We start from the raw sequence: 57,671 nt of genomic DNA, 5'->3' as shown, positions 1-57,671 counted from the left end.
GGGGCACCGAGAGCGGGTATAATCGTAATGGTATGGCTGAAGGTGAGTTTGCAGTACCCAATTTGACTTGGGAAGTAGTAAACAAAGCGAATGTAGGATTGGAGTTAGGATTATTAAATGGTATGGTAGACTTACAATTTGATTTGTTTGACGAACGTCGTCACAATATTTTTATGCCTCGTGAATCTATTCCAATAACTGCCGGATTTATAAAACAACCATGGGATAATTATGGTAAGATGAAGAATCAAGGGGCAGAGGTCACATTAAACATTAATAAACAGTTTAATAAAAATTTGTTTGTGAGTCTGATGGGGACACTTACATACGCTCATAATGAGATTACAGAAAAAGATGAGCCGGCAGCTGTTGTTGGTACCAATCGTGCACAAACAGGATATCCGACGGGGCAAAATAGAGGATATATCGCAGAGCGATTGTTTACGGATGATGACTTCGTTGATGTTGCGGCCGGAACATTGAAAGAAGGTATTCCAGCACAGACCTTTACAGCTAAATTACGTCCGGGAGATATTAAGTATGTAGATGTTAATCAAGATGGAAAAATAGATGCATTTGACGTATCTCCAATCGGGGGACCGATAAATCCGGAAATCGTTTATGGATTTGGCTTAAATATGAAGTGGAAAGATCTAGATTTCGGGGTATTATTCCAAGGAATCGGACGAACATGGAATATCCTTTCCGGTAATATTATTCCTGCATCAAATAAGGGTACGACCTATAATATTTTTACTAACTATCAAGACCGCTGGACTGTGGATAATCCTAGTCAGGATGTCTTCTATCCACGTTTAGATTATGGTACAAATGCTAATAATAGCCAAAGTTCTACATGGTGGTTGCGTAATATGAGTTTCCTACGTATGAAAAATATAGAATTAGGATATTCTTTACCGAAGAGATGGATGCAAAATATGTTGATCTCAGGAGCGCGTATTTTTGTTAGAGGCTCTAATCTACTGACATTCTCTAAGTTTGATTTGTGGGATCCGGAAGTAACATCGGATACTGGTGCTTCGAGGACCGGTGCAGTCTATCCGGCTATGAAATCTATATCAGCAGGTTTTGAGATTAAATTTTAAGAATTGATAGTATGAAAAATAAAATAAGAAAATTTATAGCATTAGGCATAGTTGCCATATTCTCTCTATCTTCTTGTTCTGACTATTTGGACAAAGAGCCGGATGATCAGCTGACATTGGAAACTGTATTTGAAAATAAAACAAATATGGAACGCTGGTTGGCTTATATATACAATGCTACTCCTAAATTCTATAATTATGATGGCGCAGATGCGGTAGCAGACGAATTGGCACCTTCTGTTGGTTGGGAATCACAAGGCTTTAAGGCTATTCTTTATCAGAATGGAAACTGGACATCTGCAAGCGGTGGCGTAATAAATTACTGGGAGACTTTTCCTATGCGTATTCGTCAAGCATACATTTTTATTAAATATGCGCATGCACTTCCTGATGTAACAGAAAAAGAAGTGAATTATATGAAAGCCGAATGTCGCTTTTTCATAGCTTACTTCCATGCTGTGATGGCTATGACTTATGGAGCTGTTCCTATTATTCGTGATGCTACAGAAGAGATTACAGGTGAAACCCTGTTGTTGAAGCAGGAGCCGTTCAATACAGTGGTGGATTGGGCTGCAAATGAATTGTTGGAAACGTCTAAATTGTTACCAGCTTATTATGATGAAGATAATAAATATGGACGTATTACTTCTATTATTTGTCTAGCTATGCGTGCCCGTCTGTTGACGTTTGCTGCTAGTCCTTTGGTGAATGGCAATCAAGACCCGGATATGGTGAATATGAAGAACTGTGATGGTGTGTCTATTTTTGATTCAACCTTCAAACCGGAACGTTGGAAGGCTGCTGTTGACGCTAATAAGTTGCTGATAGATGAGGCTGAAAAGGCGGGGCACAAATTGTATATTGAGACAATTGGAGATGATGTAGATGCATTTCAATCTTATCAGAATGCATTGATGTTACGTTATAACCAAGGAAATATGGAAATCCTTTTCCCTCGGACGTATGATGATGCAGGTTATTTTGACCGTCAGGCTAACCCTCGTAGTATGGGTGGTGCAGGTGCTATTGGTGTAACCCAATCACTGGTGGATGCGTTCTTTATGAGAAATGGTTTAGCACCTATCACGGGTTATACTAATGATGGAGCCACTCCAAATATAAACCCAGAGTCAGGATACAGTGAGACTGGATATTCTACAGTTGACGAGTCATATAAGACTACATGGATGTATGCTACAAAAGGTGGTACTGAACAGGAAACAGAGCATGTGATTGTTCCTAAAAATACATATAAAATGTATTGCGGTCGTGAACCTCGTTTTTATATATCAGTACTTTATAATGAAGAATACCACTGGGGAAAAGATAAGTCGAATGCAAAGAATAAGTTTGCCAACTTTTTCTCAGGTGGTGAAGATGGTGGCCCTTCGCATGACTCTCCTAGTGCAGGGTATTTGATACGTAAACGTGTTGATCCTTCTGCAATTCCGGCTTCTAGCAGTGGTACTTATAAAAAACGTCAAGGAGTTCTTTATCGCTTGGCAGAAGCTTATCTGAGCTATGCAGAATCATTATATGAATATAGTGTGGCAACAGGTACATATACGGATAATGAGACAGAAATCCTTGATTATATAAATAGAGTCCGTTATAGAGCGGGCATTCCTCAATATGGGAAAGGCATGGATCAAATACCTGTCACAGAAGCTCAATTACGCGATTTGATTCGTCGTGAAAGACGCGTAGAATTGAACTGTGAGGCTGGAATACGTTTTGATGACTTACGTCGTTGGAAAGAAGCCGAAACAGCTTTGAACGGAAAATTCTATGGAATGAATGCTTTGGCTAAGAGTACCGAAAGAGATGAATATTATAAACGTACCCTCTATCAAACTAGGAGATTTATTAGTTATTGGTGGCCGATTCCTCAAGATGATATTGATAAGAATACTAATCTGAGACAATTACCGGGATGGTGGAGATAATGTTTTATTTAAGTAAACAATGATAAGTATGAGAAAAATTATATCATTTTATAATATACTGCCGTTATTTGTTCTGACTTGTTTAAGTGCATGCAATGATGATGATAATGTGAACAACAGTGATTTCTTTGCTGCTACGGAAACATTGGAAGTACATGCATCAAGTACAAATATCGAACTCGACGGTAACGAACCTAATAAGGTGGTTTTGACTTTTGATTGGACAGAAGCACGCCAGATGCCGGAAGAATATTCAGTCACTTATGTCACAAAGTTGGATATTGAAGGCAATGATTTTGCATCCAGTGTGCGCACAGAAGAGGATGAAGGTGTTTTTTCCAGAAGCTATACGACCGAGCAATTGCAGAAGCTGTTGGTAGAAAAGTGGGGAAGAACTTACACTAAACCTGCTACTTTGCAGTTTCGTGTACTTGCCAAATGGGATGGTGGTTCTAAATATGCGATGCCTGAAGTGAGAACAATCAATGTAGATGTTCGTCCTTATAAACCTATTGTGTTTGATGCCGATAAAGTATTCCTGGAAGGTGATGCGGTAGGTGCAGATAAAACACAAATGACACTGACACAGGAAAATGAATATCTGTATGCGGCTTTGTTGGATTTGAAACCGGGGGTCTTGAAGATACCTGTCGAGTTTGAAGGTGAGACTAATTATATCAGTCCCGAAAGTGGGGATGATGTTGCATTGTCAACCGATAAAATAGATACGCTATCTGTAGTCATGAGACAAAAAGGAAGTGCTGTCGGATGGAAGATTACAGAAACAGGTGAGCATCGCGTTGTTGTTGATATGCAAGCGAAAACTGTCGCTGTCTATCCGCCAAGTAAACAACTGGAACCATTGACACTCGAATGGCGATATAATGGAAGTGCTGCAGAAGATATAATAACTACTACTGTAACGAACTTGTGGTTGCATGGTAATATAAATGGCTGGGGTACACCTGTAGATGGGAACTTTACGCCAAGTTTGGCCGACCCGCAAGTACTTGTACATAAGGGTACTCCGATATCGGGAAGCCAAATAAAGTTCCTTATAGCAAATATAAGCGGTAAAGCAAATAATACTTATTGCTTCTCTCCTGCATTATTGAATGGGCTGCGCCAACAAAAGACGCTTACATATGGTGTGTCTCAGGCGATTACTGGAGGAGCTGATGGTGAACAGCGTAACTCATACTTTAATGTTCCGTCAAGTACTCTTGTTGTTTTAGACTTGCGAAATAAAAAGATTGTAGCATATAAATAATTTGAATTTATACTATTGCCGTATTCCACAAGATACGGCAATAGTTAATATCAATATTGAAATGAAAATAGAAAAAACAGTATCTGTTATGAAAAGTTGGAGCATAGCTCTCTTGCTTTTCTGTTCAGCAAATTTATCCGCATGTTCGGGTGGTGATAATAATGGTGATGAAGGAAATGGAAATGGTGAACTGCCTGCCGGTAATGTCACAGTGAAAATCACTCCAGATAAGAAAACTGTATTACGTAATCCGTTGAATGGCTGGGTGATCTATATGGGGCGTGGTTGGGATGAAAATTTCTGGACAACAGAAGGTTACGATAATGTTTCCGTGCCGGAGTTGGCAGAACCGGTAAAGGTTTCCGACTATGCCAGTACATGTTATATACGGACAAGTTGGAGCTCATTGGAGCCGGAAGAAGGGAAATATATCTGGAAAGATCCGACTGCCCGTTTAACCAGATTACTGAAAAGTGTTTTGGAGCGTGGGATGCGTTTGTCTTTCAGAATCGTAGTGGATGGACGTGACCAGGGACTAAACACTCCCCAATATGTTTTTGACGCCGGTGCACATTGGTATAAAGATCCGGGACCAACAAACGAGGAGACTGCATTAGCGCGTAAATCACCTTTTCCCGATGATAAGGTTTTTCAGGAAAAATATACTAAGTTCATAGAAGCACTTGCACAGGAATTTAATGACCCGGATAAAGTCGATTTTATAGATGCTTACGGATTAGGAAAGTGGGGTGAAGCACACACGATGATTTATGAAGATCATTCAAAAAAGAAACAGGTTTTCGAATGGATTACAGATTTGTATTCCCGATGCTTTACCAAGGTGCCGTTGGTAATTAACTACCATCGTCTGATTGGTGCTGAAAACACTTCTGGCTGGGGGGCTTTAGATCCTGAAACGGAAGGTTTGCTTGAGAGTGCTATAAACAAAGGATATAGTTTGCGTCATGATGCTTTTGGGATGAATGGTTATTACCAAGATTGGGAAAAGCAGTTTGCAGCCCGTTGGAATTATAAACGTCCTATCATTATGGAAGGAGGTTGGATCGTAAATCAGCATCGTTATTGGCTTGATCCTATGGGTTATCGCGAAGGGCATCCGGAAGATGTACGTCAGGGAGAATTTGATGCTTCGGCTGAGGCACGGGTCAATATGATGGACTTTCGTGCAGGAAGCGAAACCATGTCTTGGTTCAAGTGTTTCGGACTGGTACAGCGTTTTGTTACCGAAGGTGGTTATCGTCTATATCCTGATATGGTTTCATTGCCTAAAGATGTTAAGAGTGGCGAGAAAATAACGATTGTTCATCGTTGGAATAATATGGGATGGGGGTATTGTCCCACTAATATTCCGCAATGGAATCAACGCTATAAAGTAGCATTTGCTTTGTTGGATGATAAGAACGAAGTAAAAAAGGTATTTGTTGATAACCAAACAGATTTATCTACATGGTTGAAGAACAAGCCGACTACTTATAATTTTGATTTGACATTGAAGGGAGTGTCCGTAGGTGCTTATAAGTGGGCGGTAGGTCTTGTGGATACCACTAAAGATAATACAATCGGATTGCGGATGGCAGTCAAGAATAACCTGTTAGACTCCGGTTGGGTGAAACTGATGGATATAACGGTTAAGTAACGGTTATCCTGTTATAAATATCTACATAAAGAATGTTATTCCACTCCTTATTGGAGAGGAGATAATTCTATATATCCTTTTTATTCATTATAAGAAAATGTGTAACTACTAAAACTTCTGTATTATGAAAAATGTATTTTTTCAAAATAACATAGCATGGAAATATAGCATGTTCCTGATATTCTTGTTTATAAGTAATGTGTTTATATCTTCTTGTTCCGACGATGAAGTAGACAATCCTATCAAGGGTACTCATTGGATGATTGTGGAAGATGTTGTTAGCTTGCAGACTGGCGATGAAATGACTATCAATCCAATTTTTAGCAGTACGGAAGCTGAAAACCTGGAATATGTATGGACATCTTCCGACCCGGAAATCCTGAAAATCATAGAGGATAATGGTACAAATGTAAAGGTTGAAGGAATGAAGGCAGGAAAGGCTTTCATCAAAGTGGAATCTCCGGGAGAGACGAAACGACTTTCTAAAGTAATATCCGTAACGGTTAAGCAATCTCCGCTTCGTATTTTGGCAATAGGTAATAGCTTCTCGCAAGATGCAGTCGAACAATATCTGTATGAATTGTTGAAAGCGGAAGGAATTGAAGCTGTTATCGGTAATATGTATATCGGAGGATGTTCTTTGGAAACTCATTGGGCTAATGCTAACGGTAATCAAGCAAAATATAGCTATCGTAAAATAGAGAACGGAAGCAAGACTACTAAGGCGAATACTACATTGGAAGCAGCTTTGAAAGATGATAAATGGGATTATATCAGTCTTCAGCAAGTGAGTGGAAAGTCCGGACAGTATGATACATACAAGCCTTATTTAAGTAATCTGGTTAATTATGTGAAAGGCCGCGCCATTAACAAATATATGAAGTTGATGTTGCATCAGACTTGGGCTTACGCGTCTTATTCAAATCATGCTGATTTTAAAAATTATGATAATGATCAGATGACAATGTACAGAGCTATCGTTAATGCAGTAAATGAAGCCGCATCCGACCAAAAAATCAATATAATCATTCCTGCAGGAACAGCTATTCAGAATGGACGTACTTCCTTTATCGGTGACAATTTCACTCGTCTTGACAATGGTGACGCTACGAGATACTATCATTTGGAAACAACTTATGGACGCTATACTGCTGCTTGTGTTTGGTTTGAGAAGATTACGGGAAAGAATGTAGTAGGTAATACGTATGCTCCGAAAGGGTTGGATGAGAAAACGATAAAGGTTGCTCAAACTGCAGCTCATATGGCTGTACAGAGCCCGAATACAGTGACCGAATTGGTTGATTTAAAGAAACGCGTTGATTCGGATGTACTGACTGCTCCTATTTATGTTGATTTTGGTAGCCCGACAATAACTTCCGCTACTCCATGGAATAATTATACTTCTTCCGTAAGTGCCGCTCCATTGTTATTGTCTGATGCAAAGGCTAATGCTACAAACGTAAGCGTGAGAGTAGCTGGCGGATTTACTTCTGTATATAATGGAACATCCGGAGAACCGGATAAGGTAATGGTTGCGGATGAGGTGGAATTTCCTATGTCAGCATGGAAGGATGGAATTATTGTAAGTGGAACTGCTAACGCTGGAGATACTGAACCGGCAACAGTTGAAGTGACAGGTTTGAGTTCTGCCAATAAATATAATTTCACGATATTGGCTGTACGCTTTGGTGGTAGCAAGGCAGCCCGTACATCTGAATATACGTTGAAAGGAAAAAACACTATCGGTCCGAAAGAGATAAGAACAGGTTTGAAGTTAGGTACTAATGATGGAGAGTATGCAACTTTTGAAGAAGTTCCTTATGGAGAATATATCACTAAGTTTGAAAATGTAGAACCAACAGCTGACGGTAAAGTCGTTATTGAGGTTGTTGGCTTGAGTGGAGCTGCGACAGAGGGGCATTTAAATGCATTGTCTATAAGGCAGGTACAGTAACAGGGTCTCATTCTTTTCTATATTCGAATAAAGATGAAACAAAATAAAGTTCTGATTGCAATTCTGCTTTTGTTGCTATCATTTCTTCAGAGTGGAGCATATGCGCAGCAAAAAGCTATTAAAATATTAGCTATTGGCAATAGTTTCTCACAAGATGCGGTGGAGCAGTATTTGTATGAACTGGCAGATTCGGAGGGTATTCCTGTGATTATTGGCAATATGTATATAGGTGGTTGTTCTTTAGAACGTCATGTAAAGAATACTCGTAGTAATGATTCCGTTTATGCCTATCGGAAGATCGGTTTGGATGGTAAGAAGATAGAAAAGAAAAAGATGGCGCTGGAAACGGCACTGGCGGATGAAGAATGGGATTATGCCAGTCTTCAGCAGGCTAGTGCCTTCTCTGGCATGTATGAGACTTACGAAGTGTTTATATCGCTAGTGCGGAAGAAGACCGTTGGGCTGACCCAAAAGGAGAATTTCTTTCCGGGTTTTATGCTTCTCCTGTTTATGAATTGTTCGGTTTGCCGGGATTACCTGTAAAAGAGATGCCGTCTGTCAATCAGCCTATATTATCCGGAACTATCGGTTATCATATCCGTTCGGGGCAACATGACATTAACCTGTATGACTGGACACAGTATGTGAGGTTTGCCGATCAACATCTGAAAAAAAAATGATTAACAGAGATTTGCATGAGAATCCATGATAGCCAATGTGTCTGTCTGAAAGAACTATTTGGATTAATAATATAATAACTAACTGATGAAGAAACAATGAGAAGAAAAGGATTAACTTTCGGTGTATGTCTGTTGGGAGTAGCATGTACCCTTTCGGCAAAAGATATAAAAAGTGCTCCTTTGTATAAGGATGCCGAAGCACCGATTGAAAAAAGAGTCGATGACTTGTTGGCACGCATGACTCTGGAAGAGAAAATTCTGCAACTGAACCAATATACCATGGGGCGGAATAACAATGTGAATAATATAGGAGAAGAGGTTAAGAAAGTGCCGGCAGAAATCGGTTCATTGATTTATTACGATACGAACCCTACTTTGCGTAATAACGTGCAAAAGAAGGCTATGGAAGAGTCTCGTTTGGGCATTCCTATTATTTTTGGTTACGATGCCATTCACGGATTCCGTACTGTATATCCTATTTCTTTGGGACAGGCTTGCTCATGGAATCCTGAATTGGTAGAGAAAGCATGCGCTGTTACTGCGCAAGAAGCCCGTATGTCGGGAGTGGACTGGACGTTCTCACCGATGATTGACGTGGCGCGTGACCCTCGTTGGGGACGTGTGGCCGAGGGATACGGAGAAGACCCGTATGCGAATGGAGTATTTGCCGCTGCTTCGGTGCGTGGTTATCAGGGAGATGATATGTCGGCCGAAGACCGTATAGCTGCCTGCCTGAAGCATTATATTGGTTATGGTGCTTCAGAAGCCGGACGTGATTATGTTTATACTGAAATCTCTGCGCAAACTCTTTGGGATACCTATCTGCTGCCTTATGAAATGGGAGTGAAGGCGGGGGCAGCTACTCTTATGAGCTCTTTTAATGACATTAGTGGAATTCCCGGATCAGCCAATCGCTATACGATGACGGAGATTCTGAAAGAACGTTGGGGACATGATGGGTTTATCGTTTCCGATTGGGGAGCAATCGAGCAACTGAAAAATCAGGGATTGGCAGCTAGCAAGAAAGAAGCGGCAGTCTATGCTTTCAATGCCGGTCTTGAGATGGATATGATGTCTCATGCTTACGACCGCCATATGAAAGAGCTCGTTGAAGAAGGAAAAATAACAATGGCTCAGATTGATGAATCAGTACGTCGTGTCTTGCGGGTCAAATTCCGTTTAGGCTTGTTTGAACGCCCTTATACTCCGACTACAACTGAGAAGGAACGTTTTTTTCGTCCGCAGAGTATGGATATCGCAGCCCAGCTTGCGGCAGAATCTATGGTATTGCTGAAAAACGAGAACGGGCTACTGCCGTTGGTAAATAAAAAGAAGATTGCCGTAATAGGGCCAATGGCAAAAAATGGCTGGGATTTGTTAGGCTCTTGGTGCGGTCATGGGAAAGATACGGATGTAGCAATGCTTTATAATGGATTGGTAACTGAGTTTGCTGGAACAGCCGAACTGCGTTATGCATTAGGTTGCAACACACAAGGAAATAATCGCAAAGGTTTTGAAGAGGCATTGGAAGCAGCCCGTTGGTCTGACGTAGTTGTTCTTTGTCTGGGCGAGATGATGACCTGGAGTGGTGAGAATGCTTCCCGTTCCTCTATTGCATTGCCTCAGATTCAGGAAGAACTGGCAAAAGAATTGAAGAAAGCCGGTAAACCAGTCGTATTGATATTGGTGAACGGACGCCCGTTAGAGTTGAACCGGTTAGAACCTATTTCTGATGCTATATTAGAAATTTGGCAGCCGGGTGTGAATGGTGCGGTTCCAATGGCGGGAATATTGTCAGGGCGTATCAACCCTTCCGGCAAACTTGCCATGACTTTCCCTTATTCGACAGGACAGATTCCTATTTATTATAACCGTCGTAAGAGCGGTCGCGGACATCAGGGCTTCTATAAGGACATTACAAGTGACCCGTTGTATCCGTTCGGTCACGGACTGAGCTATACAGAATTCAAGTATGGCACTGTTACTCCTTCTGTTACGACAGTCAAACGTGATGGAAGTCTTTCAGTAGAAGTTTCTGTCTCGAATACGGGAAAACGTGATGGCTTGGAAACGGTACATTGGTTTATCTCCGACCCTTATTGTTCTATTACCCGTCCGGTGAAAGAATTGAAACATTTTGAGAAGCAACTAATCAAGGCTGGTGAAACGAAAGTCTTTCGTTTTGACGTTGACCTGGAACGTGATTTGGGTTTTGTTGATGGGAACGGTAAACGATTTCTGGAAATCGGAGAATATTATATTCTGGTAAAAGACCAGAAAGTAAAGATAGAGCTAATAGACTAAAATCCGGTAATGGGAAAAATAAGAAGTTGTCTTTAAAGGCTACGGTTGAGTTATAATATCGAATGATAACCAAATGAATATATAATGAAGAAAACACTTTTATTGGGAATATCCCTGTTATGTGCCACTTTTATAATGGCAACAGAGATTCCTTTTCAAAAAGCAGAAATTAAGTCTATCATGCGAAAGGTGGCGGATTGGCAGATTGCCAATCCCCATCCTGCCCCTGAACATGACGACTTGAATTGGCCGCAAGGCGCTCTTTATGTCGGCATGGTGGATTGGGCGGAACTGGCTGAAAAAGAAGACGGCGATGATACCTATTATAAGTGGCTCACCCATATAGGCCGGCGGAATTGCTGGCAGCCGGACAAACGGTTTTACCATGCCGATGATATCGCCGTATCGCAGTCCTTTCTGGATTTATACCGCAAGTACAAAGACGAAGCAATGATTATCCCTACACTCGCCCGTGCAGAATGGATTGTCAATCACCCGTCCGAAGGCAGTTTCAAACTGATAGAGGGAGACTTAAAGACTTTGGAACGTTGGACTTGGTGTGACGCTCTCTTTATGGCTCCCCCTGTATATGCCAAACTATATATGCTGACCGGAGAGAAAAAGTATATCAAATTTATGAATCGTGAGTATAAAGCGACTTATGATTACCTGTTCGATAAAGAAGAAAACCTGTTCTACCGTGACTGGCGTTATTTCGATAAGCGCGAAGCCAATGGCAAGAAAGTCTTCTGGGGACGTGGCAACGGTTGGGTGCTTGGCGGCCTGGTTGAAATATTAAAGGAACTGCCCAAGAAAGACAAGAACCGCCAATTCTATGAAGAATTGTTTGTAAAACTGGCTACACGTGTTGCCGGATTGCAGCATCCGGACGGTTTCTGGCATGCCAGTCTCTTGGACCCTACCTCTTATCCGTCACCGGAAACGAGTTGCACTACTTTCATTGTCTATTCCATTGCTTATGGAATAAACGAAGGCTTATTGGATAAGGCAACCTATCTTCCTGTGATGGTAAAAGGTTGGAATGCATTAGTCTCGGCTGTAGAACCGAATGGAAAACTGGGCTATGTGCAGCAAATCGGTGCCGACCCGAAGAAAGTGACTCGTGATATGACGGAAGTTTATGGAGTCGGCGCTTTCTTGATGGCGGGCAATGAAATCTACAAAATGGCGAGATAATCTGTTCCCTTATAGAGAGGGATGCCAAAAATGGAATATCTGCTTTATACAGTTCCGATTGTAACTGTTAAGTATAGAAGGGCTATATCAAACTTCGTTTCAAAGCAATGATATGGCTCCTTCTATTATTGATAAAGAACGTTAATATTATATAGCTCCACCTATATAACATACAAGAATCCTGCGCCTGTAAATATATAAAATACTAATCTAATTAAATGGAAGACTTGGAAAGAGAACTTTTGTTGATTTCCAAAGGGGATGAGCTAGCTTTTAATAGTTTCATGAACCGATATTCGAAGAGATTATACTATCATGCCTTTGGTATCCTTAGTAATAAGGAAATGGCTGAAGAAGTGGTAGGCGATGTTTTCTTTGAAGTGTGGAAACTACGTAAGACGCTTTTGGAAATAGCCAGCATGTTGAGTTGGTTGAATACGATTGTATATCGTAAGTCAATCTCTTATTTGCGCAAGGAGACAAAGAGTAATCAAGAAATCTCTTTTGAGGAACTTCAGAATTTCTCTTTTCCCGATATGCAGAATCCGATGGATGACATGCTTTCACGTGAAGAACTCCAATGCTTGAATGAAGCAATTGATAGTTTGCCGCCCAAGTGCAAACATGTATTCTTTTTGGCAAAACTGGAACAAATGCCTTATGCGGAAATTGCGCGTATGCTGCAAATCTCGCTTCCTACTGTGAATTACCATATAGGATATGCTATGAATGCTTTGAGAAAGAGACTTGTGGACGGGTGATTTAGAAAAAGAATAGCACTAAAAGAAAAAAATAGAATTTCAACCTATAGATAAATCTAACCTTTGCGTCTTTATAAATAGAAGGGAACTTCTCATGAGAAGATTATAAAAGGGAAAAAGATATTGAAAGGATAAAAAGAATTGAAGATGGATAAAGATATTAATGATTATACATATGGGGATTTGCAGGGCGACATCAAGTTGAAGTCGTTTATAGAACACAGTACCCCGGCCGAGATAGATATCTCCGGCATTAAGAAAAAAGCTTTTTTGAAAATGCATCAGCAAGAACGTAAATCCAGGCAGCGGCGCGTTTTGATGTATGCCGGTTCGGTGGCTGCTACGCTGCTTCTTTTAATAGGTATAAAATATATAGTTACAGAGGATACAATGAACGGTTTGTCCCACATGGAAGTTACGGAGTTGATGGCTGATGCATATGATGAAGAGGTGGAAGTGCCTGTGGGCGAAAAGATGACGTTGATGTTGGCTGACGGCACCAAGATTATAGCCAATTCACGTACGATTGTCCGCTATCCCAAACGTTTTGATGGTGAGTGCCGTGAGGTGTACGTGAAGGGTGAGGCTTATTTCGATGTGGCACACGATGCAGAGCATCCGTTTTTGGTTCATTCAGATAATTTCAGAGTGAAAGTACTTGGAACAAGATTTAATGTGAACAACTACGATACTTCGGATTCGCAAGTGGTATTGGTTCAAGGCTCGGTAGAACTAAAAACGACAAACAATGATCGGGTTCGTATGAAACCGAATGAAATGGTGAATTTGCAGGAGGGTGGTTTCGCTGAGAAGCGGTTAGTAAATACCGACGAATATACTTGTTGGATGCAGGGTATGATTAACCTGGCCGGTGAAAGTGTAGAGTCTGTCACCCAACGACTCAGTCATTATTATGGAGTGACGATTCTGCCTGATGATAAGATATCGGCTAATAAGCTTTATGGCAAGCTGATACTTGGTAATCGTGTGAAAGAAGTTTTGCAAACCATTGAAACCATGACGCAAACCCGTATGAAAGTTCATGGTGATACGATCTACTTAGTGAAGAAGTAACTGCTTTTGTAGTCAGTTGCTACTGAATGAAATAATTACATAAGAACTTATTATCAACCAATTTATAATGCCTTCATAGCAAGGTAGAGGAGACTTATACGCTTTCTCGTAAGGAGAAGCTATGCTTTATTAATACCATTGAAGAATATGAAAAGATACACTTTGTTACGCACATTTATGCTTTTTATAGCAGCTCTGATACTCTGTGGATGGTCTTCGACACATACACAAGCAGCTATAACTAAAGGAGTGAAGGCGCCCGGACAAACAGTATGTTTTGAGCCTGATACTACTTCTGTACTCAAAAATCCCCTTACGGGTTGGGTAATGTACCTGGGACGTGCATGGGATGAAAACTTTTGGCAGACCCAACACTATGATGCTATGCCCGTAAATGGTGGGGACTCTACTGTTCGTGTGAGCGATTATGCCGGTACATGTTACATTCGCATCAATTGGAACATGCTCGAAAGTAAAGAGGGAAAGTATGTATGGAACGATCCGGACTCACGTATCTATAAATTGCTTGCTTCGGTGCGCGAACGTGGAATGCGGTTGGCTTTCCGCATCAATGTAGACAGCCGCGACCAGGGACAGAACACACCTCTTTATGTAAAGGAAGCCGGTGCGAAAGGTTTTCAAGACCCTAATAATTCTCAAATGTGGTCGCCTTATCCTGACGATGCCGTATTCCAACAGAAATACGAAAAATTCCTTCAAGCCTTTGCCGTTGCTTTTGACGACCCCGATAAAGTGGATTTTATTGATGCCTATGGACTTGGCAAGTGGGGTGAAGCGCACGCTGTGAAATATAATGACTACTCAAATAAAGTAGCAGTATTCGAATGGATCACCGATGCTTATGCAAAAGCCTTCAAACGTGTACCATTGGTGATAAACTACCATCGTCTGGTAGGAGACACCATCAGTTGGGCGGAACCACATCCTGATAGTAAGAGACTGCTCGAAAGAGCCATTGCCAAAGGATACACCATCCGTCACGACGCTTTTGGGATGACCGGCTACTACGAACAGTGGGAAAAAGATTTTGCCCGCGCTTACCGCTTTCGCTTGCCCATCATTATGGAGGGAGGATGGATTACCGGAGCACACCACCGTTACTGGATTGATCCCTGTGGAAAGTATCGTGAAGGTCATTCGGAAGATGTACGCTTAGGCGAGTACGAAGAAAGCCGCAATGCTCATGTCAATATGATGGATCTTCGCATTGGCGATGAAGTAGCCTCATGGTTTAATACCTCTTTCGACCTGGTAAAACGTTTCGAGCGTGAGGGAGGATACCGGCTCTATCCCACTGAGGTAAGTTTCGTAAATAAAGCCCGTTCAGGCGAACAGGTGAATGTACAACATAACTGGCGCAATCTGGGTTGGGGATACTGTCCTACCAACATTCCCCAGTGGAAAGGAAAATATAAAGTCTGCATCGCTTTGATGGATACTAATCATAACATTGTGAAAAAACAACTTGCAGAGGAAGCTGACCTCTCAACTTGGGTGCAAGGTCGTGATGGTCATTATACTACCACTATCAATCTGGATGGACTTCAAAAGGGAAGTTACACTTGGCTTATCGGCTTGGTTGATACTACCAAAGCATGCCAGCCGGGCTTGAAGATGGCGGTCGACAAGAATCTTCTATTTGAGGGATGGTGCAAAGTCGGCAAACTTAAAATCAATAAGTAACCGGCAGATTACTCATAAATCGTTATGCAATAAATATTAATTATTAATCTTATATTATGAATCGAAAAACAATCACAACTACGGTGGTGAGCTTGGCAAAAGCTTTCTGCCTGGCTGGACTACTGTCTGTACCCGCTTATTCCAGCGCGTCGACTGTTTCGTTCGAAAAGGTAAATGGGATGTATATCCTTAAAGCCGAAGATTCGACTGTAAAGCAAGTGTTCGACTACATTGAGAAACATAGCCAATATGTTTTTGTCTATGACCAACCAGTGAAAGACCGCCTCAACAACAAAGTAAACATCGAACTGCAAGGAAAGTCGATTGATGCTATTTTGACGGAAGTATGCCGGCTGGCCGATTTGAAATATAACATTCAGAACCGCCAGGTAACTATCACTGCCAATTCTTCTAAAAGGGCTGCCACCCAGGTGAAAAAAGCGAAGCGTATCTCGGGACAGGTAGTTGATGCCACCGAGCTTCCGATGATTGGTGCTACAATTCGTGTGAAAGGTAGTGAAGCAGCTACCATTACCGACCTTGACGGTAAGTTTCAGATTGATGTTCCCGAGGGTAGCGAACTGCTTATCAGCTACGTCGGTTATATGGACAAAACCGTGCGGATAGATAGCAAGAATATGTATGCCATCGTAATGGAAGAAGCCAGCAAAGCACTCAACGAAGTGGTTGTTATCGGTTACGGTGCGGTAAAGAAGAAAGACCTCACCGGTGCGGTGGCAGCCGTGAAAGGGGAAGAGTTGGTGAACAAACGCACAGCCATGCTTTCCAATGCCTTGCAAGGATCACTTTCGGGTGTGATGGTGACGCGTGATAACTCGGCTCCCGGTGCAGGCGCCGCTTCTATCCGTGTGCGTGGTATTACTACTATGGGTGAATCGAGTCCGTTGATAATTGTAGACGGTGTACAAAGCTCGCTCGACTATGTGAATTCTAATGACGTCGAGAGTATCTCGGTACTGAAAGATGCTGCGGCAGCCAGTATTTACGGTTCGAAAGCTGCTGCCGGTGTTATCTTGGTTACTACCAAGCGCGGTAACGATAGCGGTAAAATCAATTTGAAGTACAATGCCGAATTTGGTTGGGAAATCCCTACCAAACAACCCAACATGGTAGGAGTCACCCGCTACTTGGAGATGAGCAACGAGTTGAAGTATAATGATAATCCTACCGGCGGTTTTTTTCAAGAATACACGGCCGACCAAACAAAGAATTGGGTAAAGTATAATGCTACCGATCCCAACAACTACCCCATTACCGACTGGACTGACTTGATTTTGAAGTCGAGTGCACCCCGTATGACTCACACTCTCTCCGTATCGGGCGGTAACAAAGCGGTAAAGTCGGTAGCTACCCTTTCGTATGACGAGGTGGACGGTCTTTACGATGGCCGTGGATTCCAGCGTTATATGTTTCGTTCGAACAACGACTTTAATATCAACGACAAACTTAGTGCCCAAATAGACGTGAATATCCGTCATGCTAAGAGTAGTACTAAAAATTTTGATCCTTTCGATACCATGCGTAAGATGCCTGCTATCTATCCCGCTACCTGGGACGATGGTCGTCTGGCTTCGGGTAAGAGTGGTTCAAACCCCTACGGGTTGCTTGTAGCCGGTGGTAACTCAGTGGCTCACAGTACCCAGGTGGCAGGTAAAGGTTCGCTGACTTTCAAGCCCATCAAGGGATTAAGCATCTCGGGTATCGTATCTCCTTTCATCAATTATCAAAAGAAGAAAGCGTTTAAAAACTCATGCGGATATACCCTCGCCGATGACCCCGAAACTTTCGGCGGTTATTTCGACTCCGGCAGCACATGGACTACTAATTCGCTTGAAGAAACCCGTAAGGATAATTATCATGTCACCAGCCAGCTTATTGCTAATTATATGGGAACCTTTGGAAAGCATAATCTCACAGTGATGGCAGGTTTTGAGAACTACTACATGAAGGACGAAGAACTGACTGCTGCCCGTGATAAATACGAACTTACCGGTTATCCTTACCTCAATATCGGTTCGGAAGATTTCCAGACCAATAGCGGTAAAGGCAATGAGTATACTTCTAATTCAGTTTTCGGCCGTGTTATCTATTCATACGCCGATCGTTACCTGTTTCAGGCCAATGTACGCCATGATGGTAGTTCGCGTTTTGCCAAAGGTTATCGTTGGGGTACCTTTCCTTCATTCTCGGCAGGTTGGGTAATGAGCGAAGAAAAATTCATGAAGAACCTCAATTGGGACTGGCTTTCATTCCTGAAGTTGCGTGGCTCGTGGGGTAAGTTAGGTAACGAACGTATCGGTGACAACTATTTTCCCTACATTGCTTTGATGAGTTTTGGAAATTCATTATTCTATATGGCTGACGGAAGTGTTGTTTCTGATAAGACAGCCCGCCCTGCTGTGTTGGCTGTAGAAGATATTACTTGGGAAACAACTACCAGTACCGACATCGGTCTGGATGCCAACTTCTTCAACAATCGTCTGCAGTTTCACTTTGACTATTATTGGAAGCAGACTAAGGATATGTTGCTGAATATCGAGATCCCTTACTTCATGGGATACAACAACCCCAGTACAAATGCGGGCAAGATGTCTACTCATGGTTATGATATCGAACTGGCATGGAACGACCGGATAGGAGACTTCAAGTATGGCGTGAATGTGAATTTCTCTGACTTCCTCTCAAAAATTGACTATATGAATGATGGCGAGCAAATCAGCGGTGGTAAGATTAAGCGTGCCGGTGTTCTTTTCAATGAATATTATGGTTATGTGTGCGATGGCATCTATCAGACTCAGGAAGAAGTGAACAATTCGGCCCGTACCAGCACTACCGTAACGGTGGGTGACTTGAAATATCGTGATATCAGTGGCCCTGATGGTGTACCCGATGGAATAATCAGCCCCGAGTACGACCGTGTCCCCTTGGGTAACTCACTTCCTCGTTTCCAGTATGGCGGTACATTCAATGCTTCCTACAAGGGGATTGACTTCAGCATTGCTTTCCAAGGTATCGGCAAGCAGAATTCGTACCTTTCTACTGCCATGGTACAACCTTTGCGTGATAACTTCGGTAACGTGCCGTCAATTCTCGAAGGTAAATATTGGAGTCCCTTCAATACCGCTGAAGAGAATCTGTCAGCCAAATATCCCCGCCTTTCGAACGTATCGAAGAACAATAACTACGCCACATCTAGCTTTTGGATGTTCAACGGTTCATATTTCCGTTTGAAAAACCTCACATTGGGTTATACCCTGCCTGAAACTTGGACGCAAAAGGCAGGCATAAATCGTGTCCGTTTCTATGTGAGCGGTAGTGACCTTTTCTGTCTGAGTAATTTCCCCGACGGTTGGGATCCTGAAATGAGCTACAAAGCTTATCCGATTACCACTTCTTTAGTAATGGGTCTGCAAGTTAACTTTTAAATAAATAGGAGTAGAATATGAAAACAAAGATATTATTATTAGCCGGAATGTGCCTGGGGCTTGCTGCTTGTGAGAGCATGGACCTGGTACCCAGATCACAAGGTAATACCGAGTCATGGTACACGACCGAAACAGAATTGCGCCTGGCTTCCAATGACTTTTACATTTTGGGTTATTGGCAAGAACCTCTTAGTTCGTCCGAACAATGGTCGGATAACACTACTTATCGTCAGACGAACCGTAATCCGGGAAGTGGCGGAACCATACTTGATGGAACCATGAACGGCCAGCAGTACGAAGTATATGCCTTGTGGCAACAATCATTCAAACTCATTGCCCGCGCCAACACAATGCTCGAGAATATTCACAAGGCACAGGGTTCTGTGTCTCAGGAAGTGTACGACCGCTATGCCGGTGAGGCTTACTTCTGCCGTGCCTGCAAATATGCCGAATTGATTTTCTTCTATGGTGATGTACCCTATCAAGAGGAGACTATTACCATTTCCGAAGCTTTGCAACGTGGTCGCAGGCCTAAAGCAGAAGTGATTCCTTTGGTGTACGCTGATTTTGATAAAGCGATAGCCGGTTTGCCCAAAAGTTATGGACAGGGTGAGAATATACATGCTACCAAGGGTGCAGCGCTGGCTATGAAAGCACGTTTTGCCCTCTATATGGGTGACTATGAAATAGCTGCTCAAGCCGCCAAAGATTGTATGGACCTCAAACTCTATTCTCTGGAGCCCGACTATGCCAAGCTTTTCAAGCAGAGCACCAAACTGAATGATGAGAAAGTGTTTGTGATACCTCGCTCTATTGAAAACAGTGTGATACTCGACTCTTGGATTGTGAAGAACGCTCTTCCCCGTAATGCCGGTGGCTATGGCTCGTACAATCCTTCATGGGACCTCTTCGCTTCGTACCTTTGTACTGACGGGCTGCCTATCGACGAATCTCAACTGTTCGACCCTCGCAACCCTTTCAAGAACCGCGACCCTCGCTGTACAATGACCCTCGTTGAGTTCAACACCGAGCACTGTGGCTTCGAATACGATCCCAGCCCTGCTGCTAAAACTGTGATGAACTACACCACAGGCAAGGCGCAGAGCAATCAGGATACCCGTATCGTAAATCAATATAGCTCATATACGGGCTTGTTATGGAAGAAAGGTATTGATGCCAGTTGGACAGTAGACCAGAAGGTAGAGCAAGACTATATCATCATGCGCTACGCAGACGTACTGTTGATTTATGCCGAAGCTATGATCGAACTGAACCGGATTGACGACAGCGTATTGAAAGCTATCAACATGGTACGTGCCCGCGCTTATGGCGTAAATGTAACGTCAACCGACAGCTATCCTGCCGTGACCACTACCGACCAGACAGAGTTGCGCCGTGCCCTGCGTATAGAACGCCGTATGGAGTTTGCCATGGAGAACCAACGTCTGCAAGACTTGATGCGTTGGAAATTGGCAGGAAAAGCATTGAACGGTTACAACTATATCATGCTTATCAACCCTACGGATTTGCTGAACAATGTAGTGAACAAGAACCTCTGGTTCTGGGGAATGACCCCGCAAATCGACGAAGATGGTCTGGCAGACTTTTCGGCTCTCTTCAATGCCGGTTATTGCTCGCAGGGTGCCAAGCGCATTTTCCCCGAACGCGAATACTTGTGGCCGCTGCCTACACATGATGTGGAATTGTGTCCCAACTTATTGCCCAACAATCCGGGTTATTAATCCTATAAACTATTACGAATATGAAAACAATGCATTTATATAGAAGCCTTGGTGTGGTGGCCGTGGGAATGATGAGCATATTTGCCACCTCGTGCGAAGAGGATATAGACAATACTGCCTCACGCAATCAGTCGGAGATTGAACTGGCTCCTTCGGGTGAATTTATTAGGCTCGATGAGAGCAAACCCAACGAAACGGCTGTCATTCTGAAGTGGAGTACCGCTCACGATTTTGGTGAGGATTATATCACGACTTATAAATATGAGATGCAGCTTATCGGCAGTGAGGCCACGAACATCAAGGAGTTTGATGACGATGGAGAATTCTTTCGCTCGTACACCAACGAGGAGATGCAGAACATATTGATTGACCATTTCGGACTCACCACCAGTACCATTGGTGAAGTACTGTTTACTGTAACAGCCAATTTTGAAGGTCCCCGTCTGATGGTGCCCGATATTGCTACGGCTACATTAAAGATAAAAACGTATGGTCCTAAGCAGTACAAAGCCGATAATCTCTATGTGGGAGGTTCCGCTGTGGGCGAAGACAATATCAAGTTGACGTTGAAAGATGAGATAAACAAGATTTATAGTTACGAAGGTGCTTTGGTAGCCGGTAAGATAAACTTCCCTGTTGATTATGCCGATGAATTGAATGCTATTGGGCCGGAAACTGCTGATACTCCTATTACCACAGGTGAGATGCCAGGTGTCATATTTGACCGTGCCGAAGCTAATTCGTGGGTGATTCCGTCAGCGGCTACATATCGTATCACTGTGAATATGAGCAAAAAGACTGTGAAGATAGTAGAAGCCGGTGCGGTAGTAGAAGCCGATCAGGTATTCTTGGCTGGTAGTGCCGTAGGTGAAGAACAGATTGAGGTGGCTCAAGCTCTTGAAAACGACCAGATCTATGCTTGGCGTGGTGAACTGAAAGCCGGTAAGCTCTATATCCCGCTCACCTTCGAAGGTGAACAAGCGATGGCCATTGTACCCGAAATTGCAAATAACCACGACATCGAGGATGGTCAGTTGGCAACATTTGGGCAAGTACTCATTAGTAAAGTAGATAATCAGTATTGGACTATTCCGGCTGACGGTACTTATCGTATTGTATTGAATAAGGAGGAAAAGACCATTACTATCTATTCGGCTGATACTGATTTGAAACCGCTTAGAGTATCGTTCAATAATACTGAACTGGGGAAAAATCCTTGGGAACAAGATGTCAATGTACTGCATATGTACGGTGGTTTCAATAGCTTTGCTTACGACGCGGGTACTGACGAAGAAACAGGAAAGGCTTATAGGTACTGTCAAGTGAAGTATAACCTCATTCAGAGTCTTGCCAATCCGAAAGTCTTTGTTTATAAAGGTGATGTATTGCCTCGTAATGAATATACGGATAATTATAAGAAGACATATAGAGGTTGGGTGAACTTCAGCACTTTACGATATGCTAATAACGGATGGTTTGTTGGATCTACAGCTGACGCTAAACGTAATGATCACAATGGATATACTGAAGTAATAGCAGGCAAGGTAGAAAAGGCTGTAACGGGTCAAGCTGATAACCGCTATGCTTACTTCCTCATTCCCGAAGGCTGTAACTATGTAGTAGTGGATATAGAGAATAACACTGTACTCTTTGATATTAAATAAATCCAAAATGAAAGAATAAGGGGTGAAGCTTCAATCACTTCACTTCTTATTCTACCTTTTAAACAATAACAATTAAGACATATATTCTATGAACAAAATAATAAAAAATAGCATCAAGACCTTGTCGATGTGTCTGCTGGCTGCTACGGCTTTTATAGGCACTGCTTGTTCAGACGATGATGACCTTACAACCGATTACAGTTGGAACATTGAAGGCAACACTACCGTCAGCATTAAGCCCGAACGCTATAAACTGTTGCGCAATCCTATGAGTGGATGGGTTATCTACTCAGGTATCGGAAGTGGCATGATGATGGATTTCTGGAATCTCTACGACAATTTCGAATCGTCCGAAGGCACCGTGAGAGTATCCGACTATGGCAATACCCTCTATGTACGTGGACTTTGGAGTCATTTCAACCCTGAAAGAGGTAAATATGTATGGGATGAAACTTTGCAGACTGAACCGGCGAAGCGTTTCCAAATGCTGGTGAAAGGAGCCAAAGAACGCAACTTGAAGCTTGCCTTCACCTTTGTGTGCGACAGCCGCGACAAGCATGAGAATGCCTGTCCCGATTATGTGGAAGAAGCCGGTGCCGAAGGATTCACCACCACTACCGGTAGTGTAGACGTATGGACGCCTTATCCCGACGATCCCATTTTCCAAAGGGAATATGAAGCGTTCCTCACTGCTTTTGCTGCCAAATACAATGACCCCGACGTCACTCAATTTGTGAGCGGCTTTGGATTGGGCAAATGGGGTGAGACTCACACACTGAAATACTCTACAGGTGATGAGACTCCCAGACAAGCTGTATTTGAATGGATTACCGACGTAATGTCCCGCCTTTTCACCAAAGTGCCAATCATGATTAATTATCATCGCTGCTTGCTTAGTGGCAAAGAGTTTAGTGATACCGATAACGATGTAGCCGCCGATATGGTGAAACGTGCCGTAGCCAAAGGCTTCTGCCTGCGTCACGATGCTTTCGGCATGAAGCAATATTATAAGGATTGGGAACGTGGCATCAGTACTACCTATCACGGCATTGTTCCCATTACTATGGAAGGTGGTTGGGTGGAATCATCCCACGGTGGTTCTATTGCCGGCGACGGTTACAAGAATTTTGCCGAGGTGCGTCAGGGAGAATATGATGAGGCTAAGGGCGGTTATGTCAATATGATGGACCTTCGTTTTGCTACCAACGTGAACACTGGTGAAACGCACTCTTGGTTTAACACTGCTTTCCACTTGGTAAAGGAGTTTATATCCGAAGGTGGTTACCGACTTTATCCCGACCGTCTGTCTATTCCTACTACAGCCCGTAGCGGCAGCAATGTATCATTGACTCACCGCTGGTCGAATCTGGGTTGGGGGTATTGCCCTACCAATCTTCCGCAGTACGGTGACAAATACAAACTGGCTATCGCCTTGCTTGATAAGAATACGGAAGAGCCTGCCCGCATCTATATAGAAGAGAAAGCGGATATTGCTACCTGGATGAGCGGAAAGCCCAAGACATACACTAGCAGCATCAAACTCACCGATGTATCCGCAGGTACTTACACTTGGGCGGTGGGATTGGTAGATACTACCAAAGAGAACGCTATCGGTATCTTACTCTCAGCCCGCGATGAGTACCAAACCGCCAAAGGTTGGGTGAAAGTGGGAGATATAACTATTCAATAATTAAAAAAAACGCTGTGCTGTGATGAAAAAAATCTTACTGACATGCATAGCCGTAGCCTGTAGCCTTGTGGCTGTAGCCGAAGAACTGCTCATCGAAGCAGAAAGCTTCAGCCAGCGAGGCGGCTGGGTGCTCGACCAGCAGTTCATGGATCAGATGGGTTCGCCCTATCTCATGGCACATGGTATGGGCATCCCTGTGGCGGATGCTACGGCAGAAATCAACATTCCCCAAGCGGGCACTTACTACGTATATGCCCGTACTTACAACTGGACTTCACCTTGGACCGATGCCGAAGGTCCCGGAAAATTCCGCCTGGCTTTAGGCGGCAAATTGCTGAAAGCTACATTAGGACATACTGGTAATTCCTGGCAATGGCAATTTGCCGGAAAGGCAGTATTGAAAGTAGGGACTACCACCCTTGCGCTGAAAGACCTCACCGGTTTCGACGGTCGTTGCGATGCCATTTACCTTACGACCGATGCGAATACGCAACCCGCTACCTGGGATACGACAGAGACAGCCGAACTTCGTGCCCGCTTGCGACAACAACAGACGGTACCCTCTCATCAATACGACTTAGTGGTAGTAGGAGGGGGAATAGCCGGAATGTGTGCTGCTGCATCGGCCGCCCGATTAGGTTGCAAAGTGGCACTAGTGAACGACCGTCCTGTATTGGGTGGCAATAACTCGTCGGAGATTCGTGTACATCTCGGTGGTATCATCGAAATGGGTCCTAATCAGGGATTGGGGCGTATGATACGCGAGTTCGGTCATGAACGCTCTGGCAATGCACAACCGGGTGACTACTACGAAGACCAGAAGAAAGAAGACTTCATAGATGCCGAAAAGAACATTATCCTTTATGCCTCTCAACGTGCGGTAGCCGTGAAGATGCAAGGAGATCGCATTGCGTCAGTCACTATCCAGCACATCGAGACGGGAGAACAAACCGAACTTACCGCTCCTCTCTTTAGCGACTGCACAGGCGACGCTACCATAGGCTATTTGGCCGGTGCCGATTGGACTATGGGACGTGAAGGCCGCGATGAATATGGCGAGAGCCTTGCTCCCGAGCAACCCGACTCATTGGTGATGGGTGCCTCTATACAATGGTATAGCAAGGACATGAAGAAGAAAACTTCCTTCCCTCATTTTGAATATGGCGTGCGCTTTGACGCTGAAAACTGTGAGCCTGTAACCATGGGCGAGTGGAAATGGGAAACAGGCATGAACCGCAATCAAGTCAGCGAAGCTGAACGTGTACGCGACTATGGACTTTTGGTGATATATTCCAACTGGAGTTATCTGAAGAATCACTACACAGGCGATAAGAAGTACGCCAACCGTTCCCTCGACTGGGTGGCATATGTCTCAGGCAAACGTGAATCACGCCGTCTCTTGGGCGACTACGTACTGTCACAGGACGATATAGACAAGAATGTGGCGCACGAGGATGCTTCGTTCACCACCACCTGGAGCATCGACCTTCACTTCCCCGACAGCGTGAACAGTGTCCGCTTTCCCGGCAATGAATTCAAGTCGGCTACGGTGCATCGTTGGATTCATCCTTATGCCGTTCCCTATCGCTGTCTCTATTCTCGCAATGTGGACAACCTCTTTATGGCAGGCCGTAATATGAGTTGTACCCACGTAGCCTTAGGCACAGTACGTGTGATGCGTACTACCGGCATGATGGGTGAAGTAGTAGGTATGGCAGCCGGACTCTGCCACAAGCATAGTGTAGAGCCGCGTGACATCTATCATCATCACCTGCCCGAACTGAAGCAACTTATGCAAGCGGGCCTGGGCAAACGCAATGTGCCCGATAACCAACGCTTCAACGAACCCAACGAATTGTTGGAAGTTCCGGGAGCTTACATCAAACCGTAGACAAACTATGAGCAAAAAAAATATTATCACGATATTTCTATCGGCAATATGTACCTTGCCGCTTTGGGGCGGACAACAGTATTACGCTTTTCTGAAAGGTGACACGCTACGTATGGGCAATAACTATATGGAACGCGCCATGCTGTGGAATAACGGTGCGCCTGTCACCATCAGCCTTACTGACAAGCAACACGGAAAAACCATTCCGGCACAGGGCAAACAACCCGATTTCTCGATTGTGAAAGGTATCCCTACGGATGCCACATTCACCGTGAACGAGATACCGACGAACGGCATCCACGCCAGTTATCTGCAGGCTACCGTGGCTTGCACTATCGGTTCGCTGAATATAGAGCGTCGCTATCGCATTTATGCAGACTGTCCCGCCATTGCTTGCGATACCTATCTGAAAGGGCAAGTGGAACTTTATCAGAATAAGGAGGATAACCGCTCTAACGCCGACCGCAAAAATATAGAGCACACGGCCGATATGGCTACGGGGGTGAAAACTCCCACGCTCGACAGGCTGCAACTATCCGGCAATCATTGGAGTGCCCGCACAATAGAGTTTTTCGACTACACCGATTGGAACGACAATCTGGTGACCGGGCGTACCTGGCTTCCTTACCGTCGCAATACGTATCGTGGTAATTTGCTTTTTGCTCATGACGTAGCTACGCGTCAAGGCTTCTTTTTCTTGAAAGAGGCTCCCAGCAGCAGTACCCAATTACATTATCCGGGTTCTGACTTCGTGGCGGACTTTAGTGATTTTATGGTAGTGGGGCTGGGCATTGCGTCTAATGATGTAAAGCCGGATAGCTGGACCCGCGTTTATGGATGCGTTACCGGCATCTATACCGGTGGCGAACAAGAAGCGCTTACTGCCCTGCGCCTTTATCAGAAACAACTGCGCCACCACACCGCCGCACAGGATGAGATGATTATGCTCAATACCTGGGGCGACCGTAGTCAGGATGCCAAAATAGATGAGGCTTTCTGCCTGGCAGAACTGGACCGTGCCGCACGCATGGGCATCACCCTCTTTCAACTGGACGATGGCTGGCAGAGCGGAAAAAGCCCTAACTCGAAGACTGCCGGAGGCAGTTTTAAGGATATCTGGAAAAGTGGCGATTACTGGACGCCCAACCCCACAAAGTTCCCTCATGGACTGAAACCTATTGTAGAGAAAGGCAAGAAATTGGGTATTCGCATCGGATTGTGGTTCAATCCCAGCATACAGAATGATTTTGCCGATTGGCAAAAAGATGCGCAAGCCATTATCGGACTTTATAAGAAGTACGGCATCTGCTGTTTCAAGATAGACGGCTTGCAGATACCGACCAAGACAGCCGAACAAAACCTGCGCCAACTGTTTGATACCGTGTTGGAGCAAACCAACCATGAAGTGATTTTCAACCTTGATGCCACTGCCGGTCGTCGCGGCGGATACCACTATATGAACGAGTACGGCAACATCTTCCTGGAAAACCGCTATACCGATTGGGGCAACTACTACCCTTATCGCACCTTGCGCAACCTTTGGATGCTGTCTCGCTATGTACCGGCGGAGAAGATGCAGATAGAGTTCCTTAATAAATGGCGCAATGCCGATAAGTATGACGCTGCCGACCCTTTTGCTCCCGCCCGTTACAGTTTCGATTACCTCTTTGCCATCACCTTGGCGGCACAGCCGTTGGCTTGGATGGAAGCTTCGAACCTGCCCGAAGAGGCTTATATTACGGCATCTCTGCTCAAGAAGTACCAACCCTTGCAACTCCGATTTCACCAAGGTGTCATACTGCCCGTTGGTGAAGAACCTTCGGGACGCTCGTGGACCGGATTCCAATCGACCGTCTCCGGTACGCAAGGCTATCTTGTTGTTTACCGCGAAGATAATGAGCAAGCCAAGGGGACTATTGACACCTGGCTTCCTGAAGGCAAAGAAGTGGATTTTATCCCTGTGATGGGAAGTGGCAAGAAGTTTGCCGCAAAAGTCGGCGCACAGGGTAGAGTAAGTTTCGAGCTGAATGACAAGAACTCTTTCGCACTCTATCAATACGAAGTAAAGCCATAAAAAGGCGGCTATCTGCATTTTACGCTAATGATGAATGATATGTTAACGTCTGATTTACAGAGTATTATGATGCGTGGAGGGGAGCATTAATACCCCTGCTGTTAGGTGTTAATAGTTGAGTTGTCAGGTATTAACAGTTGAGCGGACAGGTATTAATAGTTGAGACAATGGGTATTAATAGCTGATAAATGAAATCTTAATAGCTGATAAATGGAATATTAATATAGCAATGACAAATGAAATAAAATAGGGAACTATGATAAAAAGTGTACGTTTTCTTCTTCTCCTGATGATATTTGTCTCCATGCAGATCGTTGCATGGGGACAGCCACAGGAAAGACTGGTTCAAGTGCAGGTCACTCCCGACCACACCAATTGGCTGTATAAACCGGGAGAAAAAGTGAAATTCAAAGTGGCTGTATTGAAATGCAATATCCCACAGGATAATCTGGAAGTGCGCTATGAGATTTCAGAAGACATGATGAAACCTAATCAGACAGGCAAACAGCCTTTGAAGAACGAAAAGCTTGAAATTAACGCAGGGACTATGAAAAAAGAAGGGTTCCTGCGTTGCCGTGCTTTTGTCACTTGCCAAGGACGTGAGTATGAAGGCGTGGCTACCGTCGGCTTTTCTCCCGAGAAATTGCAACCGACCACCCCGTTGCCTGCCGACTTTCTGGAGTTTTGGAAAAGCACCAAAGAAGCCGCAGAAAAGTGGGCACTGGAACCTATAATGACTTTACTGCCGGAAAGGTGCACGGATAAAGTGAACGTATATCATGTCTCTTTCGCGAACAATGACTATGCGTCCCGTATGTACGGCATCCTTTGTGTCCCGAAGGCTTCCGGGAAATATCCGGCGATTCTGAAAGTGCCGGGCGCAGGCATCCGTGCCTATAACGGAGAAGCCGAACGTGCCGGAAAGGGTTTCATCATATTGGAAATCGGTATTCACGGCATTCCGGTCAATATGGAGGGGGATGTCTATCACCGCCTTTATAACGGAGCTTTGAAGAATTACCACTCGTTCAATATGGACAATCGGGACAAGTACTATTACAAGCGGGTCTATACCGGCTGCGTGAGAGCCATTGATTTCATTTACACACTTCCCGAATTCAATGGTAATCTGGCTACCTTTGGAGGAAGCCAGGGCGGTGCGCTTTCCATTGTAATTGCGGGACTGGACGCTCGTGTCAAAGGATTGGTTTCTTTCTATCCAGCCTTGTGTGATATGGCGGGTTATGCCCACGGTCGTGCAGGCGGTTGGCCGCATATGTTGAAGGATGAGAAGAACCGGACACCGGAAAAGATGAAAACCGTTCAGTATTTTGATGTGGTGAACTTTGCCCGGCAGGTCAAAGTTCCGGGATTCTATACTTTTGGTTATAATGATATGGTTTGTCCGCCTACCACCACTTACTCCGCTTACAACGTGATTAATGCTCCGAAAGAGCTGTTTGTAGCTGAGACGACCGCCCATTATGCCTATGCCGAACAGTGGAGTGCAGCTTGGAACTGGGTAATGAATTTCTTGAAAAATGAATCGAAAAATGAATCGAAAAACGAATAATGTACTAATACCACAAACTGATAGATAAATGAAAACAGGTAAGAAATTAAATTTATGTCTATTGTTGCTAATCGCTTTTACAGGAAGCGTTGCGGCACAGGAACTGATAACGAATGTATATGGTCGCGACATCCATTCACTGAATGGTAAATGGAATGCCATCATCGACCTGTACGACCAGGGACAACGGATGAAAATCTATGAGAATCAGCAACCGAAAGGAAATATTGATTTCTACGAATACGCATTTGAAGGCGGGCTGCGTCTTAACGTTCCGGGAGATTGGAACTCCCAATCGCCCGAACTGAAATATTACGAAGGCACTGTATGGTATGCCCGTCACTTTGATGCCAAACGCTTGGCAGACAAACGCCAGTTCCTTTATTTCGGTGCTGTCAGCTATCGTTGCAAAGTCTATCTGAACGGAAAAGAGATAGCAGAGCATGAAGGTGGTTTCACCCCTTTCCAAGTGGAAGTGACAGACCTGTTGAAAGACGGCGACAACTTCCTGGCAATAGAAGTGAACAACCGCCGCACCAAAGACGCTATTCCCGCTATGGCCTTCGACTGGTGGAACTATGGCGGCATCACAAGAGATGTGCTGCTGGTGAAAACTCCCCGGACATTTATAGAAGATTATTTCATCCAACTGGATAAAAACGCTCCCGACCGCATCATCGCCCGCGTGCGTCTTTCTGATAAAAAAGCAGGTGAGAAGGTAACAGTTGTTATCCCCGAACTCAAAATCAATGCGGAGCTCACCACCGACGCAGAAGGAAAGGCGGAAACCGTATTGAACGCGAAGAAGCTGCAACGCTGGTCGCCGGAAGAACCGAAACTCTATGGCGTGACCGTATCTTCAAATACCGACCGCGTGGATGAACAAATCGGCTTCCGCAATATCACCGTGAAAGGAACAGATATCTACCTGAACGGGAAGCCGACATTTATGTGCTGTATCTCTTTCCACGAAGAAATCCCGCAACGTATGGGGCGTGCCTTCTCGGAAGCCGATGCAGCCATGTTGCTGAATGAAGCGAAAGCGCTTGGCGTGAACATGATTCGCCTGGCGCATTATCCACAAAATGAATACACAGTACGCCTGGCGGAAAAGATGGGTTTCCTTCTTTGGCAGGAGATTCCCATTTGGCAAGGCATTGACTTTACAGACAATGATACCCGTCAGAAAGCGCAGAGGATGCTTTCTGAAATGATTAAGCGCGACCAGAACCGCTGCGCGGTAGGTTATTGGGGCGTTGCCAATGAAACACAGCCTTCCAAAGAACGGAACGAATTCCTTACTTCCCTGCTCGAAACGGGAAAACAACTGGACACTACCCGTCTGTACGTTGCCGCTTTCGACCTTGTGCGCTTCAATAGCGAGAAGCAGCGTTTTGTAATGGAAGACGACTTCACTTCCCAACTGGACGTCGTAGCTATCAATAAATATATGGGCTGGTATCATCCGTGGCCTGTCGAGCCGAAAGACGCTATATGGGAAGTAGTGACGGACAAACCGTTGATTATCTCGGAATTTGGCGGCGAAGCATTGTATGGTCAGTCCGGTGATAAGAACGTAGTCAGCTCCTGGAGTGAAGAATACCAGGCACGTCTGTATAGAGACAACATCCGTATGTTCGACAATATCCCGAACCTGCGTGGAGTATCGCCCTGGATTCTGTTCGACTTCCGTTCTCCGTTCCGTTTCCACCCCACCAATCAGGATGGCTGGAACCGCAAAGGACTCATATCCGACCAAGGTATGCGTAAGCAAGCGTGGTATCTGATGAGAGATTATTTTGCTAAAAAGAGAAACAATAACTAATAATAGATGACTATGAAAACCATAAAATGGAACAATAACTTCCTGTTGGCAGGATTATTATTTTTAGTGTCACTATTCTCTGTCGGAGGAGTATTGGTATCCTGCTCCGAATCGGAGAAAATAGTGACGCAGATTGAAGAGAAAATCGTCTATGTAGACGGCAAATGGATGGTGGTAGCTTCCAATGAAGTTACCGTTACTACGGGCGAAACGGTTACATTGAATGTAACGGTAGGCGGTGACGAGAATCTGAAACCTGAATATACTTGTACTTCCGAAAACCCCAATATAGCTACCGTAGCGGTAGACGCAGACAATAAGGCTGTCACAATCACAGGTGTATCTGCCGGAAACACGTCCATCACTATCGAATGTCCTACGGATACCAAACCGCTTGTCGCCACGATTCCCGTTACGGTGGAGCAAGGGGCAATCCGGATTCTTGCCATCGGCAACAGCTTCTCTCAAGACGCGGTGGAGCAATACCTGTATGAATTGGGCGCAGCCGTAGGACATGATTTTATTATTGGCAATATGTATATCGGCGGATGCGATTTGGACAAGCATCTGGCTAATTTCCAGTCGGATGCCGGAGCGTATGAATACCGCAAAGTGGTAAATGGCGAGAAAGTGGGGAAAAACAGCTATAAGTTATCTCAGGCATTGGCCGATGAAAACTGGGATTACATCAGCTTGCAACAGGCGAGCGGCAAATCCGGTAAGTACGGTACGTACACAGCGCTTGCGGATTTGATTGCCGGCATACAGGCGCGTTGTCCGCAGGCTAAATTGATGTGGCATCAGACTTGGGCGTACGCTTCCAGTTCCACTCATGAAAGTTTCCCGGATTATGACAGCAACCAGATGACTATGTATAACGCCATTGTGTCCGCTGCCCGACAGGCGATGACGAATCATACGGCACTGAACCTGCTGATTCCTTCGGGCACTGCCATCCAGAATGCCCGTACCTCTTTCTTGGGTGACGCGTTCAATCGCGACGGCTATCATCTGGAAGTTACTTACGGTCGATATACTGCTGCCTGCACTTGGTTTGAGATGATTACAGGACAAAACGTTGTCGGCAACCCGTATGCTCCCGAAACGATTGACCCGCAGGTGGTGAAGATTGCACAAAATGCTGCTCATTACGCTGTACAGAAACCCGACGAAGTGACCGATTTGGTTGACTTCAAGCAACCGGAACTATCTGACACTGAATTGAAAGCCCCCATCTATATTGATTTCGGCCCGACTTCACTCTCTGCCACTCCGTGGAATAATATAACCTCGCATCAGGAAAGTTCAACTTCAAGTTGGATAAAAGATGCGGAAAACAATTATACGAATATTGGCGTCAGAGTCCTTGGCGGATTTACCGCGACTCATGCCGGAGTCGGTTCCGAACCGGCCAGTCCGGTGACGGTGGATGGCGTGGAATTTCCGCTGACTGCATGGAAAGACGGTTTGTTAGTGAGAGGAGAGAAAAATCAGGGTGATGTAGGTCCGGGAAGAATAGAAATCTCTCAACTGGATGCAGCCCGGAAATATAATTTCACTATTTTGGCTATCCGTTTCAATGGAAGCAAAGACGCCCGTATCTCTTCTTACAGATTGATAGGTAAAACGGAGAGTGAAGCTAAAGAAGTGAAAACAGGTATTAAGGATGTTGCCTCGTTTAATGCCGCAAACTTCGAGGAGTACATTGCCAAGTTTGAGAATGTAGAACCGGATTCGGAAGGCAAGGTCATTGTCGAGGTGAAAGGGCTTGATACCGGTAGTGCCGCGGAAGGGCACATCAATGCACTATGCATTAGTCTGGTGAAATAAGGTCTGGTTTTTATCATATTGATTATAATGAAGCAATATAGAAATGTAGTGATTTGTATGTGCATACTGCTCCTTCTTGCCGGAGGAGCGTATGCGCAGCAAAAAACGGTCAGGATACTTGCCATCGGCAACAGCTTCTCGCAGGATGCCGTGGAGCAATATCTGCATGAACTGGCGGAAGCCGAAGGCATTTCAACCATCATCGGCAATATGTTTATCGGCGGCTGTTCTCTGGAGCGTCATGTGAAAAATGCCCGTGACAATGCTCCCGCCTATGCCTACCGGAAAATCGGTACGGATGGAAAGAAACGGGAAAAGGGCAAGATGTCTTTGGAAGCGGTGTTGGCAGATGAAGACTGGGATTACGTCAGCCTGCAACAGGCAAGTCCTTTTTCGGGAATGTATGAGACGTATGAAGCCTCTCTGCCGGAACTTATAGAATATGTAAAAGCACGCCTTCCAAAGAAAACAAAGCTGATGTTGCACCAAACCTGGGCATATGCGTCTACTTCCAAGCATAGTGGATTTAAAAACTACAACTGCAATCAACTGACCATGTATCAGGCAATTGCCGATGCAGTGAAGAAAGCGGCTAAAGCGAATAAGATAAAGATTGTCATCCCTTCGGGCACTGCCATACAGAACGCCCGTACTTCTTTCATCGGCGACCATCTGAACCGGGACGGCTATCATCTGGATGTGAAGGTTGGACGTTATACCGCTGCCTGCACTTGGTTCGAACGTATCTTCAAGTGCAATGTGGTCGGGAATCCTTATGGACCGGAAGGGGTGGATGAGGCGCGGAAAGCTGTTGCCCAGAAAGCTGCCCATGCAGCAGTGAAACATCCGTATAAAGTGACTGACCTGTTTATTACTAACTAACCGACGAAAATACAAATGAGAAAAAAAGCATTAGTTTACGGAATCTGTCTGCTGGGTATGGTATGTACCCTTTCGGCAAAAGATAAAAAAGGGGGTGCATTATATAAAGACGCAAAGGCTCCGATTGAGAAACGCGTAGACGACTTGTTATCCCGCATGACTCTGGAAGAGAAAGTGATGCAGTTGAACCAATATACCTTGGGACGGAACAACAACGTGAATAATGTAGGCGAAGAAGTAAAGAAAGTGCCCGCGGAAATCGGTTCTCTGATTTATTTCGAGGCAAATCCCGAACTGCGTAATAATATGCAGAAGAAAGCGATGGAAGAATCCCGTCTGGGTATTCCTATTATTTTCGGCTATGATGCCATTCATGGATTCCGTACTGTATATCCTATCTCATTGGCGCAGGCTTGTTCCTGGAACCCGGATTTAGTGGAACAGGCATGTGCCGTATCTGCACAGGAAGCCCGTATGTCGGGAGTGGACTGGACGTTCTCACCGATGATTGACGTGGCACGTGACCCCCGCTGGGGACGTGTGGCGGAAGGTTATGGCGAAGACCCTTATGCGAACGGAGTGTTCGGCGCGGCTTCCGTCAGAGGTTATCAAGGTGATAACTTGTCGGCAGAAAACCGTGTGGCAGCTTGTCTGAAACATTATGTAGGCTACGGAGCATCCGAAGCCGGACGTGACTATGTATATACCGAAATCTCCCGGCAAACTCTTTGGGACACTTATCTGCTCCCTTATGAAATGGGCGTGAAGGCAGGTGCGGCAACTCTGATGAGTTCTTTTAATGATATCAGCGGTGTGCCGGGCTCGGCGAATCCTTATATAATGACCGAGATATTAAAGAACCGTTGGGGGCATGACGGTTTTATCGTTTCCGACTGGGGAGCTATCGAACAGTTGAAAAACCAGGGATTGGCAGCAACCAAAAAAGAAGCTGCCCGGTATGCATTTACCGCCGGTCTTGAAATGGATATGATGTCTCATGCTTATGACCGTCATTTGCAGGAGTTGGTAGAAGAAGGCAAGGTATCAATGGCTCAAGTGGACGAAGCTGTCCGTCGTATCTTACTTTTGAAATTCCGTCTCGGCTTGTTCGAGCGTCCTTATACTCCGGCTACAACAGAGAAAGAACGTTTCTTCCGTCCGCAAAGCATGGACATCGCCGCCCGTCTTGCGGCAGAATCCATGGTATTGCTGAAAAACGAAAACAACGTTTTACCGCTGACGGATAAAAAGAAGATTGCAGTAATAGGTCCGATGGCAAAAAATGGCTGGGACTTGTTGGGCTCCTGGCGTGGGCATGGAAAGGATACGGACGTTACCATGCTTTATGACGGACTGGCTACTGAATTTGCAGGAAAAGCCGAACTGCGTTATGCGTTAGGTTGCAATACACAAGGGGAGAACCGCGAAGGATTTGCAGAAGCATTGGAAGCTGCACGCTGGTCTGACGTAGTTGTTCTTTGTCTGGGCGAGATGATGACCTGGAGTGGTGAAAATGCGTCCCGTTCTTCTATTGCACTACCGCAGATGCAGGAAGAACTGGCAAAAGAACTGAAGAAAGCCGGCAAGCCTGTCGTACTAGTATTGGTCAATGGTCGCCCGTTAGAATTGAACCGTCTGGAACCGGTTTCTGATGCCATACTGGAAATCTGGCAACCGGGTGTGAATGGCGCGCTGCCGATGGCGGGGATATTGTCCGGACGTATTAATCCTTCCGGCAAACTTGCCATGACCTTCCCTTATTCGACGGGACAGATTCCTATCTATTATAACCGTCGTAAGAGCGGACGCGGACATCAGGGATTTTATAAAGATATAACAAGTGACCCGTTATATCCTTTCGGTCATGGACTGAGCTACACTGAATTCAAGTATGGCACTGTTACCCCTTCTGCCACTAAAGTGAAGCGTGGCGATAAGCTTTCGGTGGAAGTGACTGTCACCAACATCGGTGCCCGTGACGGAGCGGAAACAGTCCACTGGTTTATCTCCGACCCGTATTGCTCAATCACGCGTCCTGTAAAAGAATTGAAGCACTTTGAGAAACAACTCATCAAAGCCGGAGAAATGAAAACTTTCCGCTTCGACATAGACCTTGAACGTGATTTCGGCTTTGTTAATGAAGACGGTAAACGATTCCTCGAAGCTGGAGAATACAATATTCACGTACAGGGACAGACCGTTAAAATAGAATTGATAGACTAAAACACATACCACCATGAAAAAGAAAATAGGTATCATAAGCCTGTGCATGCTTGCATGCAGCATCCTGACCTGTGCACAAACGATTACTCCCCAAGCGGAACAACGTGCGAAAGAGCTTGTATCCAAAATGACTTTGCAAGAGAAAATAGAGTACATCTCCGGATATACCAGTTTTTCTCTGCGTGCCATACCTCGTTTGGGAATACCAGAAATCAAATTGGCTGACGGCCCGCAGGGAATCCGCAATCATGCTCCCAAGAGTACCCTTTATCCGTCCGGCATCTTGTCTGCTTCCACCTGGAACCGGGAATTGCTTTATAAGTTAGGTCAAGGCTTGGGACAGGACGCCAAAGCAAGAGGCGTTAATATCCTGCTTGGTCCGGGCGTGAATATCTATCGTGCTCCGTTGTGCGGCCGTAACTTTGAATACTTCGGTGAAGACCCTTACTTGACGGGTGAGACAGCCAAGCAATATATTCTTGGCGTGCAATCGGAAGGAGTCATTGCGACCATCAAGCACTTTGCCGCCAACAACCAGGAGTGGAGCCGCCATCATGCGAGTTCGGACATAGACGAGCGTACTTTGCACGAGATTTATTTTCCGGCTTTCCGCAAGGCTGTACAGGAAGCGAACGTGAGTGCTGTAATGAACAGTTACAATCTCTTGAACGGTGTCCATGCCACTGAACACAAATGGCTGAATATTGATGTCTTGCGCAATCTTTGGGGCTTCAAAGGTATTCTTATGTCGGACTGGACTTCGGTATATTCCGCCATCGGAGCAGCTAACGCCGGACTTGACCTCGAAATGCCGAAAGGGCGTTTCATGAATGCCGACAACCTTATCCCCGCCATCAAAACGGGCACGGTGACCGAAGAAACCATCAACCTGAAAGTACAGCATATCTTGCAGACTTTAATAGCTTATGGAATGTTGGATAAGGAACAGAAAGACAGCAATATTCCATTGGATAATCCATTCTCCCGCCAGACAGCTTTAGAGTTGGCACGCGAAGGTGTGGTATTGTTGAAGAATGAAGCTAACCTGCTCCCGTTGAAAGGAAAAACAGCCGTAATGGGTCCTAATGCAGATTTGATACCTACCGGTGGCGGCAGTGGTTTTGTCACTCCTTTTTCTACCGTCTCAGTGGCTCAAGGCTTGAAGGAATTGAAGAAAAAGAATCTGGTATTATTGACGGATGATGTGATTTATGAAGATATTGTTAATGAGTTTTATACTGACGCCAATCGTGAGGTGAAGGGCTTCAAGGCTGAATACTTTAAGAACAAGACTCTTTCGGGACAGCCGGAAGTTGTACGCACGGAATCTTCTGTTGATTATGACTGGGGCTATGGCGCACCGTTGGACGGTTTTCCGACAGATGCCTTTTCTGTCCGTTGGACAGCCTGTTATGTCCCACAGGCAGACGGTCAGTTGAAACTCCACATCGGTGGTGATGACGGTTACCGCCTGTTTGTGAACGACAAGCATATTACGGGCGACTGGGGTAATCATTCTTATTCCAGCCGTGAAGTTGAACTTCCTGTTGAGGGCGGTAAGGAATACCGTTTCCGGATTGAATTCTTTGATAATATTTCTTCGGCCATCATCCGTTTCAACGCTTATAGCCTTAATGAGGCTAAACTTCGTCAAGGACTGGCAAAAGTGGATAATGTAGTGTTCTGCACAGGCTTCAACAGTAACACGGAAGGCGAAGGATTTGACCGTCCGTTTGCCTTGCTCCGCTATCAGGAATTGTTTATCAAGAAGATTGCTTCCATACATCCCAATGTCGTAGTTGTACTGAATGCCGGTGGCGGTGTGGATTTCACCAACTGGTATGATGCCGCAAAAGCTATTCTTATGGCCTGGTATCCGGGACAGGAAGGCGGTCAGGCGATAGCTGAAATCCTGACCGGCAAGATTTCTCCAAGCGGCAAGTTACCGATTTCTATCGAAAAGACATGGGAAGATAATCCGGTGCACGGCAGTTATTACGAGAATTTGAAAGCTGAGATTAAGCGTGTAGACTATTCCGAAGGTGTCTTTGTCGGTTATCGTGGATATGACCGTTCGGGCAAAGAACCTTTCTATCCGTTTGGCTACGGTTTGTCCTATACTACTTTTGCTTACAGCAATATGTCTGTGGAGAAAACGGGTGAATATCAGGTTACAGTTAGCTTTGATATCGAGAATACAGGTAAGATGGATGCTTCGGAAGTGGCACAAGTGTATGTGCACGATGTACAATCCTCTGTCCCCCGTCCTCAGAAAGAACTAAAAGGATATGAAAAGGTGTTCTTGAAGAAAGGGGAGAAGAAACGGGTTTCTGTTGTGCTGAATGAGGATGCATTCGCTTTTTACGATATGAATCAGCATCGCTTTGTAGTGGAAAAAGGCGAGTTTGAGATTCTTGCCGGCCCGGCTTCCAATCGTTTGCCTCTGAAAGTTTTAATTATACTTTAAACTTTTGGAGATTTAACAGAATGTTTTAATCATACTTCAAACTTACTTTTACTATTTAGTAGTAGAATTGACTGGGACAAGTATTACACTCAGTGAAATGATGTAGGAGACTTGAGTAAGTTCAGTATATGGTTCTGTTTACTTCGGTATTGTTATGAATTAAGTATATGGGTTGTTCTGGATAGATTCTGGAAACGTGGCGGGAAATTAAAAAAAGACGGTTGTCTTTTTTTAATTTCCCGTTATCTTTTTTCATTAGACGCGGAGCAAAGTGTAAAAGTGTGAGGGGTGTGAGGGAGGATTTATAACTTTCGTGTGTTTTTTATAAGAGAAGAAAGATAAAGATAGTATAAAGTAATAAGTTGGAAATCCTCCCTCACACCCCTCACACTTCGTTCATTCATTAGAGTTTCGTTTAGTTCATTTCCGCACTCTAATGAGATAATTTATTTAGCTCAACAGTTGATTGGGTGAGTCACTAACTCAACTGATGTTGGTTATGAATTAAATAGTTTAATAAATCATTTAAAAGAACGCACCGATGAGGTTTCTTTTCTTTAGAAAATCTGTATTATAATTCCTTTCCTTGGGCGGACTATTTTCCATAGAGTTCTTGGTAAAGAAAAAAAAGGTTGTATCTTTGTGGTGCATTTCATACCAGAAGGCAAGGAAACTTGCCAATCTTTGTGACGGGCATTTTGTGTCTGTCCGAGTTCATTCTATATGGCGGTTTCGTACCCCCGTGTAGAATGTTAATGCATCTACTGCCTTCTGGTGAAATGCAACGGGAAAGGCGGAACCGCTCTTATTATTCAGAAAATCTTCGCCTGCCACATAACTCATAATCATTATTATGGAAACAACCCAAGTATCCGTTCGACCAACGGTGGGAGATATGGTAACAACTCCCAAAAACGTATTTTATGTTCCTGACGAAGAATTAAAGGACTTCTACCTCAAATTCGCCCATTTCCTAAATCCGGATTCCTGCTGCGCAAACCGTACTGAATTCGAAATACTGAACATTCTGCGGAAAGAGCTAAAGAAAAACATGGACGTATTGAATCGCCTGAACATGCATGTATGGCACGAAGGTATAGCGGAAATTCAAACCTTATGTGGAACTTACTCCATACAGGACAATTTGGGTAAAAAGGAGCGCATGCAAATGAATATTTCTATGGGGAAACATTTGCAGTTTCTCATTCAAGCAACGATGGATAGCCCTGTATTTAAACAGATGTATAAGAATTACTCTCTGCATTACAATCGCTTGGAAGGCTTGCTCAAGCAAATGGCAAAGGATATGAATCTGCCAAAGGAGTAATCTTGAATAATCGGGGAGAATACTAAAAAGTAGATTACCTGTCCTGATACTTACCCAAAGGTATAGTAATGAATTTCAAAGTATAAAAAAAGATGGAGAAAGGGAATTGAATCTCTTTCTCCATCTTTTATTTTATTGTAGACTGTGAATTACTTCACTTCCCAAGTATCATTAGTCATCAACAACTCTTGGAAATTGTGATATTTCTTCTTGCCTTTGATTTCCTCGATTTGTTCTGTAACAGCATCATTGTACGTCGGAGCGTCTACATCACGGATTACACCCAGTGCAATCGGGAAGTCGGGACCTTCCATCAAAGCCAGTTTCAATTGAAGCGTATTGTCCTGGCAGTGTGCGTCGTGGATAAGGATATCCTTTTCTGTGATACCATTCTCACCGAGTTTCACTACTTTCAGTCCGAAACCTTCCTGCATCAATCCGAATTCCTTGTTTTCACCAAACAGCATCGGTTTGCCGTGTTCCAGATAAATAGCATTCTTGGCACGTCCTTCTTTCGTTGCAACAGAAGCGTGAGTTCCGTCGTTGAAGATAACGCAGTTTTGCAAAACTTCTACCACAGAAGCACCCTTATGGTTGGCTGCTGCTTTCAATACTTCGATGGAAGCGGCACCATCCACAGCTATACAGCGTGCGAAGAAACGTCCACGGGCACCGAAAGCAAGTTCAGCCGGGTGGAACGGGTCTTCTACTGTTCCGTAAGGAGATGATTTGGTTACAAGTCCACGTTCCGAAGTCGGTGAATATTGTCCTTTTGTCAGACCGTAGATACGGTTGTTCAACAGAATCATATTCAGGTCGATATTACGGCGTAAAGCATGGATGAAGTGGTTGCCACCGATTGCCAGGCCGTCACCGTCACCGGAAATCTGCCAGATAGTCAAATTCGGGTTAGCTACTTTGGCTCCCGTTGCAACGGCGGCAGCACGTCCGTGAATGGTATGGAAACCATACGTATTTACGTAGTAAGGCAGACGGGAAGAACAACCGATACCGGAAATAACGGCAGTATCGTGCGGAGCTACCCCCAGTTCGGCCATGGCTTTGTGCAGTGAATTCAGGAAAGCGTGGTCACCGCATCCCGGACACCAGCGAGGTTGGCCTGATTTATAATCTTGTACGGTATATACTTTATCGCTCATCTCTTATTCCTCCAATAATTTAGTAAATGCATCTATCAATTCTCTCGTAACGAAAGGCTGGCCTTTCACCTGGTTGAACTGGCTGATGTTCAATCCGGGCACTTTCATGCGCAGATAACCTGCAAATTGTCCCAGATTCTGTTCAGCTACCACGATTTTCTTATATTTACGCAATACGTCGGCAGTGTTCTTTGGTAGCGGGTTGATGTACTGGAAGTGAGCGAAAGCCACTTTCTTTCCATGTTCACGCATATAGTCCATAGCCAGACGGAGATGGCCGTAAGTACCGCCCCAGCCAACAATCAGCAAGTCTGCGTCTTTGTCGCCCAACACTTCAAGTTTGGGGATATAGTCTGCAATCTTGTCCACTTTGGCTTGGCGAAGGTTAACCATCTTGTTGTGGTTTTCGGGTTCGGTAGAGATAGCGCCTGTTTCGTTGCTCTTTTCAAGACCACCGATACGATGCATGAAACCTTCTGTTCCCGGAGTAGCCCAATAGCGTACGCCTGTTTCTTCATTACGTTGGTAAGGAGTCCAGTTGCCTGCCATGTCCGGAGTCACATACGGCGGGTTGATAGCAGGATATTCGTCCAGGTTAGGAAGTTTCCATGCGGCAGAACCGTTAGCTACAAAAGCATCGGTCAGCAATACAACCGGAGTCATGTGTTCCAGGGCAATCTTACATGCCATATAGGCAGCGTCGAAACAGTTGGTCGGTGATGTTGCGGCGATTACAGGCATCGGGCTTTCACCGTTGCGTCCGTAAAGGGCTTGCAATAAGTCGGTCTGTTCCGATTTAGTAGGAAGACCGGTAGACGGACCACCACGCTGTACATTGACAATCACTAACGGAAGCTCGCCGATAACAGCAAGGTTCATCGCCTCACTCTTTAGGCAAACACCGGGGCCGGAAGTCGTAGTTACTGCCAAAGCACCGGCAAAAGCAGCACCGACAGCAGAAGCACAACCTGCGATTTCGTCTTCGCATTGTACAGTCTTTACTCCCAATGATTTATGTTTGGATAATTCGTGCAGAATATCGGTGGCCGGAGTGATAGGGTAAGAACCCAGATACAGTTCCAATCCTGCTTTCTCGGCAGCGGCAATCAATCCGTAGGCAGTTGCCTTGTTACCATTAATGTCTGTATAAAGCCCTTTTGATTTCGGAGCTTTGCTTTCAATTTTGTAAGTAGAGACAGAAGCGTGCGTGTTGGCTCCGTAGTTGAAACCGTCGTTCAATACCTTGATGTTAGCTTCTGCTATTTCGGGTTTCTTGGCGAATTTCTCGCGCAGCATTTTCTCTGCTGCTGCCAGGTTGCGGTTGAACAACCAGCATACCAGTCCCAGCGCAAACATGTTTTTGCAACGGAGTGCTGATTTATTGTCCAGTCCCGAGTCCTTCAAGCTCTCTTTGCACATGGAAGAGATGGGGACTTCGAGTACTTCCTGCTTGATGCCCAGTTCTTCGAAAGGATTGTCAGTCTTGAATTGTGCCTTTTCCAAATCTCTGGCTTCGAATGAGTCGGAGTCGGTGATGATAAGTCCTTGCGGTTTACAGAATTTGATTTGTGTTTTCAGTGCGGAAGGGTTCATTGCTACTAATACGTGGCAACGGTCTCCGGGAGTGTAAACTTGTCCGGCGCCGATGTGTACCTGGAAACCGGAAACACCGGTCAGCGAACCTTGCGGGGCGCGGATGTCTGCCGGGTAGTCGGGGAATGTACAGATGTCATTTCCTACCGTAGCCGACACGTTCGAGAAGATGTTGCCGGCCAGCTGCATGCCATCGCCGGAGTCGCCGGAGAAACGTACTACGACTTCCTCCAATTCTTTAACCATCATTTCGTCTGCCATAACTTTAATTACTATATTTAATTTAAAAACTGTTTTTACTTTCAATTTGTGAGCGCAAAGGTCGGAAAGTTAATCGAATTATCAAAATAAAACGAACTTTATTGTCCTATTGACGCTAAATATTTGGAATATCTGAAAGGAACCTGTATTTTTATTCTTGCTAAATCGACAGAAACCGTTATCTTTGCAAACAAATTTGAAGCGGCCTTGTAGTTCAACGGATAGAATAGAAGTTTCCTAAACTTTAGATAGGGGTTCGATTCCCCTCGAGGCTACTACAAAAGAAGAATCTGTGGGAAGTTGTGTTGTAGGCTTTCATGCTGTATCAAGTTTTAAGTTTTACAATGGCTTCTTTTAAGATTAACGTCTTATAGCTTCTATTTGTTTTAATAATCAATAGAAAAAAGCCTCTTCCGGATGTTCGGAAGAGGCTTTTTCTATTTCTGGACTTTATTATTCTTCCGTAGCGGGTACTACGACTTTTTTGTTCTTCATCATGTTGTATGCAATCGGAGATGCAATGAACAGTGAAGACAATGTACCGATAACCACACCGAGAATCATTGCGAATGCGAAGCTGCGGATTGAGTCACCACCGAGGATGAAGATACACAGCAACACGATTAATGTACTCAATGATGTATTAATGGTACGGGCCAGTGTAGTGTTCAGCGAGTCGTTGAACAACACGCGCTTGTCACGTTTCGGGTACAGGCCGAAGAACTCGCGCACACGGTCGAAGATTACCACCTTGTCATTAATAGAGTAACCGATAGCCGTCAGGATAGCACCGATGAATGTCTGGTCGATTTCCAGAGAGAACGGCAGGATACCCCAGAACAGTGAGTAGGCACCGATAATCATAATGGTGTCACAACTCAAAGCTACGATAGAACCGATACTGTAAGCAATGTTGCGGAAACGGAGCAGGATATACAAGCCGATAGCGAGCAGTGCCAATACTACGGAGTAGATAGCGCCTGTCTTGATATCGTCTGCGATACTCGGACCTACTTTCTGTGAACTTACGATACTACCGCCTGTGTGATTATCACGGTCGATGAACGTAGCCAGAGAAATGTTTTGTGTCAGTACTGGTTTCAGCGTTTCATACAAGTATGCTTCGATTTCAGAGTCTACATTGTTACCTTCATCTTCGATGCGGTAGTTCGTGCTGATACGTACTGTTTTCTTGTCTGTACCGATAGCGATAACACTTACGTTGGCATCGCCGAACTTGCTGGCAATCAGTTCACGAACTTGTTCCGGCTCAACCGGGTTCTCGAACTGTACCTTGAAGTTACGTCCACCGGTGAAGTCGATACTCTGGCTCAAACCGCGGATAGCAAACGAACCGATGCAAACGATGATGACTGCACCTACGATAATCATGGATTTCTTATTGGTTCCCATGAAATCGAAATGCGTATTGGTCATCAGGTTCTTTGAAATCTTGGTTGTAAATGTCAGGTTCAACCACTTGTCTTTGTTCATGAAGTGTTCGTAAACTATACGAGTCATGAATACAGCAGTAAAGAAGGATACCAAGATACCGATAATCAATGTCGTAGCAAAACCACGAATCGGACCAGTACCGAAGTTGAACAGGATGATACCTGTGATGATAGACGTCAAGTTAGAGTCGAAGATAGCCGAGAATGCATTGGAATAACCGTCTGCAAGTGCTTTCTTCACTCCCTTGCCTGCACGAAGCTCTTCTTTGGTACGTTCATAGATAAGTACGTTCGCATCCACTGCCATACCCAGTGACAATACCATACCGGCGATACCGGACATTGTCAGTGCGGCTTGGAAAGACGAAAGAATACCCAGCGTGAAGAAGAAGTTGAGAATCAATGCTCCGTTGGCAACCATACCCGGAATGAAACCATACATGGAGCACATGTAAACCATCAACAGAATCAGGGCTACAACGAATGAGAAAACCCCTGCGTTGATGGATTCCTGACCCAGTGACGGACCAACGATATCTTCCTGTACGATGTGGGCCGGAGCCGGCATCTTACCGGATTTCAATACGTTTGCCAAGTCCTTGGTCTGTTCCGGTGTAAAGTTTCCGGAGATTTCAGAACGTCCACCGGTAATTTCTGTATTTACGTTCGGTGCGGAATATACATAATTGTCCAATACGATAGCAATGGCGCGACCTATGTTCTGTTTGGTCAACTGTGCCCAACGACGTGCACCGTCATTGTTCATTGCCATGGTAACTACCGGTTTGCTGTATTGGTTAAATTCATCTTTTGCATCTGTGACAACATCACCTTCCAACGGAGCTTTGCCATTGCGTTCTGTTACTTTGATGGCGTATAATTCGAATGTCTGCTTTTTCTTGTCAAAGTCAGCGGCAGATACACCCCATTTCAAACTAAGGTCTTTGGGAAGCTCTGCTTTGACTTCCGGCATAGCCAGATACTTGTTGATGTCGGCAGTATCTTTGTAGTTGGCATAACCGATAACAGGACCTTGTCCGCTAGAGTTCAACTGAAGGATAGACAACAAAGGATATTGCTTTTTAATTTCTTCCATGTTGGTGGCAGATTTGTCTTCAGCGGCTGCGTCACCTTTCAAGGCGGCTGCAAGGCTGTCGGCAGCGCTTACGGCTTTTTTCTCAACCGGAGTAGCTTCGGTGAGGACTGCGGCTTCGATTGTATCCCCATCAGCAGTTGTTTCTTCAGCCAATACTGCACGCAATTTTGCGTCAGCAGATTGCATGGCAGGAAGAACTTCTTTAGCTGTATAGGTTTCCCAGAATTCGAGGTTGGCAGAACCTTGGAGAAGTTTTCTCACACGTTCCGGTTCTTTGATACCCGGAAGTTCCACCATGATACGTCCCATTTTGTCTTCCAGGCTCTGGATGTTCGGCTGAACAACACCAAAACGGTCGATACGGGTACGGAGTACGTTGAATGAGTTTTCAACTGCAGCTTTTACTTCTGCTCTCAGCACTTTTTCAACTTCTGCATCCGATGATTTCTGGTTGATTTTGTCTTTCAACTGTTGTGTTGCGAAGAGTTCGGAAAGTTTTGCGTCCGGAGCAACTTTGTGGTATTCTCTGACAAACAGGGTGATGATATCATCCTGGCTGTTGACAGCTTGTTTGGCGGCTTCTGCCAGTGCTTTGTTGAAAGCTTCATCCGGCTTGTTGTCTGCCAACGCTTTAATAACATCAGGCACGGAAACTTCAAGGATAACGTTCATACCACCCTTTAGGTCCAGACCTAAACTAATTTCCATCTCACGACATTGTTTCAGCGTCCAGTTCCACAGCATTACTTTCTCATTGGAGAGAGAGTCGAGGTAGTCCTGTTCTACTTTCGGGTCGCCGTTCGCAATTTCTTTCGCCTTGTTGGTATAATGGCGTGTTACGAAGGAGAAGGAGAGGTAGAACACGCATACCAGCGTGAGTAATACCGCAAAAACCTTTACAAATCCTTTGTTTTGCATTTTACTTTTAATTTATGATGATTACTTTTTTAATTTAATTTTCAGTTAAATTCTGTCGTACACAAGTCCTTTTTGCCGCATACAAGGCTGCAAATATAGTTTTTTTTTCACATTTATATGTAAGAAGCCCTCAAATATTTGATGTTTAAGGGCTTTTTTGCAGAATTATTTCATTCCTCTGTTTTTCAGCAGTGGTTCCAGGCTCGGCTCTGCTCCGCGGAAATTCTTGTAAAGTACCATCGGGTCTTCGCTGTCCCCCTTCTCCAATACGTTGTAGCGGAACAGGTCGGCGGTATTCTTATCAAAGATTCCGTGTTCTTTGAAGGCTTCGAAAGCGTCGTTGTCCAGTACATTCGCCCACAGGTAGCTATAATATCCAGCAGCGTATCCGCCAATGATATGATTGAAGTAAGTGACACGGTAACGGGGGGCTATTTCGGGGATAAGACCGAGCTTGCCCATGGCTTCTTTCTCGAAAGAAAGTATATCCATATTCTTTACATCTGTCACAGTGTGCAAGTCCATGTCGAGGATGGCGGCGGCCAACAGTTCCGTAGTCATGAAGCCTTGGTTGAAGGTCTTTTGTTCCAGTATCTTTTCGATGATTTCATCGGGGATTGCTTCTCCTGTCTGATAATGTTTGGCATACATTTTCAGTACTTCCGGTTCGGTAGCCCAGTGCTCGTTGATTTGGGAAGGAAGCTCTACAAAATCGCGCACTACGTTTGTGCCGGACGTTCCTTTGTATTCGCATTTTGTCAGCAGACCGTGCAGACCGTGACCGAATTCGTGGAACAATGTCTCTACTTCGTCCATTGTCAGCAGGGAAGGAGTGTCGCCTACCGGTTTGGTGAAGCTGCAGACGTTGCATACTAGCGGACGGGTAGCTCCCTGTTGTTCGCGGTAGTTGCTCATCCATGCGCCGCCACTTTTGCCGGCACGCGGGAAATAGTCTACATAGAAGATTCCGAGTTGTGAACCATCTGCGTCTTTTACTTCAAAGACTTCTACGTCAGGGTGATAGGTCGGGATGCCTTCGAGTTTGGTCAGGGTGATTCCGTATAGTTTGTTGGCTACGGCAAATGCGCCTTCGCGTACGTTTTCCAGTTTGAAGTAGGGTTTTGTGTCTTCTTCGGACAGGTTGTATTTCTCTTTCCGCAGTTTCTCGGTGTAATACCACCAGTCCCATGCTTCCAGCTTTTCGCCTTTGCCTTCTTTGTCCATTAATTTCTGAAGTTCGGTAGCTTCTGCTTTCGCTTTCGGCAGTGCATAGCTCCAGAGATTGTTCAGAAGTTCCATAACGTTGGTGGCGTTCTTCGCCATTGTTTCGTCCAGGACGAAGTTGGCGTAGCAGTCGAAACCTAATAAATTCGCTTTTTCCAGACGGAGAGAAACGATTTTGCGGATATTCTCTTTATTGTCGTTATTATTGTTGTTGTTACCCCGGTTGATATAGGCTTTGTACATCTGTTCGCGGAGTGGACGGTTTTCTGAATATTGCAGGAAAGGCAGGCGGCTGGCATTGTGCAGGGTGAACAGCCATTTGCCCGGTTGTCCGGCTGCTTTCGCTTCTTCGGCTGCGCTTTGGCGAAACCATTCGGGCAGTCCGGCCAAATCTTCCTCTTTATCAACGAAAAGTTGGAAAGCGTTATTCTCGTTCAATATATTGTTGCTGAAAGTGATGCCGAGTGTGGAAAGCTCCTTGTTGATTTCACGGAGACGGGCTTGCTTCTCTGCGCTGAGGTTGGCTCCCGAGCGGACAAATCTCTTATAAGTTTTGTCCAGCAGACGTGCCTGTTCCGTTGTCAGGTTCAATGAGTCTTTCTGCAAGTACACGTCGTTCACACGCTTGAAAAGTTTTTCGTTCAGGGAAATGTTATCCTCGTGTTCCGAAAGAACCGGAGCCATCTTCATGGAAAGTTCGGTGAGGGCGTCGGTTGTTTCCGCATCTGTCATATTGAAGAAGATAGCGCTTACGCGGTCAAGGATAGGTGCGCTGTTATCCAAGGCTACAATCGTATTGTCGAAAGTCGGGACTTCCGGGCTTTCGATGATAGCTTCTATATTTTGGTTCTGCTCTTCGATACCTTTCAGGAAGGCAGGTTCGTAGTGTTCCAGTTTAATCTTGTCGAAAGCCGGGACACCATACTCGGTTTGAAACTCTGTAAAGAAAGGATTGCTTTCTGTTTTCGTAGCACAGGAGTACATCATACAACTTACTGCTAAAATGGTTAGTGTTTTTTTAATCATCATAAGTGTTTTATATTAGAGTTTACAGTTCTTATCGCTTGCTGATATAGCACCAGATAGGATAGTGGTCGGAAGCTTTGATAGACCGGTCTACGGTGCAATTATAAGCTTTCAGGTTGGGGCTTATCAGGATATTGTCGATTCGGAAATAGAACTTGTTCTGATTATAAGAGATGCCCAACCCCTTGCCGGAGTGGGTAAATGCGTCGTCCAACTTTTGGGTAAGGATACGGTGCGTGTACGAGATAGAACCGTCGTTGAAGTCACCGCACGCAATAATGCTCGGATATTTGCTTTCCGCTACATATCTGGCTACGGAGTCCGCTTGTGACGCACGGATAGCCGATGCTTCCGCCAGCTTCTTTACCAGTTGCCGGAGTCCGGTTTTCACCTTTCGCGCATTCGGGTCTTTTATCATGTCTTCGTAGATTCCTCTGTCTTCCTTGGTGAGTTTGTTGGATTCCAGATGGTTGTTAATCAATGTAATCGTGTCGTTGTTTACATTCAGTACATATCTCATGGAACCGTTATAAGTGCTTTCGTACTTGATGGGACGTGCCGAAAGTATGGGGAATTTGGAAAAACAGGCAAGCTGTACCTCTCCTCTTCCTTGTTGAAGGATAGACTGGTAGGGATAGGCTTTCAGTGCTTTTTTCACGTCCTGCTCCGTCAGGAATTTTTTGTTGGTGGCTGTATTGTATTCCTGCAGGCAGATAATATCGGCTTTACTGTTCGCCAGGTAGGACAGGATAGGATTCTTCCCGTCCTTCTTTTCCAGGTTATTAAAACTCATTATATTGTAGGACAGCAGCTTGATACTCCCTTCCGGTATCGTTTTCGTAGTGGAATTGAAAGGAATATAAGTCCGTATTTGCGGAATACAAACGAGAAAACCGATAATGGGCAATAACGCATAACGATAATTGATAAATGCCCAAAAGACCAAAAACAGGAAGTTGACAGTCAGAAATATAGGGAACGCAAGTCCGAGGCTGGAAGCAAACGGGGTTGCTTTGGGACTGAGATAGGGGCTATACGCGCTTAATATCAACATTCCCACAAAGAAAGCGTTGATAGCCAGTATCAGAAATGCGACAATTTTGCCAATATGTTCCATCCTTTTATCTTTTGCTTGCGTCAAACAAGCTTTTCTTTTCTTCTGTAGTCAGACTGTCGTAACCGGATTTTTTCAATTTCTCCAGGATACGGTCTACTTCGTCGGACTGTGCTTTCTTGTGGGCATTGTAATCGTAATCCTTCTCACGACCGGTAGCACTGTTACCATAGTGCACTTTCATTTTGGGTTTACGTTTCCATGTCTTCTTTTGGAACAGGGACACGAAACCATCCAGAATCCAGTTAATCCAGGAAGTTAAATCAACGCCTTTGCTCAAACTTGCGGCAAACCAAAGTCCGGCAAGAGCACCGCCTAAATGTGCGATATGTCCGCCTGCGTTGCTTGAAGTGATGGATAGCACATCAATGCCGATAACGACTAACGCCAGGTATTTGAGACGGATAGCACCGAATAGGAAGAGTTGTACCCGGTAGTTTGGTTCACGGTAGGCCGTGGCTGCTACGATAGCCAATACGGATGCCGATGCACCTACTAATGTGGAACCCGCCACTTGCGAGCTGAATAAAGGAAATATATTGTAGGCGACCATATATAATAAACCGCCGCAGATACCTCCCAATACATACAAACCTCTCAGATGCTTTGCCGAGAAGAAGTAGAGAAACAGGCTGCCGAACCAGTACAGCCATAGCATATTGAACAGGATATGCAGGATACCTGCATGCATGAACATATAAGTGAACAGTGACCATGGCTGGTGAATGAAACCGGTGAAGGATGCCGGCAGGGCAAAGATGCCGAATATATCGGGGATGCTGAGTTCAAACAACCGCAGAAAAACATTAACCAGCGTGCCGATAACAAAAATACCGACGTTGATATAAATCAGTTGGATGAAAATATTTCCTCTTCTGAACGTTTCTTTTAAATCAGCTATAATATGTCCCATTGTTATTGCTTTTTTTTCTCCAATATAAAATCAGAATCAGTCCGAACAACATTCCCCCCAAGTGGGCGAAGTGAGCGACATTATCTCCGGCACTATTGGCTAGTCCCGCCCATAATTCGATTGCGGCATATCCGATAACAAAGAATTTCGCTTTGATTGGAAAAGGTAATGGGAAAATAAATAATTTGTTATTAGGATATAGCATACCGAATGCCAACAATATTGCATAAACGGCTCCCGAAGCTCCTACGGTGGTCATCATATTTAGATATTGTTCCATAGGGATGACAGCGGAACCGATATTCACTTGTGCATACTGGCTAAGTTCCGTCACATACTGGATATACTGCACCCCTTCCTGAATAAGTCCCGCACCGATACCGCAAAGGATATAGTAAAACAGGAAACGTTTGGGTCCCCAGGTTTGTTCGAGAATCGGACCGAACATGAAAACGGCGAACATATTAAAAAAGATGTGGCTGAATCCGCCGTGCATGAACATATAAGTGATAAGTTGTGCCGGATTGAAATCGCTTGCAAGGAAAAAGTGCAATCCCAGATAATTCGTTAGGTCCAGACCATATCGTTGAGCAACGAGCGTACCGAAAAATACCAGTACATTGATAATTATCAGGTTTTTAGTTACAGTTGGCATCATTTTAAATTCTGAATATTTAGATAATAGTCGCAAAAGTACGAATAAATTCTGTTTTAAAGCATGAAAATGACTTCCTATTAGCTCTTTTTCAATAATTTGCTGCGTTTTTTTTATGTTTTTATTTGATATGTTGTTTTGTTCGGCTATATTTGTGAAATCAATTCCTTGAAGGATAATCTTTTGTGTAACATATATATTAATTAATCATTTAACGTATTATGAATAAGTCTGAACTTATTAGCGCAATGGCTGCTGAATCTCAAATGAGCAAAGCCGATGCAAAAAAAGCACTTGATGCTTTCATCACTTCAGTTACTAATGCTATGAAAGCTGGCGAAAAAGTATCCCTCGTTGGTTTTGGTACTTTCTCTGTAAGCGAAAGAGCTGAAAGAACTGGTATTAACCCTTCTACAAAGGCAACTATTACTATTCCTGCAAAGAAAGTAGCTAAGTTTAAAGCTGGTGCTGAATTGTCTGCAGCTGTTGAATAAGATATATAGTTGAAAGAAATTAGAAAGAGGAGACGCGACGCGTCTCCTTTTTTTGTATCTTTGCGCGCAAGAAACAACTTGATTATGAAGATAGAAGATAAACTTGTAGCGTCCGTCATTAGCGGACTGAAGGCACTCTACGGTCAGGAAGTCCCTGAAAAGATGGTGCAAATCCAAAAGACCAAAAAAGAATTTGAAGGACATCTGACGCTGGTCGTGTTCCCTTTTCTGAAAATGTCGAAGAAAGGTCCGGAACAGACGGCGCAGGAGATTGGTGAATATCTGAAAGCTAACGAACCGGCAGTGGCTGCTTTTAACGTGATAAAAGGGTTTCTGAACCTGACTATCGCATCAGCTACGTGGATTCAGTTGCTGAATGAGATTCAGGCTGACGAACAATATGGTCTGGTAAAAGCTACCGAAACTTCGCCGTTGGTGATGATTGAGTATTCTTCTCCGAATACGAACAAGCCGCTTCACTTGGGACACGTGCGTAACAACCTTTTGGGTAACGCATTGGCTAACATTGTAGCAGCAAACGGCAACAAGGTGGTAAAGACCAATATCGTTAACGACCGCGGTATACATATCTGTAAATCCATGCTGGCATGGAAGAAATACGGTAATGGTGAAACTCCCGAAACTTCCGGCAAGAAAGGCGACCACCTGGTAGGTGATTATTATGTATCTTTCGATAAGCATTATAAAGCGGAAGTTAAGGAACTGATGGCTGAATATACAGCACAGGGAATGAATGACGAAGAAGCGAAGGCGAAAGCGGAAGCAGCTTCCCCATTGATGCAGGAAGCCCGTGAAATGCTCGTGAAGTGGGAAGCAGGTGACCCGGAAGTACGCGGATTGTGGGAGATGATGAACAACTGGGTATATGCCGGTTTCGATGAAACCTACAAGAAGATGGGTGTCAGCTTCGACAAGATATATTATGAATCCAACACCTATCTCGAAGGAAAAGAGAAAGTGATGGAAGGACTGGAAAAAGGTTTCTTCTACAAGAAAGAGGACGGCTCTGTATGGGCTGACCTGACTGCCGAAGGCTTGGACCATAAGCTGCTTCTTCGTGGTGACGGTACATCTGTTTACATGACGCAGGACATCGGTACGGCTAAACTCCGTTTTGCCGATTATCCTATTGACAAGATGATTTATGTGGTAGGTAATGAACAGAACTATCACTTCCAGGTGCTTTCTATCCTGCTTGACAAGCTCGGCTTCGAGTGGGGTAAGGGATTGGTTCACTTCTCTTACGGAATGGTGGAACTGCCGGAAGGTAAGATGAAATCCCGTGAAGGTACGGTGGTGGATGCTGACGACTTGATGGAAGAGATGATTTCCACTGCCAAAGAAACCTCTCAGGAACTGGGTAAACTGGACGGTTTGACACAGGAAGAAGCGGACGATATTGCCCGTATTGTCGGTTTGGGTGCATTGAAATATTTCATTCTGAAAGTGGATGCCCGTAAGAATATGACGTTCAACCCGAAAGAATCTATCGACTTCAACGGTAACACAGGCCCGTTCATTCAATATACTTACGCACGTATCCAGTCCGTACTCCGCAAGGCTGCCGAATCGGGAATTGTAATACCCGAGCAGATTCCTGCCGGCATTGAATTGAGCGAAAAGGAAGAAGGCCTGATTCAAATGGTTGCCGACTTTGCTGCTGTTGTCAAACAGGCAGGCGAGGATTATAGCCCGTCTATTATCGCAAATTATACCTATGACCTGGTGAAAGAATACAACCAGTTCTACCATGACTTCAGCATCTTGCGCGAAGAGAATGAAGCGGTGAAAGTGTTCCGTATCGCTCTGTCGGCTAATGTAGCAAAAGTCGTTCGTTTGGGTATGGGCTTGCTGGGTATCGAAGTTCCTTCCAGAATGTAAGACATTCTCTGAACAAAATATACTTTTACGGGGTTTCTTATCATATGTATATATGAAAGGAATCCCGTATGTTTTATTCACCTCATCCCTTACTCCGGAAAAGAGAAACGGAGACTGCTACCGTTTCTTACTCCGAACTGCTGTTCGACTTGATTTATGTCTTCTCGGTCACGCAACTTTCGCATTATCTGCTTCATAACCTCACTTGGGCGGGATTATTGAAAGAGACTATCCTCTGGTTTGCCGTATGGATGCTGTGGCAACATACTATTTGGGTGACTAACTGGTTCAACCCGGACACCCGGCCGATTCGTATTCTTCTTTTTATCAGTATGTTGATAGGCTTGGTAATGGCCGCCGCCATTCCTTATGCCTTTACCTACCGTGGACTTATCTTTGCTGTCTGCTATGTACTGATACAGGCGGGGCGTACCCTCTATGTCATTTTAGTGTTAGGCAAGCATCATCTCTCTGCCAATTTTAAGCGAATTATGGGCTGGTTCTGCATCTCCGCTGTCTTTTGGATTACGGGAGCGATTCTTGGGGGAGAGTGGCAGATTGCTTTATGGATTGTAGCTGCCATCTGTGATTATACAGCTCCGATGCATGGCTTTGCCTTGCCTTTGTTAGGACGTTCTGATAGCAGCAAGGAGTGGACGATTGAAGGACATCATTTGGTGGAACGTTGCCAGTTATTTGTAATCATCGCTTTTGGAGAAACGCTGTTAATGACCGGAGCTTCTTTGAGTGAGATTGAAGAATGGACGCCTTTGGTAATCACCTCTGCTGTTATCTCTTTTATAGGTAGCCTAGCGATGTGGTGGGTTTACTTCGACGTGAGCAGCGAAGCCGGTAGCCGGAAGATACAGGAAGTGAAAGATCCCGGAAAACTGGGGTTAATCTACAACGCTATTCATATCGTATTGGTAGGTGCATTGATTATTTGCGCGGTGGGAGATGAACTAATTGTTGCCCACCCTGAACAGGAAATGGGTGCGGAAATTGTCTTTGTATTGATTATCGGGCCGATTATTTATATTTTGGCAAACAGCGTTTATAAATATATCACGTGCCGTATGATTCCCCTGTCTCATATCATTGCAGTGATAGCTTTGGCTTTATTACTTCCTTGGCCCTACCATGTTTCTTTGTTGATGATGAATATCTTGGTTACATCTGTTTTTGTCTTTGTGATAGTATTTGATATGATATATCCTGATAAGGGATTAAAGGTGAATTAAAAAAAGAAGAGGAAAAAGTTCTGCTCCTTCTTCCTCTTCTTTTTTTATAATTATTTTTTTATTGACAGCTTATTTGTACCAATCTTTATAATCGGTCATACCGCTTTCAACCCATTTTAGATAATTGGGATAAGTTGTTGATATGTCGTATTCTTCCTTCGGAATCCTGAAACTCGTTACGTCTGACAGATGGATTGCAAAAGGGAATTTTATGTTTTCTCCACTTACATACCACATCGTTCCACCATCTGAACGGTCATCTTCAGTACCGAAGTAAGATTTCTCAGCTCTCTTGGTCGGGGGATACATTGGCAAATGTACTTCTACGCCAGGTTTCTCGGCGGGAGCAATAAATGGATTATAAGGTGCGCAGTTTTTTGCGAAATAATTCTGTTTGACTGTCCCGTCTTTGAATTCCATCGTTACCGTGTAAACCTGCGGCACTTTTACTTCGCCATCGGTCATCGCTTCAATGACGCCTTTGACATTCGGGCACAAGTCAATAATGAAACCATCTCCGTCAGTAATAATCTGGGTAGTATAATCTTTCTTGATATTTTTATTTTCATCAAGAATCGTGATACTGCTGATTGAAGCCGGCGATATATTCACTTTATATGAAAAAGCGTTCCTATATGTAGCACCTGTGTGTACAAATGAAAAAGTATCAACAGCTTTTTGTGCTGTGGCATCATCTGTATTGCCTGCCTTGGCAATATAAGTCACATCCGACTGATATTTGACTACAACATCATTCAAATCGTAATCTCCTTTTTTTAGGCCAGTTGTCTTCAAAGGCTAGAATACCTTTATATGATTCGGTTATCGTTATATCTTCCGGTTTCACTTCGGGCAGCTCGCTGAGACCATCAGCCGGGTCGCTATATACGTGGAATACCAAGTCATTATAATCTTCATCGCTATTATATCTTTTATCTTCAAAACCAAAACATTTATAGATATTTCCTTTGTTGTCGGTCGTTTGAAATTGTATCGTATAATTGGAGTCAGTTCCTCCTTGATAGTCCTGATTACCCCATTTATTGTCGTTCCAAACAGGAACAGAGAATCTTACTTCGGATTCTTTAACGGTAAAATTTGCTTCATCAAAGCCATTGGCATTTAATCTCCAGCCAATTTTGGCTCCTACAGGAAAGTCTTCAACGAACTGTCCGTGTTCATTCTTGTATAATAACTGTATGTAATTTCCGGGAGTAAGACCTATTTTCATGTGGCTGAAATGGTTGTTATTTGAATTAGCCAACTGGAGTAAGGTTATTACTTCAAGTTTTTCTGTTTCTGCCTTTGTTAATTCGCTAAATTCTTTATCACCTGTATAAACAAAATAAGATAACGAGTTTCTCTGATCACATCCTGCGGCCAGTACTGATAAATAAATTTTAGTACTTTCGTTGTTCTTGCTACCTTTTACAACTGTAAAGGTAGCATCCCTGACGAATTCACTTGTGACTGGTATTCTCTCATATTCGGCAAAGGTGTTCCCAATATGAGTCATAACCTCTGCCGGAATATTTGACTGGTAATCAGGAGCTATTATATCATATTTAAAATTGTCACCACTTGTTGCCGCATAGAAATCCTCTCTTTTCTTCAGCTCATAAATGCTAGCCCTCTTCCATAAATCACCCGCATTACCGGCACGAGTTGTGTTAGCAGGCTCTACGGAAATAGTCTCCGGTTGAAAAGAAGCGATGCCATTGGCTATTTTTGCGGATGACACTAAGGGTACGAATAAGTTCGGTGAGTAAGCATACAGTTTGTCAATGTATGAAGGAATTCTCCGGCTTAGTTCTGTGCTGCCGGCAACATTGATTCCTCTGGCAATTGGTGTTATGTCAGTTCGCAGGCTGCCTGTATTAGTCAAGGGATATTCCGTATAAAAATCGACGGTTGATATGACCCCGTTTGCTACATCATAATTCAGATCTAATCGTACATTATGCGAGGTAGAGTAATCAAGTCCGGATGGATTTGAAGCCACATAGCCCGGAAGTTTAGTCGGATCATAATAATCCCTGTCACTACAACTCTGGAAAATAATAGCAAATACAGCTATACACACTGAAATTAGTACCTTGTTTGTCATATGAAACTTTAATTTTTAAGATAATAAACTATTGTTTGTTCTTTGTTGATATATAATTGTTGAAATGAAAACTAAAAACGGAGTGAATTTGAGGGGTCTAAAACACTTGCCATAGAGAACGTTCTTTTGTTTTTAACTGGTTAATTGATTGTTTACTAAAGTTTAGTTTCATCAGTATGTGAGAACTATAAATTAGCGGACAAATGTATGGCTAAACGTTGTATTA

At 44.4% G+C, this 57,671-nt stretch carries 35 protein-coding genes, 1 tRNA gene and 1 pseudogene (1 of these 37 running past the window's edge); 28 read left to right on the top strand and 9 right to left on the bottom strand.

Going from position 1 to position 57,671, the window contains the following annotated elements; translation table 11 throughout:
- The 24 genes and pseudogenes from BacF7301_RS03295 to BacF7301_RS03180 form a co-directional block, all read left to right on the top strand.
- Positions 1–1,106 carry the 3' end of a TonB-dependent receptor gene (locus BacF7301_RS03295; RefSeq protein WP_167960170.1) on the top strand. It extends 2,296 nt beyond the left edge of the window, so only the last 1,106 of its 3,402 coding nucleotides appear in the window; its start codon lies beyond the left edge, outside the window; it ends in the stop codon at positions 1,104–1,106.
- An 11-nt stretch (positions 1,107–1,117) separates the two neighbouring features.
- Entirely contained in the window at positions 1,118–3,052 is a 1,935-nt protein-coding gene (locus tag BacF7301_RS03290; RefSeq protein ID WP_167960168.1) for a RagB/SusD family nutrient uptake outer membrane protein, read from the top strand.
- 28 nt (positions 3,053–3,080) lie between these two features.
- Complete coding sequence (locus tag BacF7301_RS03285) at positions 3,081–4,322, top strand: SusE domain-containing protein (RefSeq protein ID WP_167960166.1); 1,242 nt, start codon at positions 3,081–3,083, stop codon at positions 4,320–4,322.
- A gap of 88 nt (positions 4,323–4,410) precedes the next feature.
- A complete protein-coding gene (locus BacF7301_RS03280) occupies positions 4,411–5,979 on the top strand; it encodes a DUF4832 domain-containing protein (RefSeq protein ID WP_167960164.1) in 1,569 nt (522 codons plus the stop codon).
- Positions 5,980–6,103: 124 nt separating this feature from the next.
- On the top strand, positions 6,104–7,933 hold the full coding sequence (locus BacF7301_RS03275) for a DUF4886 domain-containing protein (protein ID WP_167960162.1): 1,830 nt from the start codon (positions 6,104–6,106) through the stop codon (positions 7,931–7,933).
- A gap of 33 nt (positions 7,934–7,966) precedes the next feature.
- Positions 7,967–8,359, top strand: a pseudogene (locus BacF7301_RS03270) (DUF4886 domain-containing protein); the annotation flags it as partial.
- A 350-nt stretch (positions 8,360–8,709) separates the two neighbouring features.
- Complete coding sequence (locus tag BacF7301_RS03265; protein WP_167960160.1) at positions 8,710–10,917, top strand: glycoside hydrolase family 3 N-terminal domain-containing protein; 2,208 nt, start codon at positions 8,710–8,712, stop codon at positions 10,915–10,917.
- An 84-nt stretch (positions 10,918–11,001) separates the two neighbouring features.
- Positions 11,002–12,114: a glycoside hydrolase family 88/105 protein gene (locus BacF7301_RS03260; RefSeq protein WP_167960158.1), complete on the top strand. Its 1,113-nt coding sequence runs from the start codon at positions 11,002–11,004 to the stop codon at positions 12,112–12,114.
- 218 nt (positions 12,115–12,332) lie between these two features.
- Positions 12,333–12,875 (top strand): RNA polymerase sigma factor, encoded by a 543-nt coding sequence (locus tag BacF7301_RS03255; RefSeq protein ID WP_167960156.1) that lies wholly within the window; start codon positions 12,333–12,335, stop codon positions 12,873–12,875.
- A 147-nt stretch (positions 12,876–13,022) separates the two neighbouring features.
- A complete protein-coding gene (locus BacF7301_RS03250) occupies positions 13,023–13,949 on the top strand; it encodes a FecR family protein (protein ID WP_167960154.1) in 927 nt (308 codons plus the stop codon).
- 147 nt (positions 13,950–14,096) lie between these two features.
- The gene (locus BacF7301_RS03245) at positions 14,097–15,653 is read left to right on the top strand and encodes a DUF4832 domain-containing protein (RefSeq protein WP_167960152.1); all 1,557 of its coding nucleotides are present in this window, start codon (positions 14,097–14,099) and stop codon (positions 15,651–15,653) included.
- A 56-nt stretch (positions 15,654–15,709) separates the two neighbouring features.
- Complete coding sequence (locus BacF7301_RS03240; RefSeq protein ID WP_167960149.1) at positions 15,710–19,099, top strand: SusC/RagA family TonB-linked outer membrane protein; 3,390 nt, start codon at positions 15,710–15,712, stop codon at positions 19,097–19,099.
- A gap of 17 nt (positions 19,100–19,116) precedes the next feature.
- Complete coding sequence (locus tag BacF7301_RS03235; protein WP_167960147.1) at positions 19,117–20,841, top strand: RagB/SusD family nutrient uptake outer membrane protein; 1,725 nt, start codon at positions 19,117–19,119, stop codon at positions 20,839–20,841.
- A gap of 20 nt (positions 20,842–20,861) precedes the next feature.
- The gene (locus BacF7301_RS03230; RefSeq protein ID WP_167960144.1) at positions 20,862–22,505 is read left to right on the top strand and encodes a SusE domain-containing protein; all 1,644 of its coding nucleotides are present in this window, start codon (positions 20,862–20,864) and stop codon (positions 22,503–22,505) included.
- Positions 22,506–22,593: 88 nt separating this feature from the next.
- Positions 22,594–24,195 (top strand): DUF4832 domain-containing protein, encoded by a 1,602-nt coding sequence (locus BacF7301_RS03225; RefSeq protein WP_167960142.1) that lies wholly within the window; start codon positions 22,594–22,596, stop codon positions 24,193–24,195.
- Positions 24,196–24,217: 22 nt separating this feature from the next.
- Positions 24,218–26,086, top strand: coding sequence for an FAD-dependent oxidoreductase (locus BacF7301_RS03220; protein ID WP_167960140.1), 1,869 nt, complete (start codon positions 24,218–24,220; stop codon positions 26,084–26,086).
- 7 nt (positions 26,087–26,093) lie between these two features.
- Entirely contained in the window at positions 26,094–28,160 is a 2,067-nt protein-coding gene (locus BacF7301_RS03215) for an alpha-galactosidase (RefSeq protein ID WP_167960138.1), read from the top strand.
- Positions 28,161–28,416: 256 nt separating this feature from the next.
- Positions 28,417–29,733, top strand: coding sequence for an acetylxylan esterase (locus BacF7301_RS03210; RefSeq protein WP_167960136.1), 1,317 nt, complete (start codon positions 28,417–28,419; stop codon positions 29,731–29,733).
- Positions 29,734–29,761: 28 nt separating this feature from the next.
- Entirely contained in the window at positions 29,762–31,558 is a 1,797-nt protein-coding gene (locus tag BacF7301_RS03205; protein WP_167960134.1) for a glycoside hydrolase family 2 protein, read from the top strand.
- A gap of 6 nt (positions 31,559–31,564) precedes the next feature.
- On the top strand, positions 31,565–33,388 hold the full coding sequence (locus tag BacF7301_RS03200; protein ID WP_167960132.1) for a DUF4886 domain-containing protein: 1,824 nt from the start codon (positions 31,565–31,567) through the stop codon (positions 33,386–33,388).
- Positions 33,389–33,415: 27 nt separating this feature from the next.
- Entirely contained in the window at positions 33,416–34,270 is an 855-nt protein-coding gene (locus BacF7301_RS03195; protein ID WP_167960130.1) for a DUF4886 domain-containing protein, read from the top strand.
- Between the two features lie 15 nt (positions 34,271–34,285).
- Entirely contained in the window at positions 34,286–36,493 is a 2,208-nt protein-coding gene (locus BacF7301_RS03190; protein WP_167960128.1) for a glycoside hydrolase family 3 N-terminal domain-containing protein, read from the top strand.
- Between the two features lie 13 nt (positions 36,494–36,506).
- Positions 36,507–38,960, top strand: coding sequence for a beta-glucosidase (locus BacF7301_RS03185; protein WP_167960126.1), 2,454 nt, complete (start codon positions 36,507–36,509; stop codon positions 38,958–38,960).
- 853 nt (positions 38,961–39,813) lie between these two features.
- Positions 39,814–40,287, top strand: coding sequence for a hypothetical protein (locus tag BacF7301_RS03180; protein ID WP_167960124.1), 474 nt, complete (start codon positions 39,814–39,816; stop codon positions 40,285–40,287).
- Positions 40,288–40,436: 149 nt separating this feature from the next.
- Here the strand turns inward: BacF7301_RS03180 and BacF7301_RS03175 are convergent, their stop codons facing one another.
- Both BacF7301_RS03175 and BacF7301_RS03170 read right to left on the bottom strand, forming a co-directional pair.
- The gene (locus tag BacF7301_RS03175) at positions 40,437–41,447 is read right to left on the bottom strand and encodes a 2-oxoacid:ferredoxin oxidoreductase subunit beta (RefSeq protein ID WP_167960122.1); all 1,011 of its coding nucleotides are present in this window, start codon (positions 41,445–41,447) and stop codon (positions 40,437–40,439) included.
- A gap of 3 nt (positions 41,448–41,450) precedes the next feature.
- On the bottom strand, positions 41,451–43,301 hold the full coding sequence (locus BacF7301_RS03170) for a 2-oxoacid:acceptor oxidoreductase subunit alpha (protein WP_167960120.1): 1,851 nt from the start codon (positions 43,299–43,301) through the stop codon (positions 41,451–41,453).
- 203 nt (positions 43,302–43,504) lie between these two features.
- Here BacF7301_RS03170 and BacF7301_RS03165 point away from each other — a divergent pair.
- A tRNA-Arg gene (locus BacF7301_RS03165) sits at positions 43,505–43,576 on the top strand.
- Positions 43,577–43,754: 178 nt separating this feature from the next.
- On the opposite strand, the gene secDF is transcribed toward BacF7301_RS03165, so the two are convergent.
- The 5 genes from secDF to BacF7301_RS03140 all read right to left on the bottom strand — a co-directional run bounded on the left by secDF (position 43,755) and on the right by BacF7301_RS03140 (position 51,701).
- A complete protein-coding gene (gene secDF / locus BacF7301_RS03160; RefSeq protein ID WP_167960118.1) occupies positions 43,755–46,769 on the bottom strand; it encodes a protein translocase subunit SecDF in 3,015 nt (1,004 codons plus the stop codon).
- A gap of 165 nt (positions 46,770–46,934) precedes the next feature.
- Positions 46,935–49,019, bottom strand: coding sequence for a M3 family metallopeptidase (locus BacF7301_RS03155; protein WP_209319527.1), 2,085 nt, complete (start codon positions 49,017–49,019; stop codon positions 46,935–46,937).
- A 31-nt stretch (positions 49,020–49,050) separates the two neighbouring features.
- Entirely contained in the window at positions 49,051–50,136 is a 1,086-nt protein-coding gene (locus tag BacF7301_RS03150; RefSeq protein WP_167960114.1) for an endonuclease/exonuclease/phosphatase family protein, read from the bottom strand.
- 4 nt (positions 50,137–50,140) lie between these two features.
- On the bottom strand, positions 50,141–51,046 hold the full coding sequence (locus BacF7301_RS03145) for a rhomboid family protein (RefSeq protein WP_167960112.1): 906 nt from the start codon (positions 51,044–51,046) through the stop codon (positions 50,141–50,143).
- Positions 51,027–51,701, bottom strand: coding sequence for a rhomboid family intramembrane serine protease (locus BacF7301_RS03140; RefSeq protein ID WP_167967088.1), 675 nt, complete (start codon positions 51,699–51,701; stop codon positions 51,027–51,029). Before BacF7301_RS03140 ends, BacF7301_RS03145 begins: the two co-directional genes overlap by 20 nt.
- 221 nt (positions 51,702–51,922) lie before the next feature.
- Here BacF7301_RS03140 and BacF7301_RS03135 point away from each other — a divergent pair, with 221 nt between their 5' ends.
- The 3 genes from BacF7301_RS03135 to BacF7301_RS03125 all read left to right on the top strand — a co-directional run bounded on the left by BacF7301_RS03135 (position 51,923) and on the right by BacF7301_RS03125 (position 55,338).
- A complete protein-coding gene (locus tag BacF7301_RS03135; protein WP_022136564.1) occupies positions 51,923–52,195 on the top strand; it encodes an HU family DNA-binding protein in 273 nt (90 codons plus the stop codon).
- A gap of 84 nt (positions 52,196–52,279) precedes the next feature.
- On the top strand, positions 52,280–54,097 hold the full coding sequence (gene argS / locus BacF7301_RS03130; RefSeq protein ID WP_167960110.1) for an arginine--tRNA ligase: 1,818 nt from the start codon (positions 52,280–52,282) through the stop codon (positions 54,095–54,097).
- 68 nt (positions 54,098–54,165) lie between these two features.
- Positions 54,166–55,338 carry a low temperature requirement protein A gene (locus BacF7301_RS03125; protein WP_167960108.1) on the top strand — a complete coding sequence of 391 codons (1,173 nt, stop codon included), beginning with the start codon at positions 54,166–54,168 and terminating at the stop codon, positions 55,336–55,338.
- Positions 55,339–55,407: 69 nt separating this feature from the next.
- On the opposite strand, the gene BacF7301_RS03120 is transcribed toward BacF7301_RS03125, so the two are convergent.
- Positions 55,408–56,097, bottom strand: a complete 690-nt coding sequence (locus tag BacF7301_RS03120) for an LruC domain-containing protein (RefSeq protein WP_167960106.1) — start codon at positions 56,095–56,097, stop codon at positions 55,408–55,410.
- A complete protein-coding gene (locus BacF7301_RS03115; RefSeq protein WP_167960104.1) occupies positions 56,090–57,445 on the bottom strand; it encodes a DUF4114 domain-containing protein in 1,356 nt (451 codons plus the stop codon). Before BacF7301_RS03115 ends, BacF7301_RS03120 begins: the two co-directional genes overlap by 8 nt.
- Between the last annotated feature and the right edge of the window lie 226 nt (positions 57,446–57,671).

Origin of the sequence: Bacteroides faecium, from assembly GCF_012113595.1 — a bacterium.
GTDB lineage: Bacteria > Bacteroidota > Bacteroidia > Bacteroidales > Bacteroidaceae > Bacteroides > Bacteroides faecium.
Note: the sequence above shows the minus strand (reverse complement) of the source record. Positions and strands in the feature narration are given on the sequence as shown.

Bases quoted from the DNA above. Each gene is read 5' to 3' on its own strand.
- BacF7301_RS03290 (WP_167960168.1), top strand. From the start codon at position 1,118: ATGAAAAATAAAATAAGAAAATTTATAGCATTAGGCATAGTTGCCATA.
- BacF7301_RS03285 (WP_167960166.1), top strand. From the start codon at position 3,081: ATGAGAAAAATTATATCATTTTATAATATACTGCCGTTATTTGTTCTG.
- BacF7301_RS03280 (WP_167960164.1), top strand. From the start codon at position 4,411: ATGAAAAGTTGGAGCATAGCTCTCTTGCTTTTCTGTTCAGCAAATTTA.
- BacF7301_RS03275 (WP_167960162.1), top strand. From the start codon at position 6,104: ATGAAAAATGTATTTTTTCAAAATAACATAGCATGGAAATATAGCATG.
- BacF7301_RS03265 (WP_167960160.1), top strand. From the start codon at position 8,710: ATGAGAAGAAAAGGATTAACTTTCGGTGTATGTCTGTTGGGAGTAGCA.
- BacF7301_RS03260 (WP_167960158.1), top strand. From the start codon at position 11,002: ATGAAGAAAACACTTTTATTGGGAATATCCCTGTTATGTGCCACTTTT.
- BacF7301_RS03255 (WP_167960156.1), top strand. From the start codon at position 12,333: ATGGAAGACTTGGAAAGAGAACTTTTGTTGATTTCCAAAGGGGATGAG.
- BacF7301_RS03250 (WP_167960154.1), top strand. From the start codon at position 13,023: ATGGATAAAGATATTAATGATTATACATATGGGGATTTGCAGGGCGAC.
- BacF7301_RS03245 (WP_167960152.1), top strand. From the start codon at position 14,097: ATGAAAAGATACACTTTGTTACGCACATTTATGCTTTTTATAGCAGCT.
- BacF7301_RS03240 (WP_167960149.1), top strand. From the start codon at position 15,710: ATGAATCGAAAAACAATCACAACTACGGTGGTGAGCTTGGCAAAAGCT.
- BacF7301_RS03235 (WP_167960147.1), top strand. From the start codon at position 19,117: ATGAAAACAAAGATATTATTATTAGCCGGAATGTGCCTGGGGCTTGCT.
- BacF7301_RS03230 (WP_167960144.1), top strand. From the start codon at position 20,862: ATGAAAACAATGCATTTATATAGAAGCCTTGGTGTGGTGGCCGTGGGA.
- BacF7301_RS03225 (WP_167960142.1), top strand. From the start codon at position 22,594: ATGAACAAAATAATAAAAAATAGCATCAAGACCTTGTCGATGTGTCTG.
- BacF7301_RS03220 (WP_167960140.1), top strand. From the start codon at position 24,218: ATGAAAAAAATCTTACTGACATGCATAGCCGTAGCCTGTAGCCTTGTG.
- BacF7301_RS03215 (WP_167960138.1), top strand. From the start codon at position 26,094: ATGAGCAAAAAAAATATTATCACGATATTTCTATCGGCAATATGTACC.
- BacF7301_RS03210 (WP_167960136.1), top strand. From the start codon at position 28,417: ATGATAAAAAGTGTACGTTTTCTTCTTCTCCTGATGATATTTGTCTCC.
- BacF7301_RS03205 (WP_167960134.1), top strand. From the start codon at position 29,762: ATGAAAACAGGTAAGAAATTAAATTTATGTCTATTGTTGCTAATCGCT.
- BacF7301_RS03200 (WP_167960132.1), top strand. From the start codon at position 31,565: ATGACTATGAAAACCATAAAATGGAACAATAACTTCCTGTTGGCAGGA.
- BacF7301_RS03195 (WP_167960130.1), top strand. From the start codon at position 33,416: ATGAAGCAATATAGAAATGTAGTGATTTGTATGTGCATACTGCTCCTT.
- BacF7301_RS03190 (WP_167960128.1), top strand. From the start codon at position 34,286: ATGAGAAAAAAAGCATTAGTTTACGGAATCTGTCTGCTGGGTATGGTA.
- BacF7301_RS03185 (WP_167960126.1), top strand. From the start codon at position 36,507: ATGAAAAAGAAAATAGGTATCATAAGCCTGTGCATGCTTGCATGCAGC.
- BacF7301_RS03180 (WP_167960124.1), top strand. From the start codon at position 39,814: ATGGAAACAACCCAAGTATCCGTTCGACCAACGGTGGGAGATATGGTA.
- BacF7301_RS03175 (WP_167960122.1), bottom strand. From the start codon at position 41,447: ATGAGCGATAAAGTATATACCGTACAAGATTATAAATCAGGCCAACCT.
- BacF7301_RS03170 (WP_167960120.1), bottom strand. From the start codon at position 43,301: ATGGCAGACGAAATGATGGTTAAAGAATTGGAGGAAGTCGTAGTACGT.
- secDF (WP_167960118.1), bottom strand. From the start codon at position 46,769: ATGCAAAACAAAGGATTTGTAAAGGTTTTTGCGGTATTACTCACGCTG.
- BacF7301_RS03155 (WP_209319527.1), bottom strand. From the start codon at position 49,019: ATGATTAAAAAAACACTAACCATTTTAGCAGTAAGTTGTATGATGTAC.
- BacF7301_RS03150 (WP_167960114.1), bottom strand. From the start codon at position 50,136: ATGGAACATATTGGCAAAATTGTCGCATTTCTGATACTGGCTATCAAC.
- BacF7301_RS03145 (WP_167960112.1), bottom strand. From the start codon at position 51,046: ATGGGACATATTATAGCTGATTTAAAAGAAACGTTCAGAAGAGGAAAT.
- BacF7301_RS03140 (WP_167967088.1), bottom strand. From the start codon at position 51,701: ATGCCAACTGTAACTAAAAACCTGATAATTATCAATGTACTGGTATTT.
- BacF7301_RS03135 (WP_022136564.1), top strand. From the start codon at position 51,923: ATGAATAAGTCTGAACTTATTAGCGCAATGGCTGCTGAATCTCAAATG.
- argS (WP_167960110.1), top strand. From the start codon at position 52,280: ATGAAGATAGAAGATAAACTTGTAGCGTCCGTCATTAGCGGACTGAAG.
- BacF7301_RS03125 (WP_167960108.1), top strand. From the start codon at position 54,166: ATGTTTTATTCACCTCATCCCTTACTCCGGAAAAGAGAAACGGAGACT.
- BacF7301_RS03115 (WP_167960104.1), bottom strand. From the start codon at position 57,445: ATGACAAACAAGGTACTAATTTCAGTGTGTATAGCTGTATTTGCTATT.